The 57,671-nt window shown below is 62.1% G+C and carries 41 protein-coding genes, 2 tRNA genes, 1 rRNA gene and 1 pseudogene (1 of these 45 running past the window's edge); 30 read left to right on the top strand and 15 right to left on the bottom strand.

Annotated features, from left to right (window positions below):
* The 8 genes from B071_RS0107565 to B071_RS0107530 all read left to right on the top strand — a co-directional run.
* Positions 1–988: the 3' portion of a carbohydrate ABC transporter permease gene (locus B071_RS0107565; RefSeq protein ID WP_438829634.1), read on the top strand. It extends 230 nt beyond the left edge of the window; only the last 988 of its 1,218 coding nucleotides appear in the window; the start codon falls outside the window, past its left edge; its stop codon occupies positions 986–988.
* Complete coding sequence (locus B071_RS0107560; protein WP_245534069.1) at positions 978–2,249, top strand: carbohydrate ABC transporter permease; 1,272 nt, start codon at positions 978–980, stop codon at positions 2,247–2,249. Before B071_RS0107565 ends, B071_RS0107560 begins: the two co-directional genes overlap by 11 nt.
* Before the next feature lie 176 nt (positions 2,250–2,425).
* Positions 2,426–3,724, top strand: a complete 1,299-nt coding sequence (locus B071_RS16535; RefSeq protein ID WP_438829633.1) for an AGE family epimerase/isomerase — start codon at positions 2,426–2,428, stop codon at positions 3,722–3,724.
* A 12-nt stretch (positions 3,725–3,736) separates the two neighbouring features.
* Positions 3,737–4,447, top strand: coding sequence for a GntR family transcriptional regulator (locus B071_RS0107550; RefSeq protein ID WP_018526497.1), 711 nt, complete (start codon positions 3,737–3,739; stop codon positions 4,445–4,447).
* Between the two features lie 222 nt (positions 4,448–4,669).
* The gene (locus tag B071_RS16530) at positions 4,670–5,566 is read left to right on the top strand and encodes an N-acetylneuraminate lyase (protein WP_018526496.1); all 897 of its coding nucleotides are present in this window, start codon (positions 4,670–4,672) and stop codon (positions 5,564–5,566) included.
* A gap of 21 nt (positions 5,567–5,587) precedes the next feature.
* Complete coding sequence (locus B071_RS0107540; protein WP_438829630.1) at positions 5,588–6,661, top strand: sialic acid TRAP transporter substrate-binding protein SiaP; 1,074 nt, start codon at positions 5,588–5,590, stop codon at positions 6,659–6,661.
* A 105-nt stretch (positions 6,662–6,766) separates the two neighbouring features.
* Positions 6,767–7,249 carry a TRAP transporter small permease gene (locus B071_RS0107535; protein ID WP_018526494.1) on the top strand — a complete coding sequence of 161 codons (483 nt, stop codon included), beginning with the start codon at positions 6,767–6,769 and terminating at the stop codon, positions 7,247–7,249.
* Positions 7,243–8,520: a TRAP transporter large permease gene (locus B071_RS0107530; protein WP_018526493.1), complete on the top strand. Its 1,278-nt coding sequence runs from the start codon at positions 7,243–7,245 to the stop codon at positions 8,518–8,520. Before B071_RS0107535 ends, B071_RS0107530 begins: the two co-directional genes overlap by 7 nt.
* A gap of 177 nt (positions 8,521–8,697) precedes the next feature.
* Here the strand turns inward: B071_RS0107530 and rsgA are convergent.
* Positions 8,698–9,576 (bottom strand): annotated as a pseudogene (gene rsgA / locus B071_RS20275) (ribosome small subunit-dependent GTPase A); the annotation flags it as partial.
* A gap of 113 nt (positions 9,577–9,689) precedes the next feature.
* Entirely contained in the window at positions 9,690–10,064 is a 375-nt protein-coding gene (locus B071_RS19045) for an RNHCP domain-containing protein (RefSeq protein WP_083914626.1), read from the bottom strand.
* Between the two features lie 566 nt (positions 10,065–10,630).
* Between B071_RS19045 and B071_RS18400 the strand changes: the two genes are divergently transcribed.
* Positions 10,631–15,604 (top strand): PAS domain-containing protein, encoded by a 4,974-nt coding sequence (locus B071_RS18400; RefSeq protein ID WP_018526492.1) that lies wholly within the window; start codon positions 10,631–10,633, stop codon positions 15,602–15,604.
* 51 nt (positions 15,605–15,655) lie between these two features.
* Here the strand turns inward: B071_RS18400 and B071_RS0107515 are convergent, their stop codons facing one another.
* Positions 15,656–16,024 carry an SH3 domain-containing protein gene (locus tag B071_RS0107515; protein ID WP_018526491.1) on the bottom strand — a complete coding sequence of 123 codons (369 nt, stop codon included), beginning with the start codon at positions 16,022–16,024 and terminating at the stop codon, positions 15,656–15,658.
* A gap of 487 nt (positions 16,025–16,511) precedes the next feature.
* Here B071_RS0107515 and B071_RS19595 point away from each other — a divergent pair, with 487 nt between their 5' ends.
* The 7 genes from B071_RS19595 (at position 16,512) to B071_RS0107480 (ending at position 22,734) form a co-directional block, all read left to right on the top strand.
* Positions 16,512–16,832, top strand: coding sequence for a (2Fe-2S) ferredoxin domain-containing protein (locus B071_RS19595; protein WP_018526490.1), 321 nt, complete (start codon positions 16,512–16,514; stop codon positions 16,830–16,832).
* On the top strand, positions 16,825–18,555 hold the full coding sequence (locus B071_RS0107505; RefSeq protein WP_018526489.1) for a [Fe-Fe] hydrogenase large subunit C-terminal domain-containing protein: 1,731 nt from the start codon (positions 16,825–16,827) through the stop codon (positions 18,553–18,555). Before B071_RS19595 ends, B071_RS0107505 begins: the two co-directional genes overlap by 8 nt.
* Entirely contained in the window at positions 18,524–19,723 is a 1,200-nt protein-coding gene (locus tag B071_RS0107500; RefSeq protein ID WP_438829629.1) for a SpoIIE family protein phosphatase, read from the top strand. Before B071_RS0107505 ends, B071_RS0107500 begins: the two co-directional genes overlap by 32 nt.
* A gap of 141 nt (positions 19,724–19,864) precedes the next feature.
* Complete coding sequence (locus tag B071_RS16515; protein WP_018526487.1) at positions 19,865–20,140, top strand: NAD(P)H-dependent oxidoreductase subunit E; 276 nt, start codon at positions 19,865–19,867, stop codon at positions 20,138–20,140.
* Positions 20,056–21,576, top strand: a complete 1,521-nt coding sequence (locus B071_RS0107490; RefSeq protein WP_438829628.1) for a monomeric [FeFe] hydrogenase — start codon at positions 20,056–20,058, stop codon at positions 21,574–21,576. Before B071_RS16515 ends, B071_RS0107490 begins: the two co-directional genes overlap by 85 nt.
* 75 nt (positions 21,577–21,651) lie before the next feature.
* Positions 21,652–22,239 carry an ATP-binding protein gene (locus B071_RS16510; RefSeq protein ID WP_083914620.1) on the top strand — a complete coding sequence of 196 codons (588 nt, stop codon included), beginning with the start codon at positions 21,652–21,654 and terminating at the stop codon, positions 22,237–22,239.
* A 78-nt stretch (positions 22,240–22,317) separates the two neighbouring features.
* Positions 22,318–22,734 (top strand): Fur family transcriptional regulator, encoded by a 417-nt coding sequence (locus B071_RS0107480; RefSeq protein WP_026245075.1) that lies wholly within the window; start codon positions 22,318–22,320, stop codon positions 22,732–22,734.
* A 39-nt stretch (positions 22,735–22,773) separates the two neighbouring features.
* Here B071_RS0107480 and B071_RS0107475 read toward each other — a convergent pair whose 3' ends face one another.
* Positions 22,774–24,051, bottom strand: coding sequence for a glucose-1-phosphate adenylyltransferase (locus B071_RS0107475; protein WP_026245074.1), 1,278 nt, complete (start codon positions 24,049–24,051; stop codon positions 22,774–22,776).
* 61 nt (positions 24,052–24,112) lie between these two features.
* Between B071_RS0107475 and B071_RS0107470 the strand changes: the two genes are divergently transcribed.
* Together B071_RS0107470 and B071_RS18395 are read left to right on the top strand one after the other, a co-directional pair.
* Entirely contained in the window at positions 24,113–26,401 is a 2,289-nt protein-coding gene (locus B071_RS0107470; RefSeq protein WP_018526482.1) for a DEAD/DEAH box helicase, read from the top strand.
* Positions 26,394–27,653, top strand: a complete 1,260-nt coding sequence (locus B071_RS18395) for a ribonuclease H-like domain-containing protein (protein WP_018526481.1) — start codon at positions 26,394–26,396, stop codon at positions 27,651–27,653. Before B071_RS0107470 ends, B071_RS18395 begins: the two co-directional genes overlap by 8 nt.
* Positions 27,654–27,667: 14 nt before the next feature.
* Here the strand turns inward: B071_RS18395 and B071_RS16500 are convergent, their stop codons facing one another.
* From B071_RS16500 to B071_RS19590, 6 genes are all read right to left on the bottom strand, one after another.
* Positions 27,668–29,146, bottom strand: a complete 1,479-nt coding sequence (locus B071_RS16500) for a glycogen synthase (RefSeq protein WP_018526480.1) — start codon at positions 29,144–29,146, stop codon at positions 27,668–27,670.
* 2 nt (positions 29,147–29,148) lie between these two features.
* Positions 29,149–29,703, bottom strand: coding sequence for a GNAT family N-acetyltransferase (locus tag B071_RS20475; protein WP_438829632.1), 555 nt, complete (start codon positions 29,701–29,703; stop codon positions 29,149–29,151).
* A 320-nt stretch (positions 29,704–30,023) separates the two neighbouring features.
* Complete coding sequence (locus tag B071_RS0107450) at positions 30,024–31,820, bottom strand: glycoside hydrolase family 3 protein (RefSeq protein ID WP_018526478.1); 1,797 nt, start codon at positions 31,818–31,820, stop codon at positions 30,024–30,026.
* A gap of 84 nt (positions 31,821–31,904) precedes the next feature.
* Entirely contained in the window at positions 31,905–32,915 is a 1,011-nt protein-coding gene (locus B071_RS16490) for a cytochrome c biogenesis CcdA family protein (RefSeq protein WP_018526477.1), read from the bottom strand.
* Positions 32,905–33,501 carry a TlpA disulfide reductase family protein gene (locus tag B071_RS0107440; RefSeq protein ID WP_018526476.1) on the bottom strand — a complete coding sequence of 199 codons (597 nt, stop codon included), beginning with the start codon at positions 33,499–33,501 and terminating at the stop codon, positions 32,905–32,907. The genes B071_RS16490 and B071_RS0107440 overlap by 11 nt, the downstream gene beginning before the upstream one ends.
* Positions 33,502–33,529: 28 nt before the next feature.
* Positions 33,530–34,270 (bottom strand): CPBP family intramembrane glutamic endopeptidase, encoded by a 741-nt coding sequence (locus B071_RS19590; protein ID WP_157703077.1) that lies wholly within the window; start codon positions 34,268–34,270, stop codon positions 33,530–33,532.
* A gap of 2,626 nt (positions 34,271–36,896) precedes the next feature.
* Here B071_RS19590 and B071_RS0107420 point away from each other — a divergent pair.
* Together B071_RS0107420 and rsmA are read left to right on the top strand one after the other, a co-directional pair.
* Complete coding sequence (locus B071_RS0107420; protein WP_018526472.1) at positions 36,897–38,540, top strand: ComEC/Rec2 family competence protein; 1,644 nt, start codon at positions 36,897–36,899, stop codon at positions 38,538–38,540.
* Positions 38,518–39,375, top strand: coding sequence for a 16S rRNA (adenine(1518)-N(6)/adenine(1519)-N(6))-dimethyltransferase RsmA (gene rsmA / locus B071_RS16480; protein ID WP_018526471.1), 858 nt, complete (start codon positions 38,518–38,520; stop codon positions 39,373–39,375). The genes B071_RS0107420 and rsmA overlap by 23 nt, the downstream gene beginning before the upstream one ends.
* On the opposite strand, the gene dapA is transcribed toward rsmA, so the two are convergent.
* The 3 genes from dapA to pta are packed head-to-tail and all read right to left on the bottom strand — an operon-like array spanning position 39,372 to position 42,033.
* Entirely contained in the window at positions 39,372–40,247 is an 876-nt protein-coding gene (gene dapA / locus B071_RS0107410; RefSeq protein ID WP_018526470.1) for a 4-hydroxy-tetrahydrodipicolinate synthase, read from the bottom strand. The genes rsmA and dapA overlap by 4 nt on opposite strands.
* A gap of 15 nt (positions 40,248–40,262) precedes the next feature.
* On the bottom strand, positions 40,263–41,036 hold the full coding sequence (gene dapB / locus B071_RS0107405) for a 4-hydroxy-tetrahydrodipicolinate reductase (RefSeq protein WP_026245071.1): 774 nt from the start codon (positions 41,034–41,036) through the stop codon (positions 40,263–40,265).
* Positions 41,037–41,052: 16 nt separating this feature from the next.
* Positions 41,053–42,033 carry a phosphate acetyltransferase gene (gene pta / locus B071_RS0107400; protein ID WP_498365803.1) on the bottom strand — a complete coding sequence of 327 codons (981 nt, stop codon included), beginning with the start codon at positions 42,031–42,033 and terminating at the stop codon, positions 41,053–41,055.
* 228 nt (positions 42,034–42,261) lie between these two features.
* Between pta and B071_RS16475 the strand changes: the two genes are divergently transcribed.
* The 6 genes from B071_RS16475 to B071_RS0107360 all read left to right on the top strand — a co-directional run bounded on the left by B071_RS16475 (position 42,262) and on the right by B071_RS0107360 (position 51,573).
* Positions 42,262–43,167 (top strand): prephenate dehydrogenase/arogenate dehydrogenase family protein, encoded by a 906-nt coding sequence (locus B071_RS16475; protein ID WP_018526467.1) that lies wholly within the window; start codon positions 42,262–42,264, stop codon positions 43,165–43,167.
* 32 nt (positions 43,168–43,199) lie between these two features.
* Positions 43,200–43,637: a bactofilin family protein gene (locus B071_RS16470; RefSeq protein WP_018526466.1), complete on the top strand. Its 438-nt coding sequence runs from the start codon at positions 43,200–43,202 to the stop codon at positions 43,635–43,637.
* The gene (locus tag B071_RS0107385) at positions 43,634–44,317 is read left to right on the top strand and encodes a tetratricopeptide repeat protein (protein ID WP_018526465.1); all 684 of its coding nucleotides are present in this window, start codon (positions 43,634–43,636) and stop codon (positions 44,315–44,317) included. The genes B071_RS16470 and B071_RS0107385 overlap by 4 nt, the downstream gene beginning before the upstream one ends.
* Before the next feature lie 2,339 nt (positions 44,318–46,656).
* Positions 46,657–46,729, top strand: a tRNA-Lys gene (locus tag B071_RS0107370).
* Between the two features lie 44 nt (positions 46,730–46,773).
* Positions 46,774–46,845 (top strand) — tRNA-Glu (locus B071_RS0107365).
* A gap of 339 nt (positions 46,846–47,184) precedes the next feature.
* Positions 47,185–51,573: an acyl-CoA dehydratase activase gene (locus B071_RS0107360; RefSeq protein ID WP_018526462.1), complete on the top strand. Its 4,389-nt coding sequence runs from the start codon at positions 47,185–47,187 to the stop codon at positions 51,571–51,573.
* Here B071_RS0107360 and B071_RS0107355 read toward each other — a convergent pair.
* Positions 51,491–52,870: an arginine deiminase gene (locus B071_RS0107355; RefSeq protein ID WP_018526461.1), complete on the bottom strand. Its 1,380-nt coding sequence runs from the start codon at positions 52,868–52,870 to the stop codon at positions 51,491–51,493. The genes B071_RS0107360 and B071_RS0107355 overlap by 83 nt on opposite strands.
* Before the next feature lie 937 nt (positions 52,871–53,807).
* Here B071_RS0107355 and B071_RS0107345 point away from each other — a divergent pair.
* Together B071_RS0107345 and B071_RS0107340 are read left to right on the top strand one after the other, a co-directional pair.
* Entirely contained in the window at positions 53,808–54,881 is a 1,074-nt protein-coding gene (locus B071_RS0107345) for a uracil phosphoribosyltransferase (RefSeq protein WP_018526459.1), read from the top strand.
* Between the two features lie 35 nt (positions 54,882–54,916).
* Positions 54,917–55,894: a tetratricopeptide repeat protein gene (locus B071_RS0107340; RefSeq protein WP_215730284.1), complete on the top strand. Its 978-nt coding sequence runs from the start codon at positions 54,917–54,919 to the stop codon at positions 55,892–55,894.
* Between the two features lie 48 nt (positions 55,895–55,942).
* Here the strand turns inward: B071_RS0107340 and B071_RS0107335 are convergent, their stop codons facing one another.
* A complete protein-coding gene (locus B071_RS0107335; RefSeq protein WP_018526457.1) occupies positions 55,943–56,575 on the bottom strand; it encodes an adenylate kinase in 633 nt (210 codons plus the stop codon).
* A gap of 137 nt (positions 56,576–56,712) precedes the next feature.
* On the opposite strand from B071_RS0107335, the gene B071_RS0107330 reads away from it, so the two are divergent.
* Both B071_RS0107330 and B071_RS0107325 read left to right on the top strand, forming a co-directional pair.
* Positions 56,713–57,153 carry a hypothetical protein gene (locus B071_RS0107330; protein ID WP_018526456.1) on the top strand — a complete coding sequence of 147 codons (441 nt, stop codon included), beginning with the start codon at positions 56,713–56,715 and terminating at the stop codon, positions 57,151–57,153.
* A gap of 362 nt (positions 57,154–57,515) precedes the next feature.
* Positions 57,516–57,671: ribosomal RNA gene (locus B071_RS0107325) — 16S ribosomal RNA — on the top strand; the annotation flags it as partial.

Here is a 57,671-nt window from a genome sequence, read left to right as displayed (position 1 = left end):
ATCGCTCCCTCGGGGACTCTCGGCGGTGGAACTCCCCTCGGGGTGGGTCCTCCGGGAAGGGCTCCTCCAGGCCGATCTGGGCCGNTGGGAAGGGGGCTTCTCCGTGGATATTCCCCTCAGGTTCCGCGCTGACCACGACTTCTTCACCTCCCCCGTGGATTCCCGCAGACCCACCAGCCCCGAGACAACGGTCCGGGCCAGAAACCCCCTGCTGAGCCTGAACTTTACCCTGGACAACTTCCGCTTTGTCATAACGGCCCGGGAGTTCTGGCGCACCCTGGGGGTGAGTTTCTTCTACCCCTTCACGGGAGCCCTGGGGTCTATCCTCCTGGGCCTCTTCTCGGCCCAGCTGCTGAACCGTTCCTTTCGCGGCCAGGGACTCCTGCGGGGACTCTTTCTCTTTCCCTATGTAGCACCGGTTATCGCCGTCGCCTTTGCCTGGGTCTTCTTTCTGGACCCCTTCAGCGGTACCGTCAACGCCCTGGCCCTGGAGCTGGGGGCCTTTCAGGAACCGATCTCCTTCCTGAGCGAGCGGTCCTACCAGATTTCCCTCTTCGGCATCCCCCTGACAGTTCCCCTGGCGCTGGTGGTGGTGATCTTCTTCGATTCCTGGCGGTATTTCCCCTTCGCCTTTCTCTTTATTCTGGCGCGCTTCCAGGCCATTCCCGATCAAATCTACGAATCCGCCGACGTGGACGGCGCGGGCCCCTTCAGAAAGTTNTTCTCCATCACCCTGCCGCAGTTGCGCAGCGTAATGGCCACACTCTTTCTGCTTCGCTTCATGTGGACCTTCAACAAGTTCGACGACATCTTCCTCCTGACAGGAGGGGCCGCAGGAACGCGGACCCTGCCCATTCAAGTCTACGACAACGCCTTCGGCCGCGCTGACATCGGCGCCGGTTCGGCTGCCTCGGTGATCCTCTTTGCGCTTCTGGCGCTCTTCATGGTCGTCTATTTTCGTACCCTCCGGGAGGTGGATGATGAATAACAGTTCCTCTGCGCCGGTTCCCCAGTACCGACCGGCCCCCCAGGGGGTTCTCTGTGCAGCCCTGCTGGGCGGCCTGGTAACGGCCGTAACCCTCTCGGTCTGGGCCCTGGTGGCAACCCTGGGAAGCAGTCAGGTTATCTCCTTCCCCCTCCTCCCCCTGGTGGTGGCGGGCATCCTTCCGGGGTGGGCCGTGATCCTCCTGCGCTGGCGCCTTCCCCGGGCAACCCACCGGGCCAGCTGGATCGNGGGGGCCCTCGCGGGGCTCCCNTGGGTTCTCTCGGGGTGGCTGCTCCCGGCGGAGCCCTCCTTCCAGATGTCTCCTGTTCTCATGGTTCAGCAGGTTGCAGCCTTCGCCCTGGCAGGACGGCTCACGGCGGGAGCGCTCGGGGGCATTCCCGCCCGGGGGATCAGAAAAGATCACCTGGAAACCCTGGCCGTGCGGTTGATCCGGGGGGGCGGGCTGATCTTCTTTGTCTGGATCGTGGTCTTCCCCTTTCTCTTTATGGTCTCCTCGAGCCTGAAGAGCCGGGCCGATTACCTGCGGGACCCCATCAATCTGGGGGTCAACCTCCTGCANGCCCCGGAAGAGCTCTTTCACGGGTACCTCCAGGTTCTGGGGCGCTTCGGGTTTGGCCGGTACATCTTGAACAGCAGCATCATCGCCGTGGCCACGGTCTTCTTTGCCCTGGTCCCGGCGATCCTGGGAGCCTACGCCGTCACGCGGCTGCGCTTTCCCGGCCGGGCTGTCCTCTCCCGAGCGATCCTGCTGATCTATATGTTCCCCGCCATCGTCCTGGTGATCCCCCTCTACAGCGTCTTTACCCAGCTGGGGCTGCGGGACACCCGACTCGGGCTGCTGATCGTCTACGCCGCCATGACCATCCCCGTGGCCCTCTATATGCTGCGCAGCTACTTCCAGTCGCTCCCGGCAGACCTGGAAGAGGCGGGGCTTATCGACGGCCTCACCCGGGTAGGGGTAATCTGGAAAATCACCATTCCCCTGAGCATGCCCGCCATCGCCTCGGTGGGCCTCTATGTGTTCATGATCGCCTGGAACGAGTTTCTCTTCGCCTTCATGTTCCTGGACACCCCGGAAATCTTCACCCTGAGCCGGGGCATGATCATGCTCGACGATCANGAGGTACCCCGGCAGTTTCTCATGGCGGGAGCCACGGTCATTACCGTACCCATCATGATCCTCTTCTTCCGCTTTCAGCGGCTCCTGGTGGGNGGCCTCACCGCAGGAGGAGTGAAGGGGTAGGAACGTGCATGGGGCGATTCTGAAAAGGGGGGCTCCGCCCCCCTGCCTTCAGCCCGGCTGATCGCCCCGGCTTGTCCGGCTCTGTCGCCGCCGCCGGGCCGGGGCGGCCGGTCTTCCGTCACCCCCCGANGGGATAACTTGTATACAAGTTATTGACCAAATCCCCCGGCTCTTCCATGATATACCCCATGATATATCCCATGGGTGCAGACTACGCCCAGGCGCTACGCCACCACGCCCGGCGCCAGATAACGGAGCAGATACTCCCCTTCTGGCTCCCTCACTCGATCGACCAAACCCACGGAGGGTTTCTCTTCTGCCGCGACGAGGACGGCACGGTGATCGATACGGATAAACCCGTGTGGATTCACGGCCGTTTCGTCTGGCTCCTCTCGGTACTCTACTGCGACCTGNAAGAAAACCCCCAATGGCTCGAAGCGGCCCGTCAGGGCCTTACCTTCCTCAACACCTTTGGCGTGGACAGACGCAACGGAAACAGGGAAGGGCGCTTCTTCTTCCGCCTCGACCAAAGNGGCCGGGGGCTCATCAAACGCAGGCGGTACCTCTTCTCGGAATGCTTCGCCGTGGCCGCCAACGCAGCCTTTTCGCGGGCCTCGGGGGAGGAAGGCTACCTCGCCGAAGCCCTGCGGTGCCTGGACACCATAGACCGCTATCGCACCACCCCGGGGCTGCTGGAACCAAAAGTTGACCCCCAGGTACGACCCATGAAAGGGCTGGCCCTCCCCATGATCATGGTNTGGGTACTCCAGGAGCTGCGCCTGGCCGACCCCCGGAACGCCCCGGACTACACCCGGCGGATCGACGGGGAAATAGAAGAGATCGGGGGATTCCTCTCCTTCGAACACCAGGCAGTCCTGGAAATTCTGGGAACAGACGGCCGGATCCTGGACCACTTCGAGGGNCGAACCCTGAACCCCGGCCACGCNCTGGANGCAGCCTGGTTCATCCTGCGCGAAGCCTCCCTGGCCGCCCCCGGCCCCCGCCGTGACNCCCTCANCCGCCAGGGCCTCACCATGGCAGAATGGATGTGGCAGCGAGGTTGGGACGATGAATACGGAGGATTCTTCTACTTTCGGGACCTTCTGGGGCGATCCGCCACGGAATACTGGCACGACATGAAGTTCTGGTGGCCCCACAACGAAGCAGCCCTGGCCGCCCTCTATTCCTGGACCCTCTCGGGCGAACCCCGCTGGCANGAACGCTTTACCCGGGTCCTCTCGTGGCAGGAAGAACACTTCATCGACCCCCTCCACGGAGAATGGTACGGATACCTCCACCGGGACGGTTCAATTTCGTCGCGGATCAAGGGTAATATGTTCAAGGGACCCTTTCACATCCCCCGGATGTACCACACCATATACACCGTAGCAGGAGAACAGCACCATGGAGCAGCAACGCCGGACCCGGAATCGCCGCCACCACCGCCAGCATCGCCGGCCCGGAACCCCTCATGAGCAGAGGCACCAGTGAAGGACGATAACCGCGACAGCCACGATAACCGCGACAGCCACGACAACCACGGCAGCAACGATAACGATCTGGTGGAACGAATATATCAGGACCTGCGGAACGGCATCGTCCAGGAAACAATCAAACCGGACCAGAAACTCTCGGAAACCACCCTCTCCCGGAGCTACAACTGCAGCCGGACACCCATCCGCGAAGCCTTCAAGCGGCTCCAGTACGAAGGCCTGCTCCTGACCATCCCCAAATCGGGAACCTACGTCCGCAAGGAAACCCCGGCCCAACTCGTGGAAATAGAACAAGTCCGCACCTACCTGGAAAAACTCGCCTTCCGCCTCGCCATAAAAACCATCACCCCCCGGGAACTGGCCGAGCAAGCGGAACGGGTCGAAAAAATGCAGCACCTCCTGGACCAGCCCACCTTCTCGCCCCGGGAATTCTCGGAAGTCCACTTCGCCTACCACCGGGGGCTCATAGAAGCCTCGCGAAACGACCTGCTCTGCCGCACCTTCGACGGCCTGAACCTGCGTTACTCGAACCTCTTTCAGGAAGGAGCCGGTACCAGCATGGCCGTGGTCCGCACCTCCAACCGCGAACACGCCCTGATCCTGGAGGCCCTCAAAGCGGGGGACTGCGCCCTGGGGGAAGACCTGATCGAAACCCACCTCTGGAAACACAAAAAAATCAGAAACAAGTACCCCGTGGACCTCTGACCGTCGCCCCGGCGTATTCTGCGCTGTCGCTGTCGCTGTCGCTGTCGCTGTCGCTGTCGCTGTCGCTGTCGCTGTCGCTGTCGCTGTCGCTGGCAGCTGGCGCTGGCGCTGGCGCTGGCCGGGCTTGCCTCGCCCCCCGGAAAAGGCAAAAACCGGAAGAACGGGCTTGACAATCTTGTATACTAGTTTAGAATAACTTGTATACAAGATTGAGGAGCGTACATGTCTGCACTTCCCGGCGGGATCATCCCCGCCCTGCTTACCCCCGTTGATTCCAGGGGAGAAACCCTGNGGGATCACCTGGTCTCGCTGCTGGAATACACCCTGGACTGCGGAGTCTCGGGNTTCTACGTTGGTGGCAGCACCGGCGAATGCTTTCTCATGTCCGTGAGCCAGCGCGAAGAGGTCCTGGCCATCGCATCGGAAACAGTCGCATCCAGAGTCCCCCTGATCGCCCACATCGGGGCCCAGAACGTGGACGATTCATTCTACCTGGCCGAACGGGCCCAGGCCCTGGGGTACCGCGCCATCTCGGCCGTTACGCCCTACTATTACGGCTTCTCCTTTCAGGAGATCCTCTCCTACTACCAGGAACTCTGCGAAATCTCGAAACTTCCCATGGTGATGTATTTCATCCCCGCCCTGACGGGCCGGACCTTCACCAGCCAGGAAATCGCCAGACTCGCCGCCATTCCCGGGATGGCAGGGATCAAGTTCACCGCCGACGACCTCTTCAAGCTCGAACGGCTTCGCGGGCAGCTGCCGGACTTCGTCATGTACAACGGCTACGACGAACTGCTCCTGCCGGCCCTCTCCCTGGGNGTGAACGGTGCCATCGGAAGCACCTACAACGTCACGGCCCCCCTGGCCATCGCCCTGTGGGAATCCTTCCGGGAGGGCGACCTCGCCAGGGCAGGGCACCTTCAGCGGGAACTCAACACCATCATCGAGATGCTCGTGGGAAACAACCTGTATCCCACCCTGAAGGACATTCTGGAACGGCGAGGTCTGGGAGGCGGACTCTGCCGGAAGCCCTTCCTCCCGCTCACGGCCTCCCAGAAGGAGGAATCGGCCCGGATCGACGCCCATATCACCAGGGTCCTGGCGTCCCTGGGATAAACAACGGAACCTGTTTTCCGGATGACCCCGCGCCGGGTGAAAACCCCGGCAGGATCTTCCCGGAACAGAGAATATGTGAAGTATCATCAAGGAGGAGAAGAAATGAAACGACTATTGGCAGCAGGCGTAATCGGAGTGGTTCTCGCAGCAGGACTCTTCGCGGGAGGAACAAAAGAAGCAGCCGAGGGGCAACCCCGAAACTTCAAGATGGGCCTTGTAGCAGGAACCGCCTCGATCGAGTACGAAGCAGCGAGCTTCTTCGCCGACCGGCTGGAAGTCCTGAGCGAAGGAGCCATGACGGTGAGCCTCTTCCCGGGCTCCCAGCTCGGTGACGACCGGGCNATGCTGGAGCAGGTCTCCGCAGGCGTTCTGGACTTCACCTTCGGCGAGACGGGCCGTATGGGTTTGTGGGTCCCCTACGCCGAGATATTCCAGTATCCCTTCGTCTTTGATTCCTTCGACCACCTCCTGGCATCCCTGGAGACCCCCTTCGGCCAGAAGATGAACGACGATTTCCGGGAGCGGGGCTGGCGGCTTTTGGCGAACGCCTACAACGGAACGCGTCAGACCTCGTCAAACCGGGCAATCAACAGCGTCGCCGACATGCGGAATCTCAAGCTGCGCGTACCCAACGCCAAGGCAAACATGGCCTTTGCCCGCAACAGCGGAGCAGCCCCCACGCCCATGGCCTTCGGAGAGGTCTACCTGGCGCTGCGGACCAACGCCGTAGACGGACAGGAGAACCCCCTCCCGGCGATCTACGCCATGAAGTTCTACGAAGTTCAGTCTCACATCGCCCTGACGGGCCACATCATCAACGANCAGAACTACATCATCAGCGAGTCGCTCTGGCAGACCCTCTCCGGGGCGGAACAGGAAATCCTTCGCCAGGCCGCGCAGGAGGCCGCCGATCTCCACACCCGCCGCTTCGTGGAACAGGAAGANGGCTTGCTCGCCTACTTCCAGGAGCAGGGCCTGACCATCACGCGCCCCGACAGGGAGGGGTTNCGCAGCGCGAACATGCCCCTGATTGNCGAGTACGAGAAGGAGTACGGCTCCGCGGCGATGGAGGCGATCAACAGCGTCCGGCCATAATCGGAGCTCCGGCACCGTTCAGAGAAACCGTTCAGAGAAAAGGACAATCCGTAATCTGTCGCCACCGGGGCCCGGCCCCGCTGGCGNCAGACCCGAAGGGAAGGTATGCACCGTACACTACGACGCGCCGAAGAGGCCCTGGCAGTTTTNTTGTTTTCAGTTATTCTGCTCCTGATTCTCTGGCAGATTATATCACGCTACATCCTGGGAGTTCCCGTACCCTGGACCGACGAACTCTCGCGGCTTCTCTTTATCTACATGGGAGTTCTGGGGGCGCACCTGGCCCAGCGGGACAAAATTCATGTGCGAATCGACATGATCCTCTCCCGCCTCGCACCGCGAGCACTCCGGGTAGTGGAGATCCTCTTTAACCTGATCATACTGGCCTGCTGCATCTTTCTGATCCGGCAAGGGATGATCCTGGCAGCACGAAAGGCAGTCATCTACATGATAACCATCAACGTAAGTTCCTGGTTTCTCTATGTTCCCCTGAGCATCCTGGGGGCGCTGGTATCCCTCGAGGTGAGCCTCCAGACCTGGGGCCTCCTGCGGCAATCCGGCGGACCCGGGGAGGCCGACCGATGCTGACCCTGGTGTTCATCCTCTGGTTTGCCCTGCTGCTTCTGGGATTCCACGTGGGCTACTCCCTGATCTTTGTATCGCTCTTCTATTTCTTCCTCTCGGGCACACCCCAGCTCATCAGCTTCGCCCTGGAACAGATGGTAGAGGGAGTCAACGACTTCATTTTGCTGGCCGTGCCCTTTTTTGTTCTCACGGGAAACCTGATGAACGGCGGAGGCATCACGGAACGAATCTTCACCTTCGCAAAAACCCTGGTGGGACACCTCCAGGGCGGCATGGCCCACGTAAACATCTTTGCAAGCCTGATCTTCTCGGGCATGTCGGGCTCCGCCCTGGCCGATGCAGGAGGACTGGGGCAACTCGAGATAAAATCGATGCGCGACGAAGGCTACGACGACGGCTTCGCCGGGGGCGTCACGGCAGCCTCGTGCATCATCGGACCCCTGGTCCCCCCCAGCACCTCNCTCATTATCTACGCCGTGGTGGCAGACCAATCCATAGAGCGGCTCTTTATCGCCGGCTTCATCCCGGGAGTCCTCACAGCCCTCACCCTGATGATCATGTCGGCCTTTTTGGCGCGGCGCCGCAACTATCCCCGGGGCNAGCGGGCCTCGCTGGCAGAAATCTGGACCAGCTACAAGCGGGCCTTCTTTGCCCTCCTCACGCCGGTGATCATCCTGGCGGGAATCTTCTCCGGTGTCTTCACCCCCACCGAAGCAGCCATTGTAGCAGCCACCTATTCGCTCTTTATCGGGGCNCTGGTNTACCGCGAACTCACCTGGAAGAAACTCTTTCATATTATCCTGGAGAGCGTCAAAACCACGGGAACCATCTTCCTCCTGGTCCTGGGGGTGAGCCTCTTCGGCTGGATCATCGCCCGGGAGCAGATGCCCCTGCGGGTAGCCCAGGCGTTCCTCGCCTTCAGCGAGAACCCCATCATCCTGCTCCTCTCCATCAACATTCTGCTCCTGGTCCTGGGTGCGATCATCGACGCGCTGCCCCTGCTGATCATCCTGGTACCGGTCCTGCTCCCCACCGTCCTGGCNGCNGGAGTAGACCCCGTCCACTTTGGAATCATCGTGGTCTTCAACCTGATGNTCGGAATCCTGACCCCCCCCATGGGAACAGCCCTCTTCGTGGTGAGTCGGGTAGGAAACATCCCCTTCCACGTCCTTACCCGGGGAGTGCTGCCCTTTCTGGTTCCTCTGGTGATCACCCTGCTCCTGCTGGTCTTCTTTCCCCAGATATCGCTCTTTTTGCCGGGCCTGCTGCGGTAACACCCGATTCCGGCAGGGGGGAGCACCCCCCTGCCTCCAGCCCGGCTGATCGCCCCGGCTTGTCCGGCTCTGTCGCCGCCGCCGGGCCGGGGCGGCCGGTCTTCCGNCACCCCCCCGGACCCGGNANCCCCGAGCCCCGGCGGCACNCAGCAGCTCCTGGCGGTATTCAAGATAATGCTCAAAACGCTGCAGCGGCAGATCCCCCCGGGCAAGCGCCCCCTGGACAGCGCACCCCGGCTCACCCTGGTGCCGACAGTCCCGGAAGCGGCACCCCCCCGCCAGATCATCGATATCGGCAAAACTATCTCCCAGCACATCCCGGTCTCCCCAGAGCTGGATCTCCCGCAGGCCCGGCGTATCGATCACCATCCCGCCCTCGCCGCACCCGAACCCCGGGGGAAGCATCCAGAGCGTGGCCGCCGAGGTGGTGTGGCGTCCCCTGGCATCGCGGGAACGCACAGAACCGCTCCTGATACGCTCCCCCTCCGGGGACCCCTCCCCGAAGAGCGCCGTGATAAGGCTCGATTTTCCCGCCCCGGAGCGGCCCAGAAAGCAAGCCGTTGTACCCGCAGGGACAAGCCGTCGCACCTCCTCCAGCCCCTCGCCGCAGCAATTCCCGCCGGGGAGCGCCGAGGTGATATACAGAGGAAGATCGGGATAATGAGCCTGGACCTGGCCGACAATCCGTTCCCGTTTCCCGGGAGCAGCCAGATCAACCTTGTTCAGAATCACCACGGGCCTCACCCCGGCCCCGGCCGTAATCGTGAGAAGCCGTTCCAGCAGCCCCGGAGAGAAACTCCGCTCTCCGTCGAGACCGAAGACCAGGAACGCCCTGTCCACATTGGCCGCCAGCACCTGGGGACGCCTGGCCCGGCCGGCCTCCTGACGGATCAGGGCCGTTCGGCGTNGCAGGAGCCGGTGGATCACCTCCCCCGAGGGAGAAAGAAGCACCCAGTCCCCCGTCCGGGGCAGGGGAGCCTCCCCGGAATCGGAGCCGTGATGCAAAAACGACCCGGCGAGTTTTACCTGGACCTCCCGGTCCTGCCCGGGAACCATAACCTGCCAGGACGAGGAATGGGCCACCCTGACCCGGGCCGGAATGAACTCCCCCGGGATGTTGCCCCTCAGGGCATCTTCCGCCCCGGTCCAGCCCCAAAAGGCAGGGGAACTCATCGGTCTGCCCCTGCGGTCAAAGCCTCCAGCGGAAAGGGGAGTCTGGTCAGGGGACGTGCTGCCAGAGCCAGAAGAGCCCTCTCGCAATCGTCGGGACCGATCCGGTTCATCTTCAGTACCCCGCAACTGGTGCAGCGATGGATAATACTCCACTCGCCCTTGGGTTGCACGTAGACCCCGATCGCTTCCATGAGCCCCCTGCAACCGGAGCGGCGGTCGCCCGGCTTCAGGTCAACGTGGAGACTGGCGAGGCAATAGGGGCAGTGGTTGCGGTTGCGCGTGCCCGTCCGGGCCGGGCCAACACCCTGGCCGCAGGCAACGCAGAGAAAGGAATCATCCCCGGTATGGTGAATAATACTATGGCGTGACATGGTCGTACCTCGACTCGAAATCAGTATGATCTCTCGCTCGGGGTATGACGCACCTGTTCGTGAGCTTGCAGATTCAGCAGGGTGAATCGGTAAAAATGCGCGAGGGCAAGCTGGACGGGGCGCAACGCGCCACCGGAACAGATGCGCCTATATCACAAAAGCCAATACCATAGACTTGGGATAATTCCACCCTCGGCGGATTGTGTCAATCCCCGGGTTCTCCTCCTGGTGATATCCTTTTGCAACCTTCGGTGTATTCTCAAAAATTCGGAAAGGCTCTGGACACCGCTCGTTTCCACCGCGCGGAGGTGAACCTGCCGGAACACCTGCCGGCTCGAGAAGAGCTGCCTGCAGGCACGTTTCAGGGGCGGCTGCCATTATTATAGCTGCTCATTGTATTACAGAACGGGAAAGGCCGCAGGCAAGAACCCTCTGCACTCACGGCATGTCGGGCCCCCCGGAAAACCCGCCGTTGAAATCTTTCCGGCCCCTGAACGATACTGGAAAAGAACCGGCTGGAGCAGCGGGTGTTCCGGCACACAAGGGCTGAAAGGACATGGGACAGCGTGGACTCCTCCGATCTGAACGAATTATTTCGGGCCTCTCCCTTTGGCTTCGCTCACCATCAGATTCTCCTGGACGACGAGGGCCGGCCCCGGGACTTTCGCTTTCTTGAGGTAAACCCCGCCTTCGAGACCCTCACGGGCCTGGATGCCGGGGATATTCTCGGTAAAACAGCCCGGGAGACCCTCTGGACCCGGGAGCAGGTGGACCACGCCCTGGTGGAGCTCTTTGGCCGGGTTGCCCTCCAGGGTGGCAACGAAACTTTCGAGCATTATTCCGAGGTCCTGGGGCGGTGGTATCAGGTCCACGCCTTCTCCCACAGCCCGGGGTATTTCACCACGACCTTCACGGATATTACCCGCCGGAAAGTCCAGGAAGAAGAACTGGAACGGTTTTTCTCGGTCAACCTGGACCTGCTCTGCATCGCCGATCTGGAGGGACGTTTCCTGAAGACCAACCAGGCCTGGAGCGACATCCTGGGCTATTCCCGGGAGGAGCTGGAGGGGCGGCGCTTTCTCGACTTTGTCCATCCCGATGATCTCCAGCCGACGCTGAAGGCGATCTCTACCCTCGCCGAAGGGGAAGATCTCCTGTGTTTCACCAACCGGTACCGCAGCAGGGACGGCTCCTGGAGGTATATCGAGTGGCGTTCCCATCCCCGGGGAGAACTCATCTACGCTGCAGCCCGGGACATCACCGAACGGGTCAGAAACGAAGAAAACAATCGGCGGCAGCTGGAGTTTCAGAAAATCCTGGCCGCCGCGTCGGCCTCCTTTGCTGATATCGGGGACACTCCGGAGCTCGACAGGGTGATCGACACCGTCCTGGAGCGGCTGGGGAACTTTTTCTGTGCCGACAGGAGCTACCTCTTCCGGTTCACCCCCGACGGACGCTTCATGACCAACACTCACGAGTGGTGCTCCGACAATACCCTCTCCCAGATGCACCGCGCCCGGGATATCCCCCTGGACTCCATGCCCTGGTGGCGGGAGCGCATGGAGACCGAGGGCTGTGTCCTGATCTCCTCGGTGGATAGTCTTCCCCCCGAGGCCGGCCCGGAGAAAGGGGAGTTCCTGGCTCAGGGCATTCAGTCTCTCCTCTCGATTCCTCTGGCCGACGTTCCCCGAAGCGGACCAGTCCCCGATGAAGGCAGTCCGGGGGGCAGGATGATCGGCTTCATCGGTCTCGATGCGGTCCATCGCCGCTGCCACTGGTCCCGGGAAGAGGTGTCGCTCCTGAGGATTCTGGGGGTGATCGTGGGGGACGGGATCGAGCGGTTCCGGGCCCGGGAGGAGCTGCGCGAGAGCGAACTGAGGTTGCGGCACATCACCGAGAGCATGGGCGAGGTCTTCTGGCTCCGCAGCGCCGACGACAGCGAGATGCTCTACATCAGCCCCTCCTACGAGAGCGTCTGGGGCCGTACCTGCCAGAGTCTCTACGATGATCCCCGCTCTTTTTTCAGGTCCCTTCATCCCGACGACGCAGCCCGGATTGAGGCGGCCTACGGCTCGTATCTGGAGAACCACCGCTTTGACGAGGAATACCGTGTTCTTCGTCCCGATGGTACGGTGCGGTGGGTTCGCGCCCGGTCTTTCCCCGTTCGTGACGACGAGGGGGAAATCATCCGGCATAGCGGTATCGCCACGGATATCACGGAACGGGTGCTGAAAGAAGAGGAGATCGCCCGGGAGAAGAACATCACCGATCAGTTTTTTAACCAGTCCCTCTACGGGTTCTTTATCTGCCTTCTGGATCAGCCCCTGGACTGGCAGGACTGGGCCTCCAGGGATCGCATGGTCGAGTACGCCCTGGACCACCAGCGCATGACCCGGGTAAACCAGGCCATGCTCGACCAATACGGTGCAAGCCGGGAAGAGTTTATCGGCATCACCGTGCGGGAGCTCTTTCGCCACGACCCGGACCACGCCCGGGAGATCTGGCGGGGTCTCTTTGACCGGGGGGCGTGGCACGTGGAGACCCGGGAACGGCGCAGGGACGACGGAACTCCCATCGTTATCGAGGGCGACTACCGGTGCCTCTACGACGACCAGGGACGGTTTCTGGGGCATTTTGGTGTGCAGATGGATATAACAGCCCGCAAGGAGGCAGACAGGAAGCTTCGCGAGGCCCGAGAGCAGATAAAACAGATTGTAGCCACCACACCGGTTGTTCTCTACAGCTACGTCATCGATTCCCGGGGCGAGCCCGATCTGGTCTTCATCAGCAGCAAGGTAACAGAGATCCTGGGGTACCAGCCCGAGGACTTTATCGGTTGCATCGATCTCTGGAAGAGCTGCGTCCATCCCGATGACCTGGAGCGGGTCCTGACTGCCCTGCAGGGTCTGGAAGAGCGCGATTCCCTGGAGGTGGAGTACCGCTTCAGGGATAACCGGGGACAGTGGCACTGGATACTGGATCGGCACAACGTGGTTAGTCGGGGCAGGGAGGGGCTGGAGATCACCGGGGCCTGGTCCGACATGACCGACCGCAGGAAGATGGAGGAGCAGTTGCAGTACGAGCGAAATCTCTTCACGGCGGGTCCGGTCTTTACCATAGAATGGGCGCCCACCCGGGGCTGGCCCGTTCGTTCCGTCTCTGCCAATGTCACCCAGATTCTGGGATACACCCCCCGGGAGATGACGCGTCGGGATTTCTGTTACGCCACGCTCATTCACCCCGACGATGCCGAGCGCATCTCCCGGGAGGTGGCCTCCCACATTTCGAATCGTACGGGGGCCTACGAACAGTCCTATCGCCTGAAATGCGGCGACGGCCAGTACCGGTGGTTTTACGACTTCACCATGCTCGTCCACGATGACCAGGGAGAACTCCTGGCGATTCGCGGCTACCTCTACGACCAGACCCGGCAGAAATCGGCGGAGCTGGCTCTGGCCCGGGAACGATCGCGTCTGGCCGGCATCATCGAGGGTACCAATGTGGGTACCTGGGAATGGAACGTTCCCACGGGGGAAACGGTTTTTAATGAACGCTGGGCCGGGATCATCGGCTATACCCTGGAGGAACTCGCCCCGATCTCGATCGAGACCTGGACGCGTTTTGTTCATCCCGATGATTTGAGACGAAGTGGTGAAATCCTGGAGGAACACTTCCGGGGGGAACGAGATTATTACGAGTGCGAATCACGGATGCGTCACAAGGGTGGTGAGTGGGTCTGGGTTCTTGATCGGGGCAAGGTGGTCTCCTGGACAAGCCAGGGGGAGCCCGAGCTTGTCATGGGCACCCACCAGGACATCACTGCCCGCAAGAGGAGCGAGAAGGAGTTGCTCCTGGCCAAAGAGGAGGCCGAGGCCGCCAGTAAAGCCAAATCAGACTTTCTGGCTAACATGAGTCACGAGATTCGTACTCCCCTGAACGGGGTTATCGGGTTCACGGAACTCCTGAAGGACACACCCCTCTCACCCGTACAGAAGCAGTACGTGGATAACGCCAACGTCTCGGGCCATACCCTGCTGGAAATAATCAACGACATTCTGGACTTCTCCAAGATAGAGGCGGGGATGATGGAGCTCGAGGAGATCAGGGTGGACATGAGGGCGCTCCTGGAAAGCAGCGTGGATATTATCAGCTACGGTGCCTCCCGAAAGGGCCTGGAGGTGCTTCTCAATATCGATCCCGCCATGCCCCGCTGGGCCCTGGTCGATCCCGTGCGGCTCAAGCAGATCCTGGCAAATCTCCTGGGCAACGCCGTGAAATTCACCGAGTCGGGTGAGGTGGAACTGGCCCTTCGCTTCCAGGGCCAGGCTGATGATCAGGAAGAGGGGACAGGCCATGAGTCCGGTCAGGGCGTGTTCCATATCTCCGTTCGTGACACGGGGATCGGCATATCGGAGCTGGAGAGGGAGAAGCTCTTTCGCGCCTTTTCCCAGGCCGACAGTTCTACCACACGAAAGTTCGGGGGCACTGGCCTGGGGCTCATTATTTCGGAGATGATCGCCCGGAAGATGGGCAGCAAAATCCGCGTGGAAAGCGAGCCCGGCCGGGGAACGGTCTTCTCCTTCGCCTTTTCCGCCCGGGTAGAGCGGGACCAGGATGGCCGGAGTCCGATGGTGCCCGCAGGCTGGCGTGTCCTGGTGGTGGACGACAACGCCAGCAACCGTCTGATCCTGGAAGAGCTTCTGGGGCGTTGGGGGCTGGCTGTCCAATCCTGTGGGGGCGGTGCCGAGGCGGTAGAGCTCCTGAAGCGGGAGGGGCCCTTCGATGTGATCATCTGCGACTATCACATGCCCGGTCTGGACGGGCTGGAGACGGTCAGGATGATCCGCACAAACCTGGCTCTGACGGCGGAGGAACAACCGGTGGTGCTCCTCCACTCATCGGCAGAGACGGGGAATCTCCAGCGGGAGTGCGAGGATCTGGGAATCCTCTTTCGCCTGACCAAGCCCGTCAGAGCCGACGACCTGGCGGAATACCTGGGCACTATCGCGGACCCCGTGAGGCCCCCCAGGGACAGTCCGGGCGAGGGAGCGCAGCAGGGAGAGACAGCAGAAGCGCTTCCTCCACCCCCGGGCGATCGGGCAGGGCAGGGAGGCCAGGAGGGCCTTCCCGGGGAGGCCTGTCGGTCCACAGGGGAGGTGACGATCCTCATCGCCGAAGACGTGGCGATGAACATGATCATGATCAAGGCGCTTCTGGCAAAACTGCTCCCCTCGTCGCGGCTGCTCGAGGCGGTGAACGGTGCCGAGGCGGTGGAGCTCTACCGCAGGGAATCGCCGGATCTGGTCTTTATGGACGTCCAGATGCCCGAGAAGGACGGGGTTCAGGCCACCAGGGAGATCCGGGGGCTGGATCTCTCCTCGGGGGGGCGCTCATCCCCGATCGTGGCGCTCACGGCGGGGGCCCTCAGGGAGGAGCGGGAGCGGTGCCTCGCCTCGGGCATGGACGACTTCCTCACCAAGCCCGTGGATCCCGAAAAACTTCGGGAGTGCCTGGGCCGCTACCTTCCGGGGGTATTCTGACGGAGGTGTTCTGCCGGAGGTGCCTTGCCGGAGCAGGTCGGCCGGGCCCGATTATTCCGGGATTTCCTCGAGGTTTTGCAGCGGCACCCATCCGACGGTTCCTGGTTCGTCGCAGCGTTCGCACCAGAGCCAGCCGTTCAGGATTCGAGATCCCGCCACCTTTTCCCCCCTGTGAACGTTCAGTTCCCGGGCCGTGTAGTCCTCAAGGGCACGGCCGGTTGAACCCTCGCCGCGTTCGATGATCTGGCCGGGTACCCAGCCTGGCTCCTGGCCGGGGGTCGCGCAGAAAAACCAGTTTTCCCACCCCTGGTAGCCCTCTGACTCTTCGCCCACCTCCAGGGTGGCGCCCGTTTTGAAGGTAATGGGGTCGGCAAACTCCGTCTCGTGGGGGGTAATCACCCGGTAGATTCTGGTATTCACGATACCTCCTGACGTGGCCCTGGCTATACACACTTGCCGGGGGGAACGGTTCTTCCCGATGCTCCGCGCAGGGCGTATTGTGTGGTGGTTTACAGTATACCACGCGCATAACCCCCTGGGGCCTCGCTGGATCAGGAATGCCTCAATACCAGGGGTGCGTCGGCAAGACCGGGAGAGCTGAAAAGAGCCCGGGAAAACCGTAATGTATAATAAAGTGATGAGTTTCACATAAAAATTGAAAAAAGCTATTTTAAAATTAACGATTGACAAAAACACGTGAAATAGATCACCTTATATCTGCCGGTTTTACATGAGATCGTATCAGGTTGAAGCCCCCGGGCTGGCCTGTGATCCAGATGCGAGCGGCAGTGCCTGGAGGCTGTCCCGGGGCGGCTACGCCTCTAAGCGGACCTCCAAAGCAGGCTCGCCGCCGAATCGGGTACGTCATCGGGGCATCAGGATAATCGATGCGGCAAGAGAGGACAGGATGAATAACATAACAATTTGCCTGGGCAGTTCCTGCTTCGCCCGCGGGAACGGTGCACACCTGGAGAGGATCGAACGGTGGCAGGAGGAACAGGGCCTGACGGGGAGAATTGATCTGGCCGGATGCCGGTGCCGCGGGGAGTGCTCCACCGGTCCCGTTCTGGAAATCAACGGCCAGTTGCATCACGGCGTGGACGAGGGAATGCTCTGGGACCTGCTCGAGTACGATCTCCAGGGAGCAGATCGGGCCGGTGTGGCAGGTGTGGCCGGTGTGGCAGGTGGAACCGGTGCCGCCGACCCGGCCGGTGGTGACCATGAATAAGCAGTACGCCGTCTACACGGCAGAGACAAACTGTCAGGATTGCTGTCGCTGTCTCCGTAGCTGCCCCGTAAAGGCAATCCGCGTAGAAAAGGGACGGGCTGCGATCGTCCCCGAACTCTGCGTAGCCTGTGGCACCTGTGTGGACGCCTGTCCGGGCGGGGCCAAGAAGATTCGCTCCGATATTGGCCGCGTTCGGGCCCTGCTGGCGCGGCGGGAACGGGTTCTGGTCTCGGTGGCGCCCTCCTACGCGGCGGAGTTCCCCGAGGTGCGGCCCGGCGCCTTCGCCGCAGCCATGAAGGAACTCGGTTTTGCCGGGACGGCAGAGACGGCAATCGGGGCCGACCGTGTTACCCATGCTCTGGCCGATCTTCTGGGAGATCCTCCGCAGCCGCTCTCGCTCTCCACGGCTTGCCCCGCAGCGGTTGATTTCATCCGGAAGTATATGCCCGAGTTTGCCCCCTGCCTGACACCCCTGGGGAGTCCCATGGTCGCTCACAGTGACATTCTCAGGAAAGAACACAACGAGTCCATCGGTGTTGTTTTCATCGGTCCGTGTATCGCCAAGAAGGTAGAGGCCGATGCGGACCCGCTGAACCCCGAGGCAGCGCTGACCTTCGGGGAGCTGCGGCAGTTTATGAAAGAGGAGGGCGTCTCTTTCAGGGATACCCCCGGGATGGACGATTCGGCGTTGCAGAGCGGCCGGAGCGGGGCGGTCTATCCCGTGGCGGGGGGGATGATCGAGGCGTTGCGCGAACTGGGTGCCTGCCAGGATGTAGACTGCGTGGCTGTCTGCGGGATCGACTCGATCTGGCATACCCTGAAGGGGCTNGATCCCTCCCGGATGGATCGCCCCGTTTTTCTGGAGATGCTCGCCTGCGAGGGGGGGTGCATCAACGGCCCCTCGTCGGACAAGAAGAGGGCCCGGCTCCTGCAGGAACAGGCGATCCGGCGACGTCACAGGTCTCTTCTGCTCCAGGGAGCTCCAGCGCCTGTCGATGCTGACCCTGTTCCGATCGGACAGTCCTTCAGCCCGGCTGTGCCTCTCTCCGTTGTGGCCGACGAGCAGTCCCTGCGGATCGCTCTGGAGCGGGTGGGCAAGTACGTCTGGGAAGACGAGCTGAACTGCGGAGGCTGTGGGTACGATACCTGCCGGGAGTTTGCCGCCTCGATGCTCGAGGGGCGTGCCGAACCGGACATGTGCCTGTCCTTTCTGCGAAAGAAGGCCCAGCGTAAGGCCAATGCGCTCCTTCGGTGTATGCCTTCGGGGGTTGTGATCGCCGACGCGAATCTCCAGGTGGTGGAATGCAACCGGAACTTTGCTGCCATGATCGGTTCGGACACGATGATGGTCTACGACGCGCGCCCCGGGCTGGAGGGGGCCAATCTGGAGCGGCTGGTTCCTTTCGCGGATCTGTTTCGGCGCGTGCTGGCCACGGACGAGGATTACCGCTGCGACATGATGCGTGTCGGCGACCGGCTGCTGAACGTGACGCTTTTTCCTATCGAGCCCCACCAGACCGTAGGGGGAATCGTGCTGGATGTGACGCGCAGCGAGTTGCGGAGGGAGTACATCGCACAGCGTGCCCGCGAGGTGATCGACCGAAACATGGCCACGGTCCAGGAGATCGCCTGCAAGCTGGGCGAACACATGGCCGACACCGAGATTTTGCTGCGCAATATCGCCGAGGACTATGGCGAGCGGGGGAGATCGGAAGATGAATGATCTCTTCATGGAACTCGAGTTTGCCCAGTGCCACAAGGCGGGACAGTATGTAGCGGGTGATGCNTTTCTGATGCAGCGCGACCGGTGCAACGGGCGTCTCCTGGCTGTTCTCTCGGACGGACTGGGCAGCGGAATAAAGGCGGGGGTTCTGGCGAACATGACGGCCCACATGGCGATGCGCTTTGCTGCGAGTGATACCGATTTTATCCATTACGCCAAGGTGATCATGAACTCCCTCCCGGTCTGCCAGGTCCGGAAGATTGCCTACGCCACCTACACCGTGGTGGATTGCAGCCCCGACGCCCGTATCAGNATGGTGGAGCAGGGGAACCCGCCCTTCATTCTGGTGCGCCGGGGCCGGGAGGTTCCTGTGCCCTACCGCGAGGTCCCGGGAAAACAGGGAGACTATCGNCTCATGCGGGAGTACATCTTTCAGGCGCAACCCGAGGACCGGATCGTGTTTTTCAGCGATGGTGTCACCGAGAGCGGTCTCGGCAGTCGCCACTACAAGCTCGGGTGGCGGCGGACGGGGTGTGTGGAATGGCTGGAGCGGCATCTCACGGGCGATCCCTTCCGGTCGGCCCGTCAGCTTGCCCAGGATGTGGTCGCCCAGGCCCGGCAGAAAGAACCGGGCCGTGAGGCGGGGGACGACATCACCTGCGCTGTTCTCTATTTTCGCAAGCCCCGGAAGCTCCTGCTCGCGTCGGGTCCTCCCTTCAGCCCTGACCGCGATCGCGAATATGCCAACCTCATCGGGGGGTTTGACGGACGGCGCATCGTAAGCGGGGGTACCACATCGGATCTGGTAGCTCGCGAGCTGGGGCGCGATGTGAGGATGGATCTGAGAACCTTTCGCAAGGGAGGGCTCCCCCCCGTCTCGGTGATGGAGGGAATCGATCTGGTGACCGAAGGTATTCTGACGCTCACCGAGACCTTGCGGCTTCTCGAGACGGGTGATCGCCCCGANCACGAGAACGCCGCTGTGCGCATGGCGGAACTCCTTCTGGATTCCGATGAGGTCCATCTGCTGGTGGGGACAAAGATCAACGAGGCTCACCAGGATCCGAATCTCCCGGTGGAGCTGGAGATCCGGCGAAGTCTCATGAAGAGGATCGCCACGGTGCTGGACACCAGATACTTCAAGAAGGTCGATGTCGAATATATCTGAGTGCATCCGGGCAGGTTGGGGACCCCGAGTGAGGATCGCCGNGTACAGGGGGTCTGCATCGGCGAGGCTCCGGGGAAGANTGTCGTCTATGGATCAATTTCCGGGGAAAAGCCCCGGTGAACAAAACCTGAGGATCAAAACATGAAAAAGAACCGAGTCAAAATCTGTATGGGAACAGCCTGCTACGTNATGGGGTCCACCCAGTTACTTCGCCTGGAAGAGGAGATCGGCCCCGATCTCTGCGACCTCGTGGAAGTGGAAGGGGTACGGTGTCTCGGGTACTGCGAGGATTCTTCCCGGGGACGCGCCCCCTTTGTAACGGTCGACGATGAATGTATAGCCGATGCAACGGTAGAGACNGTGCTGGAGGCTCTGCGCCGCCGGAGGGAGGCAGACGACGAGGGAGGGGCCTCATGAAAAGCAGCAACAATGCCGACCGTCTGCGCAAGGAGGTGCTGATCCGTACGGCCAGGGCGCTCCTGGAAAACGATGATCGTGCCGAGCTGGACCGAATCCCCCTGGACATGCGTCCCCGCGGGACCAAGAGTCCCAGCCGGTGCTGTCTCTATCGGGATCGAGCTGTGATCCGGTACCGCTGTATGGCAGCGCTGGGCTTTTCCGTGGAGAAGGAGACCGATGAACTCAGGTCNCTGGGAGACTACGGCGATGAGGCGTTCACCCGCAGCAGGCCCGAGGGNGAGGTTCTGACGCTGATCGACGAAGCCTGTAGCGCCTGTATTCAGACACGATATACCGCCACCGACGTCTGCCGTGGCTGTGTTGCCCAGAGTTGCATCCACGCCTGCCCCAAGGGGGCCATAGAGATGCGGGGTGGTCGGGCCTGGATCAACCCGGAGAGCTGTATCAACTGCGGGCTCTGCATGAAGGCCTGCGCCTATTCGGCGATCATCAAGGTTCCGATTCCCTGCGAGGAGGCCTGTCCCACCGACGCGATCACCAAGGACCCCGACACGGGGCGCGAAAAGATCGATCACGCCAGGTGTATCAGCTGCGGGAAATGTCTTCGGGCTTGTCCCTTCGGCGCTATCGCCGAACGTTCGCAGATGGTGGATGTGATTCGCCACCTGAAGGAAGGGAGCCCGCTGATTCTCCTGACGGCCCCCTCCGTGGCAGGCCAGTTTCCCGGAACAGCGGNGCAGTTCCAGGCAGCTGTGGAGCGTCTCGGCTTCTCCGGTCTTCGGGAGGTTGCCCACGGTGCCGACGAGACGGCGCGGCACGAGGCAGAGGAGCTCCTGGATCGCCTTNACCAGGGTGCGCCCTTTATGACGACCTCCTGCTGCCCCGCCTACGTGGAGGCTGTGGAAAAAGTCCTGCCCGAAATGAAGCCCTTTGTGTCGCACACCCCGACGCCGTTGCAGTATACAGCGCGTGCAGCAAAAGCAGAGAGCCCCGGGAGCATCACCGTCTTTGCAGGACCCTGTATCGCCAAACGGGTGGAGGGAATGCGGGAAGAATCGGTGGATTATGTGATCACCTTCGAGGAGCTGGGAGCTCTCCTGATTGCTGCGGGAATCGATGTTCTGGAATGCCCCGAGGGGGCTTCCTCCGATGAGCTGCTGCCCAGTGCCCGGGGACGGGGGTTTGCTGTGAGCGGTGGCGTAACGGCGGCTGTGGAAGCCTGCGCTGGCGATGGCCTGAATCCGGTTTCGATCGATGGTCTTGACCGCGCTGCCGTGAAACAGCTCCGTTCCTTCGCGTGCAAGGGGTCCTGCCCCGGCAATTTTGTGGAGGTCATGGTATGCGAGGGCGGGTGTGTGGCCGGCCCCGGTGCGGTTGTGGCGCCGCGAATCTCGGAGCGNGCACTGAAAAAGCAGGTGGCCGCTTCCGGCTGACCCGGGTTCCCTCCGTCCCGGGGTCTTCCGGAGTATCGCGGTGGACAAACTCGCGGGGACGGGGTAGAAGAGGGAATGCACTGGTCACTTGCACACATGATTCTGGACCTGGCCCAGAATAGTATCGAGGCCGGATCGTCGCTGGTGGAGCTTTCTGTGGCTGCCCGGGGGAGTATCTGGCACGTGGAGATTCGGGATAACGGGTGCGGCATGGACGATGCCCAGAAGGCGTCTGCCCTGGACCCCTTCTACACCGAACCGGGAAAGCACCCGGGCCGGCGGGTGGGGCTGGGCCTGCCCTTTCTCTTGCAGACGGTCGAGCAAGCCGACGGCGGGTATTCCCTGCACTCCGAGAAGGGGCGAGGAACCCGCTTGTCCTTTTTTCTGGATTCTGCCCACGTGGACTCACCCCCTCTGGGGGATCTGGCCGAACTTTTCGTAGATCTTATGTGTTATCAGGGCGACTACGAGCTGATCATCCAGCGTTCCTGCGCACCCGCAGCATCTGCCGAGGGGGAGGGGCAGGGGGACCAGGAGATCAGGTCCTACGAGCTTTCCCGATCCGAGCTGGAAGAAACGCTGGGGGAGATCGCCCTGGTGGAGAACCGCCTCCTGGCGAGGGANCTCCTTCTGGACTGGGAAGCCTCTCTCCGGGAGGTCTAGCCCCTGGTGACGGCAGAAAAGCCCGGTAGTTCTTCCCGATTGACCTTGCAGGGCGGGTGAAATATATTGCAGGGTATCGTGGCGAAGGTGAGAAAGAGCAGGCAGCGCGACAGAATACGGGAACTCCTGGAGAAAGAGCGCATTCACGTTACGGCGAGCTGGGTCTACGACCAGCTTCGCGAGGAGTTTCCTACNCTCAGTCTGGGCAACGTCTACCGGAACCTCAACATTCTGGTTCGCCAGGGCGAGGTGAACCGCCTCCCCTTCGGGAGCACCTTCGATGTCTACGAAGCAGCCCGCAAACCCCACTATCACTTTGTGTGCGAGCGGTGCGGGGCCATAGAAGACGTGGCCGTGCCGGGATCGCTCCAGGATCAGCTCGATTCCCTCGTGGACGACGCCAGCGGACACCGCCTGCACCGTACCACNGTAGAGTTCCACGGTATCTGCCGGGCCTGCCGGAAGAAAGCAACGCCCTCTCCCGACGGCCAGTAACAGACGNCCAGTAACAGGCCCCGCTCTTCTCCAGTCCTTCTAGATCACGGTCCCTGCGGGAATCACGCCGTTCTTGGGCACGATAATGATCCCGTCACGAACAAAATACCGCTCGTAGTCTCCCTCGGGGGGAATCCCGTCCCAGCCGATGGAGCAACCTTCCCCAATTCGGGCGTTCTTGTCGATGATCGCCTGCCTGATGCGCGTCCCCCGGCCGATTCCGATGGGGGGAACATGNNTTCCNTCTTCCAGAGGTTCCGGTCCTGGCTCTTCGTAGTAGTCGGCACCCATGCAGACNACACCTTCCAGGGTGCACCCCTCGCCGATGATCGTCCGTATGCCGATAACCGAGCGGGCGATGGAACTCTCGGTGATGATACACCCGTCGGCGGCCAGGGTNTGNGAGATNGTGCAGGAGTTAAGCTTGCTGGGCGGCAGGTCCCTGCGACGGGTGTAGATAGGCATATNCTCGTCGTAGAGGTTAAAGGCGGGGTAGATGTCGGCCAGATCGAGGCTTGTTTTGTAGAAGCTCTCGATAGTTCCGATATCTTCCCAGAAGCCGTTGAAGAAATAGGCGTTCACATGGCGGCTGCCGATCATGTTGGGCAGGATTTCCTTTCCAAAGTCGGCCTCATCGCTGTCCAGGACCGCTTCCATCGTCTCGGCATTGAAGATATAGATACCCATGGAGGCCAGATAATCCTTGCCCTCCTCGTAGTTGGGCAGGCGCGCTGCCAGGGTTTTGGGGATCTTCAGCGCCGTGATGTCCTTTTCCAGGGGGGGCTTCTCGGTGAANTTCTTGATCCGTTTTTTGGTGTCCACCGTGAGAATTCCAAAGCCCGTGGCGTCCTTGCGGTTCACGGGCAGAACGGCCACGCTTGCCTCGGCGCCACTCTGGATATGTTCGTCGAAAAAACCCCGCAGATCCATNCGGTAGAGCTGGTCCCCCGAGAGGATCATGTAATGGGTGGGTTTCTGGGTGCGGAAATGGACGAGGTTTTTCCGCACCGCGTCGGCTGTCCCCTCGTACCAGCCGGTGTGGGTAAAGGTCTGCTCCGCTGCCAGGACCTCCACAAAGCCGTTGGTGAAGGAATCAAAAATATAGGTGTTCCCGATATGCAGGTGCAATGACGCTGTATTGAACTGCGTGAGCACGTAGATCTTCTTGAAGTTTGCCGCGATGCTGTTGGAGAGGGGGATGTCCACCAGACGATACTTGGCTCCGAAGGGAACGGCAGGTTTCGCCCTGTCTGCCGTGAGAGGATAAAGTCGTGTTCCCTTGCCGCCGCCCATTACAATTGTCAGTACGTCATGCATGATTTGATTGTAGGGGCACTAGTGAACGGGGTCAAGGAAAGGTGATACAATTCTGNCTGTCATGATGAGTGGATTAATTGAAGGTTTGGAAANTGACACTTCCTTTNTGCGTTTTGTCTCCCACTGGGAGCGGCTNCCTGCAACGGAGGGGGTTACCGTTCCTCTTCCGGTGTCGCTGGATCCCCGCCTGAAGGCTGCGCTCCTGAANCGGGGGATCGGGGAGCTCTACTCGCACCAGGCAGAGGCCTGGTCTCACGTGCAGGCCGGGAAGAATGTGGTTGTGGTGACTCCCACGGCGTCGGGAAAGACCCTGACCTACAATTTGCCCGTTCTCGATACTCTTCTGACAGACTCCTCGGCCCGGGCCCTCTACCTGTTTCCTACCAAGGCGCTGAGCCAGGACCAGCAGGCAGAGCTCGATGAGACGATCCAGGGTGGGGGACTTCCCCTGGCGGCCATGACCTACGACGGNGATACCCCCCGATCCCTCCGGAGTTCCCTGCGCAGTCGGGGACGGATCGTGATCACAAACCCCGATATGCTCCACGCCGGTGTGCTTCCCAACCATACNAGGTGGGTGCAGTTCTTCCAGAATCTGCGGTACATCGTTATCGACGAGCTCCACATCTACCGGGGGATTTTTGGCTCCCACGTGGCGAACGTTATCCGCCGCCTCAAGCGGGTGGCCCGTTTNTACGGAGCCGATCCGCAGTTCATTCTCTGTTCGGCCACCATAGGGAATCCCCGGGAGCTTGCCCGGGCGCTGATCGGAGAGCCCCTGGAACTGGTCGATACAAACGGAGCGCCCCGGGGAGAGAAGCATCTTGTGCTCTACAACCCACCCCTGGTGGATTCCCTTCAGGGGATTCGCCAGGGTGTGGTCCAGGCATCGACGGGACTGGCTCTGCGGTTTCTCAGGAAGGGAGTGAAGACGATCGTCTTTACCAGGTCCAGGCAGAATACGGAGCTTGTGGCTGATTACATCCGGCGGGGGCTTGCAAATTTCTTCACCCGTAACGGAGGGGTCAGAATCGAGTCCTATCGGGGCGGGTATCTGCCCTCGGAACGGCGGGAGATCGAGCGGGGGCTCCGGGATGGATCTATCCAGGGGGTGGTCTCCACCAACGCCCTGGAGCTGGGTATCGATATCGGCGGGCTGGATGTATCCATCCTGGGAGGGTTTCCCGGGACGGTGGCTGCGGCGTTACAGCAGGCGGGGCGCGCTGGGCGGCGTCAGGAACCTTCCCTGGCGGTGCTGGTGGCGAGCGCGGCTCCCGTGGATCAATACGTGGTGGAGCATCCCGATTATTTTTTCGGGCGCTCCCCCGAATCGGCCTGGGTCAACCCCGATAACCCCTACGTTCTTATGGATCAACTCAAGTGCGCGGCCTTCGAGCTGCCTCTGGATCCCGGAGAGCAGCTGGTCCAGTCGGCGGGGGACTTTGTGGTTCTCCTGGAGGAGTCCGGTGTTATTCGCTGGACCGGAGGCGCCTGGCACTGGTCCGATCAGAGCTATCCCGCCGAGGGGGTCAGTCTCCGGAGCGCTTCCAGCGATAACGTGGTGATCATCGATACGACGGGTGGCCAGAACCAGGTGATCGGTGAGATGGACCGGCCTTCGGCCAAGGAGTTGCTCTTCGACAGGGCCGTCTATTTTCACCGGGGGACCCAGTACCTGGTGCAGCGGCTGGATGTGGAGAACCGCACGTGTCTGGTCGAGCAGCACCAGGCAGAATACTTTACCGACGCCCTGGTCAAGGTGGATCTCAAGGTGCTCTCCCGCGATGAGGCGTGTGCCGGGACCGGAGGAACGGTGCTTCTGGGGGATGTGCTGGTACGGAGCGTGGCATCGAAGTTCAAGAAAATTCGCCTGGGAACTCACGAGAACGTGGGCTACGGCGATATTTTTCTGCCCGAGGAGCAGATGCATACCCGGGCCGTGCTGATTCCCCTTCTTCCGGGGCATCCCCTGGAGGGACTTCTGGAGGAGTTCCCCCCCGAGGCGCGGGCCGCCCTGCTTCTGCGTCTGGCCAGGATGATTCGGGCGGTGGCGCCGGTCTTTCTTATGGCTTCGCTTCAGGATATGGGGGTTCACGCTACCCCGAGGGATCCCCATTTTGGCGTGGCGGCGATCTTCTTCTACGACCGCTATCCCGGGGGAAGCGGTCTGGCCCAGGGGATAGCCGACGGGTTCCCCCGTCTTCTTTCGGCTGCCCTGGAGCGCGTCTCGGCCTGCGGGTGCTCTTCGGGGTGTCCCTCCTGTGTAGGCCCCCTGGATCCCCAGGAGGGGTGGGAGGGGAATCCCCGCCAGGCCGTGAAGGTCCTGCTGGAGCGGTGGCTTTGTGGCTGATCTCTACGAACGGCTCCGGCGCATCCGGGAACAGCAACGGCGGGGGGCCGGGTCATCGGGGGGCTCTGCTGTAGCCAGGTCAGCTTCCGCCGGGGTCCCTCGGGTCGTTCCCCCGGGGCCGGAGTGGCAGGAGCGGTCGCCCGGAGTCTATTACCGTTCGCTTTCGGAGGCTCTCCCCCGGAGGTACGCGCACCAGATTTCCCCTGGCGGGGTATGGGGCGGTCTCTCCCCGGTTTTCCGGGCAGGAGAGACCTGTCTTCCCCTGTTTCTGGATGTGGAGACCAGCGGGCTCTCGGGAGGTTCCGGGAGCGTTGCCTTTCTTGTGGGGGTGGGCCGGTTCGAGGGGGGGGATCCAGGAGGCAGTGCTCCCCGGCTGCGGGTGGAGCAACTGTTTCTGGCCGACCTGGGAGCCGAAGGAGGCTATGTCGGGGAGCTTCACCGCCTTCTGGGAGAGAGTCCCTGCTACGTCACCTATAACGGAGCTTCCTTCGATATCCCTGTGCTTCGTACCAGGGCGATCATGACCAGAAGGGTTCTGCCCGAGGACCGTCATCTGGACCTTCTCCCGGTCACGCGGCGTCTGTTCTCCCCCGTGATCGGTTCCTGCCGTCTCTCTCTGGTGGAGGAGGCCGTGCTCGGTCTGCGCCGTCACGAGGATATTCCCGGGAGTCAGGTCCCCGAGCGCTATCAGGAGTATCTCCGCAGGGGCGACCCCCGGGTAATTTCATCCGTTCTGGCGCACCACGTCTACGACATCCTGCATCTGGCTTTCCTGGCCCTGCACCTGAACGAGGTTCTCTCCCTCTCCCCGCCGCCACCCGGGGCCGGGGAGGGGCCTGCGGGGCCGGTTTCGGGTCCCGACGAGGCAGCCCGGCTCCGCCTGCTCTGGGAGCGGGGGAGTTCTGCCGACCGTGATCTGGTAGCAGAACGGGTTCAGGATCTTCTGGCCTCTCCCGATGGTCGGTGCAGCAGCTTGGGGCAGGGGCTGGCTGATCTGCAGATCCTGATCGCCCGAAGCCGCCAGGACTGGTCAGCGCTGGAGTCCGCCCTGTGGCTGCTCTACCGGCAGCGTGGGAGCAGGGGTGATGCCGTGGCCCTGGCCAAGTTTCTGGAACACCGCCAGGGGCGATTCTGCCAGGCTCTGCAGGTGGTGATCACAGCGGCGGAGCTCCGGGGCTGGGATCCCGATCTGGAACACCGGGCGGCCCGGCTGCGCCGGAAGATCGAGCGGTTCGGGGAGCAGAAGACCTGAAGCCGGGGCCGGGATCATTCCCGACTGGTTCCGGCGGAGCTGGCGCTGCCGGTCTCGCCGGTGATGGCGCCGTAGAGGCTCTGGTAGTCCCGGGCTGAGCGGCTCCACCCGAAGTCCCGGGCCATGGCGGTGTCGCGCATCTCTTCCAGACGGAGCGGGGCCTCCCGGTAGAGGCGGCACGCCTCCTGGAGGGCAGAAACGATTCCTCCCGGCGAGTAGTGACGGATCAGCAGGCCCGTATGGCAATCTACCGTATCGGCCAGCCCTCCCGTGGGGGTCACCACGGGAATGGTGCCGTAGCGCAGGGCGTAGAGCTGGTTCAGGCCGCAGGGTTCGTAGGTGCTGGGCATGAGAAAGAAATCGCTTCCGGCGGTAATCCGGTGTGCCAGGGCCTCGCTGTATCCCACGAGAGCCGAGAAGTTGGGAAGCTCTCCGGTCATGCGCAGAATCTCCTCCTGGCACCAGACCTCGCCCGTCCCAATGAGGATCACCTGAACAGGCAGTTCCCGGCAGATCCGCCGGAGCGCGGGCTCTTCTCCCCCCCCGCTTCCAAAGAGCGCGCCGATCCCCTTTTGCTCCGTCAGGCGTGTAACCATTCCCACCAGGGGGACCCCCGGTTCCGGGGGCAATCCGAACTCTATCTGAAGCGCCTCCTTGCAGAGCGCCTTACCCCGGCGGTCCTTCCGGCTGTAACGGGCAGGCAGGGCTGTGTCCGTTTCGGGGTTCCATTCGTCCTGGTCTATACCGTTCAGAATACCCGTGAGCTTGTTCCCCTGGCGGGCCGCCTCCTGGTGGAGTCCGAAGCCGAAAGGCGGCGTTTGGATCTCCCGGGCATAGCGGGGGCTCACGGCAACCAGGGTATCGGCGGCGATCAGGGCCCCCCTGACGAGGTTGATCTCTCCGTTGTGGCAGAGACCTGCCCGGTCCAGTTCTTCCCGGGAAAGTCCCGTCTCGTGAGCCCGCTCCAGGGGCGCCCACCCCTGGTATCCGAAGTTGTGGATTGAAAAGACCGTTCGGGCCCTGCCCAGGGGGGTATTCTGGTAGAAGAGCCGGTGAAAGATGGGGACCAGGGCGGTGGGCCAGTCGTGGGTATGGATGACCGCCGGTTCAAGATCGAGGGCCAGAGCCAGTTCCAGCGCCCCCCGGGAGAGGAGGGCAAAGCGCAGAAGGTTGTCTTCGTAGGCCTCGGCGGGCGAGGGACCGTAAATTCCCGGGCGCCCGAGCAGGTCCCGGTGGTCCAGCGCGTAGAGGTCCAGTCCCTCCTGCCTGCGGTAAAAGCACCCCGTGAGGATCTCCTGATCCCCCAGGGGGACCTTCAGGGATATCTCCCGTTTCTCCCAGGTTTTGGAATCTATCGACCCGTAGCGGGGGAGCACCAGGGATACCCGGTTTCCCCGGGACGCCAGGGTTTTTGCCAGGGACGCCACGGCGTCTGCCAGGCCCCCCGATTTTGCCAGAGGATGAACTTCGCTGGTTACAAAAAGAATATGCACGGTCAGCGATAATAACTGATTCGATAGGGAGATACAAACGAAAAATTCAGACCCCGATAGAGTCTTCGGGCCGGGATATTGTNCTTTTTTACAAAAAGCGATGCCCTCCGGCCCTCCCGGGCCAGATCGGCCAGCAGGTGGGTCATCAGGAGGCGGGCGATTCCGCGTCCGCGCCAGGAGGGAACGGTATAGACACCGCCGATCTGGTCGGTCTTCATCCCCCGGGCGTTGGTGGCGACCCGGCCGATAATCTCTCCCCGGAAGACCGCGACCAGAACCTTCTGGCACCGCAGGCTGTCGATCAGGGAGGCCTTGCTGTGCTCCGGCGCGGGGCGGGTCCCCGGAAGCAGGACCTCCTCTATCTCGTAGGCGATCTGGAGCTGAAGGAGATCGCGCCACTGGTCGGGCCGGGGAGTGCGGATCTCCAGATCCCGGGGTGGGGCGATGCGGCCGGGGTAATCCCGGCAGGCGAGGGCCAGAAGATCGTAGTTCACCGATATCCGGGGAGGTGTTCCCAGAAGCGTTGCCAGAATTTCCACCTGGGGTTCGCTCCCCATCACCGTGCGGGGGCGCAGGAAGGCACCAAAACTCCGTCTGAGGGATGCCATGACAAGGGGCGTGCCGGGGGTATCCCCCGGAAAGAGGGGGGCAAAGAACCCTCCCGGGCCCTGGTAGACCGCGCCCGAGTCTTCCCGGAAATGAACGCGCCCTCCGCCGTGGAGACGGCGGTCCAGGGGGAAGTTGAGGAGGCGATCGCTCAGAACGGTAGCGAGGGGCTCGTGGTGCGCCAGATACGATGTCAGTGGAGGCGAGCCGGGGGAGGCGATGATCTTCCAGAGGGCGCGGGCTCCGCCGCTTCTCATGGCCGGTGGCTCCTTCAGGGGTAGTTCAGCAGGAGCGGCAGCGATCCCCGGGGCTCATAGTGACCCTGGATAACGCTGAAGCCCGCTTCGAAGCTTTCTCTGGCCCAGCCGTAGACGGCGATGGCGTTCTCCACCCAGGGGAGCGCTCCCAGGTAAATCGGCGTGAGTACGCTGTAGACGATGACCTTGGCGTTTTGGGGTCGGGCCGACTGGAGTATTTCCAGCGTGTTGGGGTCGCTCAGAAGGAAGATCACCGTATCGTAGCGGTCCATCGCAGCGGCCCAGCGGTGCCGGTCCTCGGCCAAAGATGTGTAGAAATTGCTGCCCTGAAACCGAAGCTCGTCGGCTCCCGGAAAGAACTCCCGGCCCACGGCGAAAAAGGTGGCACCCCGGCCCGCCAGGAGTACTCGCTCTCCCTGCTGGTGGGGATGGGGCAGGTCGGTATCGCGGATCATGGTGATGCTCCGTCCGGCCTGGTCCAGAAAGAAGGTCCGGGCTTCGGGAATCCGGACAAACTCTTGCACGATAGAGGCATCGGGAAAGAGGGGGACACGCCACTCGGGAATCAGGTAGGCGATCTTGACGCGCAGGGTTCGGCGAACCGATTCGTCCACGCGGCGGCGAAACTCGGGTTCCTCCCGATACGCTTCCAGGAGGGTTCGCCAGATCAGGCCGTCGAAGGCGGGAGTTCTGGAGAGCATCACGCTGTCGTTCCCCGCAAGAATGGCCTGCTTGATCAGTTCTGCAAAGGTCCAGCCCTGACGCTCGGCGTAGACCAGGGCCCCGCCCATATACATGTCGTCGGTAATAACAATCCCCTCGAAGCCCAGGGTTTCCCGCAAGAGGGTAATGTTGAAATAGCGCGAGAGGCTCGCCGGGGTCTCTGCACCGGATATCTCGGGGAAACTCAGGTGCCCGCCCAGAATCGCGGGAATTCCCTCGCGAATGAGCATCCTGAAGGGGAGAAGATCCCGGTCCCAGAGGGTCTCGAAGGAATCCTTGAGGACCGGCAGGACGCCGTGACTGTCGCCCGTGGCGTTCCCGTGGCCCGGAAAGTGTTTTGCCGTGGCGATCACGCCGCTCTGTTCGTGTCCCCGGAAGAAGGCAAGGCCCAGCAACCCCGTTTGGGATGCGTCGTTGGAGAAGGCCCGGGGGCCGATCACGTGGGCTTCGGGGTTGATATAGACATCCACCGTGGGGGCAAAGTTCATGTTGACCCCCAGGGCACGCAGCTCCTGCCCAATGTAGCGGGAGCTCATCATGGCGTCGTAGGGCAGCCCCGATGCGCCGATGGCCATGTTGCCCGGGGTGATCAGGGTCTCACCCCTGATGTGCCGGACCCAGCCCCCCTCCTGATCGGTAGCGGTGAAGAGGGGGATTCCGTTGCTGGTGGCTATGCTCTTGCGCTGCATCGCCGTGAGGGTGTTGGTCAGGGTGACCAGGTTCTCGGCGTTCCAGCCGAAAATCTTGACGCCTCCGAGGTTGCGTTCGGTGATCCACCGGAGGAACTCCTCGTTTGGTTCCTCGCCGCTCCAGGTGAGCATAAGGATCTGGGCCACCCGCTCCTCGTCGGACATGGAGGCCAGCAGGTGCTCCACGTGGTGTTCGATCGCTTCGGACGAGGCGGGCCAGCGCAGCCCCTGGAGTTCCCCGGGGGGCAGATCCCAGAAGCGACCCCCCGTTACGGCGGGGGATTCCTGATCCCGGGGCTCGATATTTCGTGCGGTATAGTGCCTGCTCTGGGCAGGGAGCGAGACAAGGAGGACCAGGGCCGCAACGAGGGCAGGAATTGCCAGGGGAATCCGGTGCATGGTCAGAAAAGATAGCAGATTCGCTCTCTCCGGGCTATCCCCCCGGGGGCGTGTTCAGCGCCCTGCAGATCAGAGCCCCGCAGGTCAGAGCCCCTGAAAGAGCAGCCACCGGCTCAGGAGAAGTTCAGCCTGAAGGATCCCCGCGGCCTGGAGCCCCGCTGTCGCGAACAGTATCAGGGCCAGCCCTGCCGAAACCAGCGCGAACCGGCCTGGCACCCTTCGCCTCGGCGCAGGATCATCCTCCCGGCGGCGGGCCCGCATAGAGGCTGCCACCAGGGGAAGAAGGCAGAGAAGCGCCAGCAGAAGCAGCCCCAGCGAGAAAATCCGCTGTGCCTCCTGGGGAGTTTCGAGTCCCCACTGGTGCAGACGGAATCCCGCCGAAAGAATGGTCGCGTTGATCTGCTGAAACTGCCCGCGACCGATAAGTATACCCAGAACAACCAGAAGAAAGCCGCTGGTCCGGCGAATCTTCCCCAGGTGGGGGCTCATTCCGCGAGCCCTCGTGACCAGACGGGAGAACATCATCCCCCCGGCGATAAAGGGAAGGCCCAGCCCCAGCGAGTACGCTCCCAGAAGGAGGGCCGCCCTGGCGGGATCGCCGCCGGACCCGGCAAGAAAGAGAATGGACCCCAGGAGGGGGCCGATGCAGGGTGTCCACCCCGCGCCGAAGGCGGCCCCCGCCAGAAGAGATCCCCCCGCTGACGCGGGTTTTGCCGGAGGTTGCCGCAGCCTCCGGGGAAGAAGCCGCTCCAGAAAGAGGGGGAGGCTGAAGATCAGGGTGACGCCGAAGAAGACCAGCACCGCCCCCGCCACCAGGTTGATCCAGGGCAAGGCCGTGGCAAAGATGATGGTGGGCCCCGAGAAGAGTATCCCCAATGAGACAAAGACCGCAGAAAATCCCAGGACAAAGGCGATGGTTCTGGTCAGGATCAGGGAGGTCGCCGTCGCTCCCCGGGAAAGGTCGGAGAAACTCGACCCGCTGATGAAGCTCAGGTAACTCGGAACCAGAGGGAAGACGCAGGGCGAGAGAAAGGAGACAAAGCCCGCTGCCAGGGCCGTTGCCGTGGCGGCTGCCAGGGAGAGGTCACCGACCATGGGCCTCTTCCAGGGCCAGAACTTCGCGGAAGGTCTCCATTACCCGGGGCGACGACCAGTCAAAAGCGCCCTGGGCCACGGCGAGGACCGTTCCCTCCGAAGAGATCAGATAGGAAGTGGGGATGCTCCGGATTCCGTAGGTAGCGGAGATCCTGCCCGAGGAATCCATCACCACGGGGAAGGTTGTCCCCGTCTCGCTCACGTAGCGACGTACCCGGAGGGGAGTTTCCTGCATATTAACCGAGAGAATCCTTACTCCTTCGCCCCGGAATTCCCGGTGCAACCGCTCCAGGGCCGGTTTCTCGATCCGGCATGGAGGGCACCAGGTGGCCCAGAAATTGAGAATTACCAGATTCGGCCGGTGCTCGCTCAGGGTTGTCTCTCCGCCCGAGAGAAGGGGCGCCGTGAAATCGGTCGCCTCGATTCGTCGCGCCGGACTGGTGAGTCCCAGGGCAGAGAGCAGTTCCCGTTGTTCTGTCCGGACCCCGGGGGGGACCTGGGCACCTGCGGCGAGGGAGATGAAGAGGAGAAGGAAAAGAACCAGAGCCGCTGTGGGGTGGCCCGGGAGGATCTTTTGAAATGTCATGGTTTTTCTATATGCAGTTGTCATGATGCTACAATGTACCGGCCCCGAGAGCGGAGATCAAGAGGGCCAGGCCGTTATAGGCGGCGTGGCCCAGGGCAAGATGGTGTATTCCCGGCCGGATAATCCAGATGCCTCCCAGGAAGAGGCCGCTGATCCAGGCAAAGAGCATGGCCCCGGGGCCCTGCCACTGGTGAACCAGGGCGAAGAGTGTCGCCGAGATCACCAGGGCCTGCGCTGGCTGGAGACCGGTCTGGGCGAGCCGGATCATCAGGTAGGCCCGGAAGAAGAGTTCTTCGGCATAGGCTATGGCCACAAGGGATCCCGCCATCAGAGCGAGGGTGCCCACCCGGGCAGGGCCGGTTCCCGGGACTCCTGCCATGTGCGTCGCGGGGAGGGCCCCGGGACGAAGGCTCTCGGGAAGAGGATACCCCCCCGATCCCGGCAGAAGGTTTACGGCGGTGGCCAGTGCCACAGCCAGTGAGAGCAGGACCAGGGCGATTCCCCCGGCCATCAGGAGGGTCTTTCCGCGCCGGGCCGTTCCGGCGGGGGTCAGGAGGCTCGCCTCGCCCTGAACATCCAGAAGATGCACCACCAGAACGGCAAAGACCGCCTGAGCCAGGGCCCGCGTGAGGAGTCCCCCCGGGAGTATCAGGGGCGTGATTCCCCCTCCCTGTCCGGGGAGAAAGGCGAGGGTCCAGAGGAGAAGGACTTCGCGAAATCGTTGCGAGGGAGTCATGAGAGTCATGGGAGGGCCATTTTCTCTCTTCACCGGGAAGCTGTCTACACCTCTCGTAGCACCTGGCATAGCAACCTGCCCGGCAGGAGTGGTCGCAGGGCTGTGGCGTGCACCGGAGATGATCCGGGGACGCCTTGAAGTTTGCTTCCCCCTGCCACTACTATAACTGAATGGTAGTGCCCGATGGCAGCGCCGGGGCGGTCGTTCCCCGTCGTGCCGGTCCCAGGTGGCCGGAACCGATCGCATCGTCCCGGGAGAGATACTGACGTGGAGCTTCTCATATCGGCTTTGGCACTGGGGCTTGCGACGGTCCTGCTCTATCTCGCCTTCCGTACCAGCGGGCCCGGTGCGTCGTGGTTGCGGTTTTACGTGCGGGGGAAGGAATCGGGCTTCTCCCTGGCCGAGGTGCACCTGCTCCGCAGGGTCGCCCGCGAGCGGGGTCTCTCCAACCCCGAGGCGCTCTTCTGGAGCGTTCGGACCCTCGAGACCTGCCTCCAGGGTGTTCTCCAGCAGTATCACGCAGCGGCCCCCTCCCGGGAGGAGGAGCGGCGTCGGTTTCTGAACAAACTCTTTGATTTCCGCGCCCAGCTGGAGTTTCGTCAACCCAGGTATCGCCTGGGCATATCTTCTACCCGAAGGATCGAACCCGGTCAGCCCCTGAAGATCACCGTGGCCGGCCGGGGGGTCATCGCCGCCCGGGTCTCCGAGACGGCCCGGCGCTATCTGGCGGTGCGCCTTTCCGGGGAGGGGGGCGCNGTGCCCGCGGGGTTTTCCTGGAAAAACCAGCGACTGGGCATATATTTCTGGCGCCGGGGCGATGCAGGGTACTATTTCGAGACCACCGTCGTGGCCGTTCCTCCCAACCANAAGGTTCCGGTTCTTCATCTTGCCCACGAGGACAATCTTGAACGAAGCCAGAAACGCGGATCGGTCCGGCGCGAGGTTGATCTGCCGGGNCAGGTCTATCCGCTGAGAGACCTGGCGCTGGGGAACGAGCTGGAAGAGAGCTCCCGGGGATATCGCTGCCGGGTTCTGGACATCTCCGGTGATGGGGCCGCCCTGGCGCTGCGGGGGCGGGTAAAGGCGGGGTTTGCCATGAAACTCCAGGTTGAAGCCGAGGGAGGGGTGCTCATCCTCTGTGGTATCGTCCGCTCTGCAAATTACCACAGCGGGAAGCACATTACCATCCTCCACCTCCAGGCACAGCCACCCTCGGCCGACATGAGGATACAGATCCTCTCCTGTGTGTATCGTCTCGGGGAGGACCGGTTCCGGGATGACCCCTCGGAGGGGGACTCTTCCGGGGCACCGCCCGACAGCGTATCCTCTGTCAGCGCATCATCCGCCGGATAGGGGCCTCATCTGTTGGACAGGGACCTCATCCGCCGAAGAGGGGAACTTTCCGGGGCTGGGGAAAATCTTCGTTGCAACCACCGGTGCTTTCAACTACTATAACGGTATGATCACGTCCGTAAAAACTGCCGGCCTTATGGCCGTGCTGGTCCTTTGTGCAGGAGTACTCCAGGCCCAGACGGAGCGGCTCGAAGTGTTCCAGCGGAACTTTGCNGCTGCCAACGTTCAGACAAAAATCGAGGTTCTCCGCGCAGCCGAGCGGGAAGACGCCCAGGCCTTTGGTCCGCTCTACGAGCAGGCCCTGCGGTATGTTCTCAGCAACTCCCGGGAGCTCTATTCCAGCCCGCTACTGCGCGATATCGCCCGAACCTCCATCGACCGTCTCGATGCGGGGCAGTATCGTCCCGCCCTGGGGGACCTCTGGAGGCTCTTTCAGGTTTTCGACGAGACCTCCACGCGCATCCGGGTTCTGGAGGTCATCTCCGGCATGGGGGCCGACGACGAGCGGGTCCTGGAAGGGCTCGTGGACTGGGTGCGGCGGCAGCATATCGTCTCCCAGGGAGGGGGGCGTCCCGATCTTCAGGTCCTCGCCGGGGCTGTCAGGGCCCTGGGAGACCTCCAGGCAGCCCAGGGCTTTGGCGTTCTGGTAGATACGGTGCTCCTGCAATATCCGGATTTTGTCACGACTCCGGCCCGGCAGGCTCTGGGGAACATAGACGGTGCCGTGGCTGATCTGGCCCTGGCAGCGGTACGGAACCGGCCCCTGGCGGAGCGCCGTCCCGCCTTCAGCTTTCTCCTGGAGAGCGGACTGCTCTCGGAGGAGGAGCGTCTGGAGCTGGCCCGGACGGTCCTGAGCGATGCCGAGGCTGCGGGAACGGGCGACATCCGCGCCCAGGAGGAGTATCGGCAGATCCGCTTTGCCGCCGCCGCTGTCCTGCGCGCCGGTGAGTACAGCCAGGCCACGCCCGAGGTCATTCGCCACTTCAACCAGACCGTGCTCGAGTTCGAGCGGGGCAGGATCAGCAGTGGCCCGCTCCTGGAGGCCATTGCAACCCTGGGGGCGATGGGGAACGACGAGGCGGCTCGCCGGCTTACCACCTATCTGGAGTTGGTCAATACCTACACCGAGACGGACCGGCCCTACGACACCCAGATTGTTCTTGCCGTTATCGGAAACCTCGAGGCTCTGGGAAACCCCCTGGCCTTCGATGCCATGTTTTACACGACCCTTCTTGAGAACTATCCCAGCCGCGTTCGGCAGCGAGCCAGAGAAGCACTACGCTCGGTTGCCCCCTAACGTTCCTGTGTGAGACATAACGGTTTTCTGCAGGGCTCCCCCTTTTCCAGGGGGGCCTCGGTTCTGACGGCGCCCGAGGTCTGGGCCTCGCTGGTCATCTTCGGGGGGCTCTCCCTGAAGGGCGGTTCTGCCCGGGGGGCGGGGCTGGTCTGCCTCGTCGGTGCGGTTCTGGTGGTGCCCTGGCTCATCGGGCGGGCCTTGTCCGCTCCCCGGTCCTCTGCGGAAGAGGGAAGGGCCTGTCCTCGGGGCCTTCCCCCGGCCCTGGTTCGTTCTGGAGCAGGGATCCTCCTGGGTATCCTCGCTGTCGCAGCCGCCGGAGCCAGATTCGCCCGTACCGAGGCCCCCCCGGTGACAGCTCTGGATGCGGACGGAGTCGTCCGGCTCTCGGGCTCCCTGGTGGATGATCTCCGTCCGGGTTCCACTCCCCTGCGGAGAGTCGAGGTGGACCTCCATCGGGTGGGGGACCACCGGGGTTGGGAGGGAGATGCCCGGGGCAGGGTGGTTATCTTCTGGCGGGGAAGCGAATATCTCTCCACGGGAACCAGGAGGGTTATCCCCCTCAGGGGAGATGGTCTGGATGTTTCGGGTCTGGAAGGTCTGGAGCGCCTCCAGGGGCAGGAGGGAAAGGTAGTCCTCTGGGTCTCGGAGGACCAGATCGCCCTGCGCCCCGGTGGAGGGGGCGTGGCGGTTCGCCGAAGGCTCCGGCAGTGGATCCGGGGAAGGCTGGCGCGGCTCGACGCGCTGGGAGGGCCCCTGATTCTTGCCCTGCTCCTGGGGGATCGCGGTGCACTTTCGCAGGATCTCTCCCTGGCGGTGCGGTCAGCCGGGGCATCCCACGCCCTGGCCCTCAGCGGCATGCATGTAGGTGTGCTGGCTCTGATTCTCTACGCGGGGCCCGCCCGGTTTCTGCCGCACCCCGTCCGGGGACTGGCTGTCTTCCCCTTTCTCGCGGCATACGTCTGGGTAGCAGGATGGATCCCTTCCCTGGTGCGGGCTCTGGTTCTGATAGGGCTCATTTCCCTGGCGCGCCTCCGGGGGAGAAAAACCCCTCTGCCTGTTTTGCTGGCGCGAACGGTTTGTCTGGTGGCTCTGGTGGCCCCGGAGATTGTCCGGAACGTGGGATTTCAGTTGTCCCTCCTGGCTCTTGCGGGAATTCTTGCAGTCTCCCCTCCCGTGGTGGATCTTCTGGCCCGTTGCATGCCCCGGTGGTGCGCCCGGTACGCCGGGGTTTCCCTGGCAGCGATGATCGCCACAGCTCCCATCTCCTGGTTCTCCTTCGGCACAATCTACCCGGCGGGGATCATCTGCGCGGGCCTGCTCTCTTCTGTGGTGGTTCTCATCATGTGGTGCGGGCTTTCCTTCCTGGTGGTGGCAACGCTGCCGGGTCTGGGATCGCTGCTGGTGGTGCTGATTTCCTGGCTCTCCCGTCTCTTGCTTTGGCTGGCGGGGCTGGGAGGCATGATCCCCCAGGTTGTCCGTCGGGGCGACTCCTTTCTGCCGTCCGGGGGAGTTTCCGGAGAGATCCTCATCCCGGGGGCTATAATCGCGGGCGTAACCGGGTGTATCATGGGATATCTCTGTCTCCGCAGGAACCAGTTCCGGGGGAGCCAGCTTCAAAAAGAGAGTATCCATGAACCACAACTCGATTTCTGAAATACGTGATCTTCTGGACCGCCACGAGATCGGTCTGAAAAAACGCTTTGGCCAGAACTTCCTCATCGATTCGGCGACGCGTCACCGTATCGGTTCGCTTATCGCCCAGGTCCTCCCCCGACCGCTTCCCGGCAGTGGGGAGATCTGGGAAATAGGGCCCGGTCTGGGGGCGCTCACCGATGAACTGCGGGCGCTGGAGCTGCCACTCCGGCTCTTCGAGATAGATCGGGGAGTGATTCGGGTGCTTCGGGAACGTTACGGCGAGGACCTGCCGATCGAGGGGGGGGACTTTCTGGATACCTTTCGGGGGCTTCCCGCTCCGGGAGCGATTGTGGGAAACCTGCCCTACCACAGCGCCGGGGCCATGGTCCCCCGAATCGTCGAATCCGGGCTGGCCGTACCCGTTATGGTCTTTCTTCTCCAGTCCGAGATGGTGGACCGGCTCGTTTCCCCCCCGGGGTGCAAAACCTACAGCGCGCTCTCCGTTCTGGTTCAGAGTCACTACCAGGTGGAGCGGGCTTTCCTGGTACCTGCCGGTGTCTTCTACCCCCGGCCCCAGGTCGGGTCGGCCGTGGCTGTCCTGCGGGAGCTGCCCCACCGCCCCTCGCGGGAGGTGACGGAGCAGATATCCCTTCTGACCAGGGAAGCCTTCGGGCAACGGCGCAAGACACTGAGAAACACCTGGAAGGCCTGGCTCCCCGCTCTGGAGGAATGCGGGATCGACCCCGGGCTCAGACCCGAGGAACTGCAGCCGGAGACGTTTCGCCTTCTGGCAGAACACCTCCGGGGTGTCCCCGGGGCCGGCCAGCCCCGGGCTGTCAGGGATGGTCGCTAGACGATGCCGTAGCGCGTCAGAAGCGCGTCGATCGCGCGCTGGTTCTCCTCGCTCAAGGGAACCATGGGCAAACGGTAGCTGTTCTCGCAGAATCCTGCGCGGTGCATCATGTATTTGATGGGTACCGGGTTGGTGTCAAGAAAGAGAGCCCGGAAAAAGGGAAGCAACCGGTAGTGGTCGTCCCGGGCGTGGGCCCACTCACCCTGCAGGGTCTGGTCCACCAGCTTGACCATCCGCGAAGGAATCAGATTGCTCGCTACCGAGACAACGCCCTGGCCGCCCAGGGAGGTCAGGACAAAAGCGAGGTTGTCGTCCCCCGAGAGAACAGAAAAATCCTCGGGTAGCCGGGCGATCACATCCATCATCTGGGAGATGCTTCCGCTCGCCTCCTTGAGCGCCACGATGTTGGGATGGGCTGCCATCCGCACCAGCGTGTCGGTCTCGATGTTCTTTCCCGTGCGTCCGGGAATGTTGTAGACCATGATAGGCAGATCCACCGTATCGGCGATGGTGGTGAAGTGCCGGTAGAACCCCTCCTGGGAGGGCTTGTTATAGTAGGGTGCCACCTGAAGGGTCGCCGTTGCACCGATCTTCTTCGCCTCGCGGGTCATATCGATCGCCTCGGCCGTGGAGTTCGAACCGGTTCCGGCGATTACCGGAACCCTTCCCCGGGCCTCGTCGATCACGATGCTGATAACGCGAATATTCTCCTGGTGCGTCACGGTGGGGCTCTCTCCGGTTGTGCCAACCGGGACGAGGCCCGCCACACCGGCGTCGATCTGGGCATTCACGATCCGCCGCAGGGCCGGTTCGTCGATCGCGCCGTCGGTGGTAAAGGGGGTAATCAGTGCTGTGTAGACTCCCTTGAACATAGAAAACTCCTTGTATTACTGGTCTTGGAACAGATCGTCAAAAAACACGTCCACGGGAACAACCTCCCGGCGCGAGCAAATCCACTCCGCAGCCTGGACAGCCCCCAGGGCAAAGCCCTGACGCGTGCGTGCCCGATGGGTCAGTTCCACCGTATCTGCCAGAGAGTCAAGATAAACCGTATGGGTGCCGGGGATAAACCCGACACGGCCAGAGATTACGTGGAGTTCCTCTTCTTCGATCCGGCGATGCAGCGTCTCGGGCTGCAGGCGGTTTTTGGAGGAACTTTCCTGCAGCAGCCCCTCGGCGATGGTCAGGGCCGTCCCGCTGGGGCTGTCCTGCTTCTGCCGGTGGTGGAGCTCCATCACGGCGCTGTCGTAGGCGCCGGTCCTTTCCGCCAGGCGGGCGGCGTAGCGGGAGATCCTGAAGAAAAGATTGGCTCCCACGGAGAAGTTGGACCCGTAGACCAGCCCCGTGCCGGCCTCCCGGGCAGGCCGGAGCACGGCCTCCCGGTCCTGATCCCAGCCTGTGGTGCCGATCACGGCGTGCCAGCCCCGGTGGGCATAGAACGCCACGTTCTCCCCGATCTGCGGGGGCAGGGCAAACTCGATCACCGTCACGGGATCTGTGGCGGTGCTGGCCGGTTCCGGGGGAGGAACCTCTTCCAGGGAGCGAGCTGTTGCCCCCGGAGCAAGAGGATCGACCGTGGCTACGATCTGGTGCCCCCGGTCCCGGGCTATTGCCTCGATCTCCCGTCCCATTCGACCGTAGCCGACGATCACTATTCTCACGGGAACCTCCGGGCGCCTAGAGGGCTTCCTGGCAGAGGGTCACTGCCGAGGTGGTGACGATATCCTCAACGGAACAACCCCTGGAGAGGTCGCTCACGGGTTTTGCAAAACCCTGGAGAAAGGGTCCGTAGGCATCGGCCTTGGCCAGGCGCTGCACCAGTTTGTACCCGATGTTTCCCGAGTTCAGGTCGGGGAAGACCAGGGTATTGGCGCAACCCGCCACGGGGGAACCGGGCGCTTTCTTCTCCCCCACCGAGGGGACCAGCGCTGCGTCGGCCTGGAGATCGCCGTCCACGGCCAGATCGGGTTCTTTCTCTTTCACCAGAGCCAGAGCCTGAGTCACCTTGTCCACTGCGGGGTGCTGGGCCGACCCTTTTGTGGAGAACGAGAGCATCGCCACCTGGGGGGTGGTGTTCAGAAAGGTCCGGCAACTCTGGGCTGCTGCCCGGGCAATCTCGGCCAGCTGTTCTGCCGTGGGGTCGGGAATGGTGGCGCAGTCGGAAAAGATCATGTGGCCCTCGACTCCCCAGGCGGGGTCGGGCACCCGCATGACAAAGCAGCTCGATGCGAAGGTCGTTCCCGGGGCGGTCTTGATGATCTGGAAGGCTGCCCGCAGGACATTTCCGGTGGAATTCTCCGCTCCGGCTACCATGGCGTAGGCATCACCCGTGCGGACCATCATGGCCGCCCAGTTCAGGGGTGCCTCGATCGCCTTCAGGGCTTCCTCGCGGGTCATACCCTTTTTCTTGCGGAGTTCCTCGAGCTCGGCGGCGTAGGCCTCCTTTTTGGGGGACCGCGTCGGATCCTCGATGGTGATTCCCGCCAGGTCGACCCCGGCATCGGCGGCAGCGGCGGTAATCGCNTGCTCTGCTCCTACGAGCGTCACTGCTCCGGCAAGCTTGTCGTCCAGAAGGATACGGGCCGCCTGAATTGTCCTGGGTTCAGTCCCTTCGGGCAGAACCAGGGCGCGCTGCAACTTCCGGGCCTGGGCTTTCATCGTTTCAACAAATTCCATGAATGGGCTCCTTGTGGTATGCGTCTCTGCTCACCCTGACCGGGCAGGCGATTCGGGGCCGTTTCCCTCGGTTTGTCCCGAGGAAACCCCCACGGCCAGCCCCCGGAGGAGGGGAGCTCTGGGCAAAAAATATCGATACAGGAAGGGTAGCACAGATCGCAGGAAAATGTAACTTGAGGAGAAGGGGCTTTTGCGGGCATACTCACCGCCGTGAACGAGGAAGATAAAGCGTGTATCGGAGCAACTCTCGCCCGGGAGGGGGAAGCCACCGGGGAGGCCGCCGGGGAACCGCCCCTGGCCGCAGTGATCGGACTCGGACGGTTCGGAACCTTCTGGGCGGGCATGATGGCCGAACACTATCGTGTGGTGGGGACCAGCCGTCGCCCGGTGGCCCCCCTGCCACCGGGAGTCCGGCAGGTTCCCCTGGAAGAGGCCCTGGCGGCTCCCGTCATTTTTCTGACCGTGGCGATCTCGGCGATGCCCGGGGTCCTGCGGAGCATAGCGCCCCTGCTCAAACCGGGGACGGTCGTGGTAGACACCTGCTCTGTCAAGGTTTATCCGGTCCGGCAGATGGAGGCCCTCCTGCCCGACTCGGTGGATATCATCGCCTCCCATCCCATGTTCGGTCCCGACTCCGCCCGGGAACGGCAGGACCCCCTGCCGGTTATTCTCTGGCCCGTCAGGGACCGCCAGGGACGGTACGGCGAACTGCGCAGTGTCTTCGAGGGATTGGGGTTGCGGGTGGTGGAGATGTCTCCCGAGGAGCACGATCAGGAAGCTGCCTTTACCCAGGGCGTGACCCACCTGGTGGGCCGGGTTCTGCGGGCCATGGATCTTCAGCCCAGTGATATCAGCACTCTGGGATATCGCAGGCTTCTCCAGGTGATGGAGCAGACCTGTAACGATCCCCTGGAGCTTTTTCGGGACCTGCAACGGTTCAACCCCTCCACCAGAGCGATGCGGGAGGCCTTCTCCCGGGCCTTTGGCCAGGTCGAGGAGCTGCTTGCCCCGGATGCCCGGCCTCCGCAGGGGCAGGACCAGGGGCACGACGGGGCATCGGAGCAGGAACGCCCCGGCCGCGACGGTGGAGAGCTGCCCCGGCAAGGAAGTTCTTGACGAGGGGAGTCCCCCCGCTGTAGCGTGAGACCATGGCAGAGTTACGGGTGCGCACCATCGACGAGTCCGAGCTGGAGACTGTTCTGGGCGAAGATCTTGATTTTGAGGGAACGATCGAGTTCTCCGAGCCCCTTCTGGTGAAGGGCCGTCTTTCCGGGGAAATTCGGGCAACCTCCGACCTCTTCGTGGCGGCCTCTGCGGAGGTCGCCGCCGATGTCCACGCTGAATGCGTCTCGCTTCGTGGGACCCTGCGGGGTGACGTAACCGCTGCAAAGCGGCTGGAACTTTTCTCCGGGGCCTCCCTGGAGGGGAACATCGCCACCCCCGATCTGGTCGTGCAGAGTGGGAGCGCCTTTACGGGGTCCTGCACCATGGCCAAGGGGGCCGGNGCAGGCTCCCCGGGGGGCAGCGCTCCCCGGAAGCAGGGCACCCCNGGGGAATCCCGNAACCAGTCAGGAGAAACCCCGTGATCCCGCGAACAAAGCGGGTGGGGGAAGGGCTGGTTTTTCCCCGGCCTGGTGTGGCGGTCTTCCTTCTGACGCTTCTGCTCGCCGGGGCAGCCCCCCTGGTCAGGGTAGCCTCCCAGGACCGGCCCGACGCACTGGTGCTGTACCGCCAGGGTCGTTACCGGCAGGCCGTGGAGATCACCCTTCAGGAGCTCGAGGAAAACGCCGCAAATCTGGATGCCTATACCGTCCTGGGGTGGAGCCTGCTGGCCCTGAACCGCTACGACGAGGCGCTGCAGTACGGTGAGCGGGGTCTTCGGGTGAGTCGTTTCGATAACCGGATCATTCATATTGTCGGGGACGCCCACTACAGAAAGGGTAACTACACTGCGGCTCTCCAGCACCTGCAGAATTACGTGGCCCTCGCCCCCGATGGTCGGCAACTTCCCCACGTNTACTATATGATGGGCGAGATCTTCCTGAACTTCGGGGAGTACAACCACGCCGACATAGCTCTCACCCAGGCCGTTCTGCTTGCTGGCGAACGCGCCCCCTGGTGGGCCCGGCTCGGCTACGCCCGCGAACAGGCCGGGGCCCGGGAGGCCGCTCGCGAGGCCTATCAGGCTGCACTGGAGCGGTCGCCGGCGCTCCCCGAGGCACTCCAGGGAATCAACCGTCTCCAGGAGGGGCAGGATCGCTCCTGACGGGAGGAGCGGGGTCCCGGGTCTGGTTTTTTTAGCCTCTCTTGCCGATACTTGAGGTATGGGTAGCGGGATGTTTTCTGCCAGATCCCCGGTTCGGGTTCTCTCCGGTCTCGTTTCCGGGCTTTTTCTCTGTGGATGGGGGGTGTTGCTCTCTGCGGGGCTGAGCTCGTGTGATACCGTTTTTGAGGGAAATCTCTTCGAGAACTTTGCGGGGCCCGAGTCGGCCTCGGCAATCCTGAAAAAATACAGCGACGGGGGGAGCATCCCCACCGCCCGGGCTCCGGGGTTCGTCTCTGCCCTGGACGATGCTGCCGGGAGCCCCCGGTTTTTTCGGGAGCTCTCCGCTTCCGACCGGGCGGGGCTCAACGAGGCCCTCGAGAGCGTTTACACCGCCGATGATAGCGATGTTCCCAAGGCCACACGGCAGAAAGCTGCGATTCTGGCGGGTCAGGTGAACCTGCGCGAGACCGCCGCCGGGGAAACAGTTAACAACGCCATCGATGTTCTCACCGACGGAGGAATAGAGACCTTCGAGGAGGACCCCGAGGCGTTGCTGGACCAGCTTCTGCCCTCGGGCGTTCGCGGTGACCAGGCAAAAATCGCTGCGGTTCTGAATGATCTGGTGAACGCCGCCGGGGCATACGAGGCCCTGGGTGCCACTCTGGAAGCATCCCCGGGTGATCTCGATCCGCAGATGCCCGCGGGAACCAACAAGGGAGCCGTGGCGCAGAACGCCCTGGTGGCCCTGGTGGTGAAGGACATCGCCAAGGCAAACGGGGCAGGCGACGCAGAAGCCGGTATCGCCGCGCTGGCTGCAGAGCTCGCAAAACCTCAGGGNACNCGAGATCCAATCGNTCTTCCCTACGATAACGGCGAGGAATTTGCCCCCGAGGGAAGCCCTCTGCGGAACATCTTCAACGCCGCCGGATTTGGAGGNGTTCTTGACGATGTCTGATTCGGGACGGGCAGTGCTTGCCCTGGTGTTCCTCGCCTTTCTGGGCGGGCTTCCGGGGGGGCTNGTGCCGGGGCACGCCTCAACGGTAAAACAGCCCGAGTTCAGGCCTCTCTCGCCCCGGATCATGGGCCAGGGAGGCTCCTTTACGGCCATCGCCCAGGGTTACGACAGCCTCTTTACCAACCCCGCCGGGGTGGCCCGTTCCGAGGGCCCCCGTCTCACCATACCCTCCATGACCCTCTGGGTACACTCGAGACCGGGAAAGATACTCCCCACCATCGGGGCCATGGGTGCCGACGAATCCCTGGACAGCGACGATGACGACGACCCGATCATAAAAAACCTGAAGGAGCAGTTCACCACCAACGGCTTTGGCCTGGGCGCTGCCCTGGGCATCGGCTACATCGGTGACCGGGTGGGCCTGGGGCTGAACATCGCCATGGACAGCTACCTCTACGGAGAGACCTTTCCCCTGGGGCTTCAGGGNGAGATCCAGCAGCAGCTGATGTTCGCCGTGGCCTACGCCTATCCCCTGGAGATAGGCCCCGTTTCGCTTTCCCTCGGCGCAGCCCTNCGGCCTACCCTGCGGATCGTTTCCCTGGTCGACTCAGATACCGCTGCCGACCTGATCTCGCGCTACTTCGACGTGGAGGTCGAGGGGGCCGAGGACGACGAAGACCTCATGGATTCGATCACCGCCTTGAACGGTTGGGGTGTCGCCTTCGATGCGGGACTCCTGGCCAGCTACAAGTCGCTCACCCTGGGTGTCCAGGTGCGGAACCTCTTTAATACCCAGATGGATTACTCCCGAAACTCCCTGCGCGAGATCTCCGAATCCCTTATGGAGGGAGGGCTCCCCGAAAAAACCTCCGATCGCGATGACCCCTCCTACGTCGAGGAGAAGTACGTGATTCCCATGGAGTTTTCCTTCGGCATCGCCTGGCGGCCAAATCTGGGTGAGACCCGGCTGATCATCAATCCCGTCATCCACGCCCAGGTGACGGACCCCTTCAAGATGACCGACCAGGACAGCGACACGGCCCGTTCCATGTGGACGCGATTGCATTTTGGAACGGAGGTGGAGATGCTTAATTTTCTGGCGCTCCGTTTCGGGCTGAATCAGGGCTACGCCACGGCCGGTTTCGGGATGGATCTGGCCCTGCTCTCGGTGAACTTTGCGATCTTTGCCCGCGAGTTCGGGCGATACCCCGGGGACCAGCAGGTGAGCGGGGCCGCCCTGGAGTTCGCCTTCCGCCTGTAGCGGGCTTCGCAGAAAGGGCTGAACCATCCTGCCCGGGCCTCTCCGATGATCTGCCAGGAAAGGCAGGAAAAAGCCTTGACAAAAGAGGTTCTTCCCGGTAGATTTTGGCCTCGTTACGAGCGTGGGCCGCTAGCTCAGCTGGTAGAGCAACGCCCTTTTAAGGCGTGGGTCGCTGGTTCGAACCCAGCGCGGCTCAGAACAGGGTCAGGGCACGGNTTCCGTGCTGGTGACCTTGCACGGGTCTCCTTCGTCTAGTGGTTAGGACACCGGGTTTTCATCCCGGCAACGCGGGTTCGATCCCCGCAGGAGATGCTTTCAGACCCCTCCCTCCGGGAGGGGTTTTTTTGTGTGCCCGGCAGGGCTCACCGGCCTGGGATGAAGGTCCTCTGCGGGCCCGGGGTGTCCTGTCCCTTCTGTCTTCCCTCTCTTGCGTCGTCCCTTGCGTCCCTTGCGTCCCTTGCGTCCCTTGCGTCCCTTGCGTCCCTTGCGTCGGCCTGGCCGATGCCGTTGTGTCTGGTTCCTCTTTCGTCTGCGGCGGCTATGGATATCGTGGTACAATTCTGCCAATAATAGAATCGGTCGGGGGCTTATATTCTCTGCGCCTGTCGTGGTAGAGTCCCTCGAAGAAGATTAAACATAGTAGAGGTCTCTATGAATACGCTGGGAATATCCTTGGGCTCATCGAGTATAAAACTTGTTCATATGAGAAACCACCGNATCGAGTGGTGGCGTGTCATACCCCACGAGGGCGCGGTNATTTCTGTGCTCGAACGGGAGCTGGCTCATCAGCCTGTTCCCTCGGGAACCAGGGTCCTCGTAACGGGAACCGAGGCCCGGGAACTCGTTCAGGCTGCTTCGGCNATCGAGCCCCTTTGTCTGGAGCGGGCCCTGGCCCGGAGCGGGCAGGCCTCCGGGTCGCCCCTGGCGATCGTCTCCATGGGAGGGGAGGAGCTGATCCTCTATACCCTGGACGAGAAGGGCCACGTGCGGGGGAACTTTTCCGGCAACAAGTGCGCCAGTGGCACGGGTGAGTTTTTCCGGCAACAGCTGGGGCGCATGCATATGGAGCTGGACGAGGTCAACCTTATTCCCGATGATACCNCGACCTGCTCGCTCTCATCGCGGTGCTCGGTCTTCATGAAAAGCGATTGTACCCACAAGCTGAACAAGCGCCAGGCCAGTCGCGAAGAGATCACCCTCAGTCTGAGTCAGGTCATGGCAACCAAGGTGGCCGATTTCCTGAGCCGTGCAAAGATCACTTCGGGCCGCGTCATTCTCACGGGGGGCATCACGGCAAACCGNCACGTCCTGCGGGAGCTGCAGCAGCTCGCCCCGGAAATAACTTTCGACGTCCCCCCCGAGGCGGTATTCTACGAGGCCTTCGGGGCAGCCCTGCTGGCTGAAGAGGCCGGAACGGTCCCCGATGACATAACCCGAATGGTNCAGGAGTCCCGCATCCGGTTCGAGCGCTTCCCCTCGCTNCGCACTGCCCAAAATCGGGTCACCTATTTCGAAGAGATCCGTGAGCCGCTCCAGGCGGGGGGGCGGTACATCCTGGGGATCGACGGTGGCTCGACCACCACGAAGGTCTGCCTCGTCAACACCGAGACGGGGAAAATAGGAGCGTCCCACTACGGACGCACCCACGGAGACCCCGTACGGGCCTTGAAGGTCTGTCTCTCGGAACTCCAGAAGCAGATTCAGGATCAGCTCGGGGCAGGGGCCTCCCTGACGGTCGAACTCGCAGCAACCACGGGGTCATCGCGGGAGACCCTGGGGCTCTTTGTAGAGACCCCCGGGGTCTATAACGAGATTATTGCCCACGCCTGCGGGACAACGCGCTTCAGCGACGAGGTAGACACGATCTTCGAGATCGGGGGGCAGGACGCGAAATACGTACTCCTTCAGAACAAGGTCCCCATCGACTACGCCATGAACGAGGCCTGTTCGGCCGGAACGGGATCCTTTCTCGAAGAAAGCGCTGCCGGTGATCTGAATATCCCCTACGCGCACCAGATCGGTGAGCTCGCGCTCCGCGCCCAGGCGCCCCTGAAGTTCGGAGAGCATTGTTCCGCCTTTATCAACTCCGACATCCGCAAGGCCATCGCCCAGGGGGCAAGCCGGGAGGACATTACCGCGGGCATTGTCACCTCGGTGGTGGCAAACTACCTCAACCGGGTTGTGGGGAACCGCACCGTGGGGAGTACGATCTTCCTCCAGGGAGGGGTCGCCAGGAACGAGGCGGTGGCTCCCGCCTTTGCCATGCTCCTGAACAGGGACATTCTGGTTCCGCCGGACCCCGAGCTCATGGGGTGCTACGGCGTGGCGATCCTGGCCCGGGAGAAGAACCGTCAAGGCCTTCTTCAGAGCGGGAACTGGGCCCTGGAGAAGATCCTCGCCACGGAGATCTTCGAGAAAGGTGAGTTCACCTGTTCCGCTTGTGACAACCTCTGCCCGGTCCGCATTCTCGAGGTCAATGGCCATCGCCGCTTCTTTGGTGGGCGGTGCAGCAAGTACAGCAACAGCGGTGCCAGCCCCGCTTCGGGGGAGGCTCTCAACTACGTGGATGAGCGTAACCGCCTTCTCTTCCAGGAATACGCCGCGCCGGAGCATCCTGTGGTTCCGGTTGCCCCGGGGGGTGAGGTGCTCACCATCGGCATCCCCCGGACCTTCTCGGTTCATTCCCTCTACCCGTTCTACAGCTGGTTTTTTCACACCCTGGGGTTCCGCACGGTTCTCTCCGACGGGGTTGAGCGCAGCGGCGTGGCCCGCGTGGAGAGCTCCTACTGTTTCCCCGCCGAGATAGCCCACGGAGCGGTCCAGAACGTGATCGACCAGGAAGTGGATTTCGTCTTTACTCCCCACGTGCGGGATATGGAAAGTTGCGAGGAGTCGGTCCACGCCAATTTTTGTCCCATAACGCAGGGGTTGCCCTATTATATCCGCAAGGCCTTTCCCGATGTTCCCCCCGAGCGGTTTCTCGACGTGGTGGTGAGCTTCAAGCACGGGCCCGGCAAGGCCCGGGAGTTTTTTCGCAGACTCGCTCTGCCCCTGGGGGTCCCGGAAGCCCGGATCGATCAGGCCTTCGCGCAGGCTCTGGAGAAACAGCAGGCCTACTGGCAGGCTGCCCGGGATCTGGGAGAGCGGGCGCTCCAGGAGGCCCGGCAGGAGGAACGGCCCGTGATCGCGCTGCTGGGACGCCCCTATAACGCCTTCACCTCCGAGGCGAATATGGGAATACCGCGAAAGTTTACCTCTCGCGGTCACGTGGTGATTCCCTTCGATATCCTGCCCTTCGAGAAGCAGGAAATCTTTCCCAATATGTACTGGTACTACGGTCAGCAGGACATGAAAGCCTCGGCGCTCCTTAAGGATGAGCCGAACATCTACGTCACCTTCATCTCCAACTTTTCCTGCGCCCCCGACTCCTTCCTGCTGCACTACCTCAAGTGGCAGATGGGTACAAAACCCTTTCTGGTGCTGGAGCTCGATTCCCACAGCGCCGATGCCGGTATCGACACGCGCATCGAGGCGTTCCTCGATATCGTCGAGGGCTACGCCTCCCGGAGGGACTCTCTCACGGAAGAGCGCTACGACAACGGCCTCCGGCTGGTGGTTCCCGAGAAGGGTGATATCGTCGTCCATAACAGCAACACCGGCCAGGACATCCCGGTGCGGAACAACCGCTCGGTCAAGCTCCTTCTCTCCAACATGGGGGAACTGGGAACGGAGCTGCTCGCTGCGGTGATCCGGTCCCGGGGAATTAACGCCCAGGCCCTTCCTCCAGCCGACTCCCACACCGTCATGATCGCCCGGGGCCACTGTTCCGGTAAGGAATGCGTTCCCGCACATCTGGTCCTGGGAAACGTTCTGCAGTTCCTTGCCTCCGACCAGTACCGCAAGGACGAGATCTATCTGGTCTTTGTCCCTATCACCACAGGTCCGTGCCGGACCGGCCAGTATTACGTGTTCTACGAGAACCTCTTTCGGGACCTCCGGATCGACAACCTGGTGATCTTCACCATGAGTGCCGATAACTCCTATACCGAGATAGGTCCCGATGTGGGAGCCGCCATGTGGCAGTCCCTGGTCATCTCGGATTACATGAAGGATATCGAAACAGCTCTGCGTACCTGTGCTGAAGACCCCGCCCGGGCGATAGCGCTGTACCGGCAGGAATGGCACAAGGTGGTGCAAAAGGCCGAAGGAGATTTCAGCGAAATCTATCCCGCCCTGAAAGAGGCTGCCCGGGTCTTCCAGACGATCCCGCTCGCCAGGGGGCTTTCGCAGGTGCCCAGAACGCTTGTGGTGGGAGAGATCTACGTGAGGCGTGACGACTACGCCGTGGACGAACTGGTAGGAACCCTGGCGCGCCAGGGAATCATGGCCAAGGTCTCGGGCGTGAGTGAATGGATTCATTACCTGGATTTTGTGCGCGACTACGAGCTCCGGAAACGGCTCTCCCTGCGCCCCCTGGTGATGCGGCCCTTTGCCCGGGAGGCCCGGGCGCTCCTGCGTCTTGGTCTGGAACGGGCCTGGAAACACCGTGTGGAGCAGCGGGTGCTCAGGATACTGGGGCCGTCACGGCTGGTTCCTCCGGGACCGGGAACGATGAAGAAGATCATGGAGCGCACGGCCACACATTTTGTGAATCCCGAGTTGAACTCGGAGATCGCCGTTTCCACGGGAGCGGCTGCGGCGGCCATGGAAAACGGCTACTCGGGAATTGTGAATATATCGCCCTTCGCCTGTCTTATCGGGCGGGTGATCGAGGGGGTTTTTTCTCCCTGGGCCAGGGTGAGGAATTATCCTCTTCTTTCCGTGGAGGTCGATGGTAACCAGCTTCCCCCCACTACCCTGAACCGGCTGAACGTCTTTGCCGTGAACGTCGCCCGTTACCAGGGGCAGGGCAATGGGGCCGATCCGTCTGGCGGGTCCGGCTTCTCTCCGGAGAGGGCTACCCCGGCTTGCGCTGAAGCGGAAGCGTCATGCACCGGGGACCGCCTCCTCCCCGAGCGAGTTCTGCCCCGGGAATCGTGATCGCCAGACGTTCACCCGGTGACGGCAGGGTCCCCTCTGCCGTCACCTCGCAGGCTGTCCTGACCCGGAACCCTGCCCGGTCCAGCTCTTCCAGGGTGGCCGTGTTGCAGTCGTAGACCAGGATCTGCCCGGGGGCAACGGCGAAGGCGTTGGTTCCCGAGAGCCACTGTTCCCGCTCCTGATTCACCGGGTTCCGTCCACCGCACAGAATCGGTTCGATCTCCATCTTCAGCTTCGCCAGGCACGAGAGCAGCGAGCTGTGGCGGGTGAAGGCGGGCAGGCGGCCCGGCTCGATGTGCATCTCCACCACCGGCAGAGGGGTGTCCCCCAACATGTGGGGCGCGTGGACCAGCGCGCTCCGGTGATCGATCATGGTGAAGAGCATGTCCAGATGAATGGCGAAGCGCTGCTGGGGAAGTGGCACGGCGATTATCGTCAGAGGTTCGGAAAAGGTCCGGGCGATCGCTCCCGTCAGGCGATCGATCGCGGCGGCGTTGCTCCGTTCGGATATTCCCACGGCCAGCAGATTGGGCCCCAGCACAAGCAGATCTCCTCCTTCGAGTCGGCACCCGCGCCGGGCCTCATCGCCTCCGTCAAAGAGCAGGGGCGTCTCTGTTTCCAGAGTCCCCGCGACCGCTGCCGCCACAAGCCGTGACTCCGGTGCCCGCACGGGGTAGGCCATGGCTCCCGTAACGAGCCCCTCTCGCACAACCGCTGCAGAGTCCCGCATGAAGTAAAGGTTTGGCAGGGGTGGGTGGGCGTAGCGTCGCTCCGAGAGGAAGGTCTGGAGCGAGTCTCTGCGGAGAGGAATCCCCTCCACCAGGGCGCATACCAGCTCACGGGGGGAGAGGCAGAGGAGTTCTTCCAGCGAGACCCAGGCCTCGTCCTGGCGTGCTCCGGACGTGGCGTCGCCGATAATCTCGCTGCACAGGCGTGATCGCAGGGTTTCGTCCTGCAACGCCCTGGTCGCCAGGTCGGTCAGCTCGTGGACATCGCAGAAGAGTTCGAGCACCTCCTTGAACTGGCGGTGGTGAGTCTGCATCACCGAGAGGGGGATAATATCATTATAGAGCAGCTCCTCCGCCGTGGAGGGAGTCATCGCCTCGATCTCTGCGCCCGGGCTGTGAAGAACCACCGAGGACAGGGGGGAAATTTCCGATTCAATCGCCAGTCTCATAGCCCGGGAATTGTAGTTCCTCCCGGGAAAGGAGGCAATCACCCCGGGAACGTCCCGAAAAATATTTTCCACCTCCCCGGGAATCGGTTGATTCCCCCCCCGGTGCGGTGTATCTTTCATTTCACAAGATATTGTGTTCGGGAGCACCCTGTTCCGGAACCGACACACCTGAGGAGGACACATGAAAAAAGGCACTGCCCTGATCCTGGCGGGGGTTCTGTTCGTACTCGCTGTCGCGCCTCTGCCAGCGCAATCGCTCAAGGGAATGAGCCTGAACGGTGCTACGGGGCTGATCGGAATTCCTACGGGTCGGGTCGGGTGGGAGCATAGCAGCGACCTCGGCTTTGATCTCGGGCACCACACTATTTTCGACGATGACCATACGGCGTACATTAACAAGGCTTCCCTGAGCCTCTTCCGGCTGGCCGAGATCGCCTTCGCCTACGATACCAACCGGGGGAGCGACAACGAGGACATGATCATCAGCGGAAAGCTGCAACTCCCTACGCAGGGAACGGCCGTGGCCATTGGTGGCAATGTACAGCTCCTCCAGGTAAACGGTGAAGATGAAACGGTACAGCAGATCTACCTGGCTGCCACCTATCCCGGGCAGTTCTTCAATATGCCCGCNGAGACCACCGTGGTGGTGGGTAAAAGTTTTGGTGATAGGGGGCCGGGAAGCGAAGCGATCGATTTCGGCATGGGTTTTGACCTGGTCCTGTTTCCGGACATATTCCAGGGCTTTGTTCACTGGATCAACGACTTTTCCAACTTTTCCTACAGCTGGGACGCTGTAGGACCCAACGCGCAGGATCGGGGGGCCTTCAACACGGGAATACGGATCGATCTTGCCTCCTATCCGGCCCTGAGCCGTTACAAGCTCGTTATTGACGCCATGATGACCGATGCCCTGGACGACAACAGAGCCTTCGCCCTGGGGATCGTCTTCGGGGCTCCCCTGCAGTAACAAGAAAACATCCGCCATTCCCTGGCAGGGCTTCCCCCTTTCGACGGGGAAGCCCTTTTTTTGTCCGTCCCGGTACCGTATAATGGCCCCATGGATCAAGTAATTTTAAAGGCCAGCGATCTGGACGAAACACTCACGGAACACGACCGGGCCGTTGTCTCGGCCATGGATGATTTGTACGCGAAAGCTCTGGACACAATGAAAATCCTCGACAGCGCTCCCAACGAGGATCGTACCCGCCGCGCCAAGCAGGATCTGATCGATCTGTATCAGGAAATGGGCGACCGAATGAAGGAGTTTACCGCCAAAGAGCCGGGTATCCAGGTCTACTCCTTTCAGACCCCCCGGGCCGTCCACGGTGAGGCCTCGCGTCTCATCGCAAAATTGCGCGACAGCCGAACCCAGCAGAGCGAGTTCGTCTATTATATCCAGCGGGCCTACGAGCTTCTCTTTAATCTGGCCTACGCCGAGCCCGACAACCACCAGAAAAACCATCTTATCGTGCGGACCCCCGTGACGGCGCCGGTACAGAACTTTGCCGTCCACAAGATTCCCGACGTGGACGAAGTCCTGGAAAACACCGTCATGTGTGTCATGCTCCGGGGAGCGCTGCTTCCCTCGATGATCATGTCCAAGGAGATCCAGGAGTATACCTCAACGGGGTACGTAACGCCCTTCGCCCTCTTTCGTATCCGGCGGGACGACACAAAACTCGAGTCCAACATGGAGTACATCCTCGATTTGAACAAATCCTATTTTGAGCTGGCCTCCCTTCACGGAAAGGATCTGATCTTTGCCGATCCCATGAACGCCACCGGGGGAAGTCTTGTTACGATCGTGCAGTATCTCTCTGCCCAGGGGATCAAGCCCAAGTCGGTTCGTTTCTTCAACGTTATCTCCGCCCTCAAGGGGGCCCTGCGAATCACCCGCGCCATCGACAACGCCGTGGTGTATACCCTCTGGATGGATCCAGTCCTGAACGAGTCTGCGTATATTCTTCCCGGGCTGGGAGACGCCGGGGATCGCCTGAACGGACGGGACACCAACGAAGCTCCCCGGAACATCATCCAGCTTATCGCGGATTACGGAGCGACCATCTCTAACCTCTACCGGGCTCAGGTCAGGGGGATTGAAAAAACCGTTCTGGATCATCCCCGGGTGTGATGAGAAGGCCCGTCTCCGCCCGTGTGGTATTTCCGATGCTCCTTCTTGCCGTGCTCGGGGGGTGCGTCTCCCTGGTAGATCGGCAGGAGCTGGCAGAGGAATACTTCAATCTGGGGAACGCCTATTTCGAGTTGCAGGACTATGATCGCTCCTACCGCTATTATCGCAGGGCGATCGAACTGAGTGAGGCAATCCCTGCAGCAGGGTTTAACCTGGCCCGGCTGTACCTGGAGCGGGGGGAAGACCGGAACGCGCTCGATGTGCTCACTGCGCTGCTGGCGCAGGATCCGGATAACACCCTGATCAGGGAGGTTCAGGGGTACACCCTGTACCGGCTTGGAGAGATCTCCCGGGCCCGGCAGGTCTACGGTGGTCTGTTGGCAGAATCGCTTTCCCGGAGTCGGATCGCCTACAATCTGGCTCTCCTGGAAGTGATGGAAGGTGACTACGCTGCGGCAGCTGCCGTTCTCACGGAGCATCTTGGTGCGGCCGAGGAGGATCGGGAGTTCCGATGGCTCCTGGCGGAGGCGCTCTTCCATACGGGCCAGGAGAAGGAGGCTTTGGAGGAGCTTGCTCGCTATCGGCGTCTGGCCGATGGCTCTGCCCGGGATATGGGGCGGCTCTTCCAGCGCTACGTGGAGTGGAGCTTTTTTCTCGATGCGCTGGAGTTGCTGGATGATCTGCCTTCCCAGGCCTTGAATGACCCCGATGTTGCCTGGGCGGAGGCCTGGGCCTATCTGGCCGGAACCGATGATTTCGAGAGAGGGCTTCAGGCGCTGGAGCGGTCGCTGCAGGGGCGCCTCCCCGATGAGGAAGAAGAGATGCTACTTCTCGAGGTTCTCGCCGAAGAGGAGCAGGACATTCTGCGGGAAATCTTCGCGGAGCGCCGGGAGCGTGCTCGCGCCGAAGAGGAGGGCGTCGGGCCCGATCAGGATGAACGTGATCAAGATGAAGAAGGGGGCTCGGACATGGAATCGGAAGCCGAAGGTGCCAGTCGGGACGCCGGGCCCTGAAAGGGGCCTTCAAAGCCCGGCGGTTGTGGTTTACCTAAAGGGGTCGGGTCAGCCGATCCCCAGAAGATCCTTCAAAAGCTCGTAGACTGCAGCCGGGGAAGACGACGCATCCAGGTTGGTAAGCATGTCCCTGCTGCGATAGTAGTCGATCAGGGGCTGGGTCTGCTCGCGGTACACGCGAAGCCGGTTCTTGATCGCCTCCTCCTTATCGTCCTCCCGTTGCACCAGGGGTTCCCCCGTGACGTCGTCTTTTCCCTCTACCTTGGGGGGGGTGGAGACGATGTGGTAGGTCCGGCCGCTTCCGGGGTGCACGCGCCGCCCGGTGAGCCGCCGCAGGACTTCCTCATCGGAAAGTTCGAAGTTGATCACCCAGTCCAGGGTCTGCATGGAGGCAAGAGCGTCTGCCTGGGGAATGGTTCGGGGGAAGCCGTCCAGGATAAACCCCTTTTTGGCATCCTCCTGCTGCAACCGGTCCTGGACCAGCTCAATGGTGAGCTCATCGGGCACCAGGTCTCCTCCATCGAGAATCGATTTGACCCGCTTCCCGAGATCGGTCTGGTTCTTGATATTATAGCGAAAGATGTCTCCCGTGGAGATATGGGGCAACCCTGCGTCTTCAGCTACCCGCACTGCCATTGTTCCCTTGCCGGCGCCGGGGGGGCCCAGAAATACCATCTTCATGCGTGTCCTCCTTGGTAATATAGAAGCTCCATGGTAAAAGAAGGAATGGGTGCGGTCAATGATTCCTCCGGCGATTCCCCGAAAGATTTCAGGCCACGTTTCTGTACGGGTGGCTCTCTTTGTATTATTCTTGAACCATGAAGATCTGGGACGATGTACACCACGAGTTCAGGGAGTCAACACGAACGTGGGTTGACTGGGTGCGACGTGGCGCCCGCGAATTGGGCGATTCCGGTCTCCGCCAGATAGAGCGCCGCGATCTCCAGGCCGAACGGCGCCGAAGTGAGGAAAAGCTGGGTGCCATCGTGGCAGAACGCTTTATCACCGATGGGAAAAAGACGCTGCGTTGCGATGCGCCGGGGCTCATCGAACTTCTTCAGCGGATTCGGGCAATCGACGAGCGTCTGGAGGCTCTGGAGGCTCTAGAGAAGGATCAGAAGTCTGTGGATCAGGGGCCAGAGGCGTCCCGAGGGTCCGGTCTGCCGACAATGGAAGCCCTGCAGGAGTCTCAGAGGGATGATCTGAAAAAAGAGAAGGAATTTCGGGAAAGTGATCCGAAAGGAGTTGACGCGGAGTGATGAGAGCTGATAGATTCACGCTCGCACGGCAGTGATGCGGTGCACTGACTGAGAGCGACCGGGAGGGTGTCAGGAGCTGTGATATCCGGGGTGAGAGCCTTGGGATGTTGCGGAATATTTGACAGTCCTTGAGCCTGAGGGCTATACTGGTTGAGGCTACTTCACCGGACACGGAGAGCATCTAACGGGGAGGATTTTTGTTACGGGCGTATAGTGCGCGTGTAGCGATTACCCTGGGGTGGTGTGTGTATGCGGTGGGTGGCAGGATCTTTTACAGGGAAATAGAGAAGGGAAGGACGCGTACGGATTGGAGCGGGACCCGAGATATTTGAAGTGATAGCAGCTCTTCGGAGCTGTAATAGATCATGGAGAGTTTGATCCTGGCTCAGAACGAACGCTGGCGGCGCGTTTTAAGCATGCAAGTCGAGGGGTAGAAGCGCTTCGGTGCTTTGAGACCGGCGAACGGGTGAGTAACACGTAGGTGATCTGCCGTGAGGTTGGGGATAGCCTGTGGAAAC

Source organism: Alkalispirochaeta alkalica DSM 8900 (genome assembly GCF_000373545.1).
Lineage (GTDB): Bacteria > Spirochaetota > Spirochaetia > DSM-27196 > Alkalispirochaetaceae > Alkalispirochaeta > Alkalispirochaeta alkalica.
The sequence above is the reverse complement of the archived record's forward strand: the minus strand, read 5'-3'. Positions and strand labels throughout refer to the sequence as shown.

What these genes read in the sequence shown, in the direction of transcription:
- B071_RS19045 (WP_083914626.1), bottom strand. Translation starts at nt 10,064, where the DNA reads ATGTCACGCCATAGTATTATTCACCATACCGGGGATGATTCCTTTCTC.
- rsmA (WP_018526471.1), top strand. Translation starts at nt 38,518, where the DNA reads ATGAACCACAACTCGATTTCTGAAATACGTGATCTTCTGGACCGCCAC.
- B071_RS0107335 (WP_018526457.1), bottom strand. Translation starts at nt 56,575, where the DNA reads ATGAAGATGGTATTTCTGGGCCCCCCCGGCGCCGGCAAGGGAACAATG.
- B071_RS16490 (WP_018526477.1), bottom strand. Translation starts at nt 32,915, where the DNA reads ATGGTCGGTGACCTCTCCCTGGCAGCCGCCACGGCAACGGCCCTGGCA.
- dapA (WP_018526470.1), bottom strand. Translation starts at nt 40,247, where the DNA reads ATGTTCAAGGGAGTCTACACAGCACTGATTACCCCCTTTACCACCGAC.
- B071_RS0107340 (WP_215730284.1), top strand. Translation starts at nt 54,917, where the DNA reads ATGCTCCTTCTTGCCGTGCTCGGGGGGTGCGTCTCCCTGGTAGATCGG.
- B071_RS0107440 (WP_018526476.1), bottom strand. Translation starts at nt 33,501, where the DNA reads ATGACATTTCAAAAGATCCTCCCGGGCCACCCCACAGCGGCTCTGGTT.
- B071_RS0107450 (WP_018526478.1), bottom strand. Translation starts at nt 31,820, where the DNA reads ATGCACCGGATTCCCCTGGCAATTCCTGCCCTCGTTGCGGCCCTGGTC.
- B071_RS19595 (WP_018526490.1), top strand. Translation starts at nt 16,512, where the DNA reads ATGAATAACATAACAATTTGCCTGGGCAGTTCCTGCTTCGCCCGCGGG.
- B071_RS0107345 (WP_018526459.1), top strand. Translation starts at nt 53,808, where the DNA reads ATGGATCAAGTAATTTTAAAGGCCAGCGATCTGGACGAAACACTCACG.
- B071_RS0107330 (WP_018526456.1), top strand. Translation starts at nt 56,713, where the DNA reads ATGAAGATCTGGGACGATGTACACCACGAGTTCAGGGAGTCAACACGA.
- B071_RS0107355 (WP_018526461.1), bottom strand. Translation starts at nt 52,870, where the DNA reads ATGAAAGATACACCGCACCGGGGGGGGAATCAACCGATTCCCGGGGAG.